Origin of the sequence: Rhodococcus sp. NPDC060176 (genome assembly GCF_042728675.1) — a bacterium.
Taxonomy (GTDB): domain Bacteria; phylum Actinomycetota; class Actinomycetes; order Mycobacteriales; family Mycobacteriaceae; genus Rhodococcus_F.
The window spans coordinates 1-57,671 of the sequence record NZ_JBHWYS010000007.1 but is presented as its reverse complement, the minus strand read 5'-3'; the positions used below and the strand labels follow the sequence as shown (position 1 = coordinate 57,671).

Sequence of the window (57,671 nt, the reverse complement as noted above, 5' to 3'; positions counted from 1 at the left end):
CACCACGGAACGCTGTAGCTGGACACGTAGTAATAGCTGTTGCTGCCGGTGAACGCGACCGCCAGCAGGAACAGGACAGCCGCCGCGAAGAGGGCCCGATTGCGCGGCGAGCGTAGGAGTTTCGTTCCCACGGCGACGGCCGTCATCATCGCCAGAACTGCGGTGAGTCCGGCAAAGATTCCGAAGTGGTGGGTCCACTTGGTCGGCGAGAACATCAGCAGTGGCAGTGCGCCGATCGTCAGCCCCACGACGCGGCGTGACGGACCGGCAGCCAAACCGGGAATCCGGCCGCCCTTGCGCAGCATCATCGCGGTGCAGACGCCCAAGCACAGAACCATGACGAACACACCGAATCTGCGGGTCAGGGAACCGTCGACGGAGATGTTGAAGAGGTACTGATAGCGGAGGTACTCGTCGAACCAGGGCTGATTCGGCGAGATCGAGTGGACGCGTTGCATCTCGATGACGGCGGCCAGACTCTGATCGCCGAACGCGGGGATGAGGATCGAGAGTCCGGCAGCCAACAGTGGCCCGACAGCTGCGACATAACCGGTGGTGCGCGCACGTTCGATGATGATGCGCATGATCGGGCGTATGCCGGCGATGAGTGCGGCGAAGCAGATGAGACCGGAAGGCCCGGCAGTCAAGGTGAATCCGGCGATCAGAATCGCGACAGCGACCGGTAGAAGGCGTCTCGTCGCGACGGCGCGTTCGATCGAGCACCACGTCAGCAGGACGCCGAGAGCGACGATCGGTTCGGGGCGAAGTCCGTTGTTGAAGGGAAGCCAGAATGCGAGGAAGACGAGCGCACCGGTCCAGAGGGCGAGCCGGTTTCCGCGGATTGCGGCGCCGAGTCGAGGCGCGACCTCCCGACTGATGACGAGCCAGGTGATGATGCCCGCCAGCAGAGCAGGCAGGCGGACCCAGGGGCTTGCAGTGCTGACGTGCGCCAGGAGTCCGAGGATGTTGTAGTACGGAGTCCCGAACGGGGTTTCGGGGACTGCGAACCACCGGAAGTAGTTGGACATGTAGCCGGATTGCTCGGACGCCCTGGCCATCGTGAACTGGTAGCCGTCGTCGGTCGTGGTAGCGCCGATGAAATGCCACAGCACCAGAGTTCCGACCACGACGCCGTCGAGGACGGTGAACTTCCACCACCGGGCGGGCAGGAATTTGCGTGTGCCCCGGCCGTCGCGGTTGTCGAGACGGTGCAGAGCGAAGAGGGAAACGACAGCCGTGAGCGCCCCGAGAATCATGGCGAGGGTTTTGATCATCGACGGGCTCGACGTGAAGCGAGAGTCTGTCTCGATCGAGACGTTCAAACCGGCTGCTGCCGAATCGAGGTCACTGAAGACGCCGACCACCTGTGGCCGGCTGTCGCCCTCGATGACGCGCGGTTCGGAACCGGTGGCGCTGAAGGTGGTTCGGGTCGGCTCGGCTGACAGTGTGAGCGCGCATCCACTCGGCAGATCAGCGACCGGCGTCGAGAGCAACACTTGATCGCGCAGGACCACGTCCACCCGGGCGGGGGCGTCAGCGGATTCGGGGGAGACCGTGGCGACAAATCCGTAGCGCCGCGCGTCGGCGGCACCCGGGGGAGCAGTCGAGACGAGTGTTCCGCCGGCGGCGGTCAACTCGTTGATCGACGCGCACGGAATCGATGCCTCCATACGCAGCGGTGTGTACGAGACCAATGGCGCCTCGACGCTCGCCGTCGATCCGGACTGCGGCCAGTTGACAGCGGCGGTGTCCTGTTCGATCGGCAGGAACGGAACCGATCCGCATAAAACTATGCCGAGGATCGATGCGACAATCGCAACGATCCGCGCTCGGTTCGGTCCGCTGGATCGCTCGGGGGTCGGCAAGGCCGGAGGTGCGGTCGTGGCCACGTCACTGTCTGTCACGACTTTGGACCCTATCTGTGCGTGACGTATTTGTTATAAAAGCGGGAGTAATGGGATGGTCGTGTTCCCGGTCTCGTTCCTCGGGGGTGGGGTTGTCGGCGATCGAGGCGGGGGTGCTGTGCACGAAGTTCACGAGTCCATTCCGCTGAGCCCACTACTGCGGCGGTCGACGGTCGCATTGTGCGTCGTCCTCGGAATTATCTTGGTGATTGTCTGCGGGTTCGCGGTGATCGTGCAACGCGACCCGGCGGGCTACGTCGGGGCTGTGTTGTCCGCAACCCTTTGCTTCGGGTTGGCCACGTACATGTGGAAGGTGCGCGTGATCATCACCACAGACGCCGAACGGCTGACGATCGCGCTGTCTCCAGGGCTGCGTCAGGTTTTTCGGTGGGACGAAGTTGTGTCGGCAACTCCGGTCCATATCGGGATGGGCTCCGGGATCGGTTATCGGATGACCGGCCCTGGGATGCGGGTAATTCTCGCGTCTCCCGGCGACGGGGTCCGTTTTCGTCTGCATGACGGCCGTGAAATCTCGGTGGCGACACCTCGAAGGGACGAGCTGATCGAACTTGCCAGGCGGCGGGCGCCGGACCTGCAGTGAGCGTCGCAGGTGGACCGGTGAAAAATGGGGTGCGCCTATCCTGGATAATTGACGTCAGTTCTGTGTTTCGGGCCCGTTGTTCACGCCTGTGATGCCGGACCGGTTTGCTGCCGCTTGCACAGGCACCCCGTTTGCGTACGAGAGGAACTCTCATGCTTGCCCGCACCGACCTGCGTGGTCGTACCCCATCCACGGCCGAACTTCGCGCCGCGCTTCCCCGAGGTGGAGTGGATGTGGACGCGGTACTGCATCAGGTTCGCCCGATGGTCGAAGCCGTTCGTGATCGCGGTGCAGAAGCCGCGCTCGAATTCGGCGAGAAGTTCGACGGTGTTCGTCCGTCTTCGGTTCGGGTTCCGGCTGCAGAGCTCGAGCGCGCACTTCGTGAACTCGACCCCGCCGTCAAGGAAGCCCTCGAGGTTGCGATCGAGCGCACCCGCAAGGTGCACGCCGATCAGCGTCGTAAGGACACCGTCACGGAGGTGGTCCCCGGCGGCACGGTCACCGAGCGGTGGGTTCCGGTCGAGCGCGTCGGGCTGTACGTCCCCGGCGGCAATGCCGTGTACCCGTCGAGCGTTGTCATGAACGTCGTACCGGCTCAGACTGCCGGCGTCGGATCGCTCGTAGTCGCCTCGCCCCCTCAAGCTGATTTCGGTGGGTTGCCGCACCCCACGATCCTTGCCGCGGCAGCCATGCTCGGTGTCGACGAGGTGTGGGCTGTCGGCGGCGGCCAGGGCGTCGCCCTGTTGACCTACGGCGGAATCGATACCGATGGCTCCGAGTTGGTGCCGGTAGACCTGATCACCGGTCCCGGCAACATCTACGTCACCGCCGCCAAGCGTCTGTGCCGTGGCCTGGTCGGCATCGACGCCGAGGCCGGACCCACCGAGATCGCGATCCTCGCCGACCACACGGCTGATCCGGTTCACGTTGCCGCCGATCTCATCAGCCAAGCCGAGCACGACGTCATGGCTGCCAGCGTCCTCGTCACCACCAGCGTCGAATTGGCCGACGCCGTCGACAAGGCTCTGGCCGCGCAGCTCGAGATCACCAAGCACCGCGAGCGCGTCACTACCGCACTGACCGGCAGTCAGTCGGGCACCGTGCTGGTCTCCGATGTTTCCGCCGGTCTGCGCGTCGTCAACGCCTATGCGGCCGAGCACCTCGAGATCCAGACCGAGGACGCAACCGGTGTCGCAGCTCAGGTCACCAGTGCTGGTGCCGTGTTCGTCGGCCCATGGGCGCCGGTCAGCCTCGGCGACTACTGCGCCGGCTCCAACCACGTTCTGCCGACTGCTGGGTGTGCGCGTCACTCTTCCGGTCTGAGTGTGCAGACGTTCCTTCGTGGGATCCACGTGATCGACTACTCCGAGTCGGCTCTGAAAGATGTTGCCGGACACGTCATCACGCTTGCCAATGCCGAAGACCTGCCCGCGCACGGTGAAGCTGTGCGCCTGCGATTCGAGGCATTGCGATGAGTAGCTCTGCGATGAATAGTGCTCCTGGAGGATCGATTTCGGTCGACGCACTTCCGATTCGTGAGAACCTGCGTGGCAAGTCGGCGTACGGCGCACCGCAGTTGACGGTTCCGGTTCAGCTGAACACCAACGAGAACCCGCATCCGCCGACGCAGGCGCTCATCGACGACGTCGCCGAGTCCGTGCGCGAGGCCGCGAAAGAACTGCACCGCTACCCCGACCGCGATGCCGTGGCTCTGCGGACGGATCTCGCTGCGTACCTGTCGAAGCAGACGGGAGTGCCGGTCACCGTCGACAACCTCTGGGCGGCAAACGGATCGAACGAGATTCTGCAGCAGTTGTTGCAGGCGTTCGCAGGTCCGGGACGTAGCGCGATGGGATTTGTGCCCTCGTACTCCATGCACCCGATCATCGCCGACGGGACCGATACCGAGTGGGTCGAGGTTTTCCGTCGGGACGATTTCGCACTCGACGTGGATGCTGCCGTCACCGTAATCGGTGAACGTCGGCCCGATGTCGTGTTCGTGACCAGCCCCAACAACCCGACCGGACACAGCGTCGGCATCGCGGAACTGCGACGCATCCTCGACGTGGCGCCGGGCATCGTGATCGTCGACGAGGCGTACGCGGAGTTCTCTGCTGCGCCGAGTGCGATGACGCTGATCGACGAGTTCCCGGCCAAGCTGGTTGTCACCCGCACCATGAGCAAGGCTTTCGCGTTTGCCGGTGGCCGACTCGGCTACCTCGCCGCCGCGCCCGCGTTCATCGACGCACTGTTGTTGGTGCGCTTGCCGTATCACCTGTCGGTGGTCACGCAGGCGGCGGCGCGCGCGGCCCTGCGTCACGCCGACGAGACCCTCGGCAGCGTCCATGCCCTGTCGGCCGAGCGTGATCGGGTGTCGAAGGCACTGGCGGACACCGGTTTCAGAGTGATTCCCAGCGACGCGAACTTCATCTTGTTCGGTCAGTTCACCGACAGCGCGCAGGCGTGGAAGGAATACCTCGACCGCGGAGTTCTCATCCGCGACATCGGCATCCCCGGGTATCTGCGGGCCACCGTGGGGCTCGAGGCCGAGAACGACGCGTTCATCAAGGCCAGCGACGAGATCGCAGGCACCCAGCTGGTCGACACGAATTCAGGAGAGACGGCATGAGCGATCGCATCGCGCGGATCGAACGGACAACTCGGGAATCAAGCATCGTCGTCGAACTGAATCTGGACGGGACTGGCATCGTCGACGTCTCCACCGGCGTTCCGTTCTTCGACCACATGCTCAACGCGTTGGGTACGCACGCCAGCTTCGATCTCGACGTCAAGGCGAAGGGTGATGTCGAGATCGACGCTCACCACACCGTCGAAGACACCGCGATCGTGTTCGGCCAGGCGCTCGGCCAGGCTCTCGGCGACAAGAAGGGCATCCGTCGTTTCGGTGACGCCTTCATCCCGATGGACGAAACGCTGGCGCACGCGTCGGTCGACGTCTCCGGTCGCCCGTACTGCGTGCACACCGGCGAGCCCGACTACATGGTGCATTCCGTCATCGGCGGGTACCCGGGCGTGCCGTATCACGCGGTGATCAATCGCCACGTGTTCGAGTCGATCGCCTTGAATGCGCGTATCGCACTGCACGTTCGGGTTCTGTACGGTCGCGATCAGCACCACATCACCGAGGCCGAGTACAAGGCCGTTGCGCGCGCTCTGCGCGAGGCGGTCGAGCCGGATCCGCGCGTGAGCGGCGTGCCGTCGACGAAGGGCACACTGTGAGCGTCCTCTTCACCTATCTGCTGTTCATCGGTGCGGGAATTGCTGTGGGCGGCGCCTACTCGATGTTCAAGGTCAACAAGCTGGCGTCGGGAATCCTCCTCGCGATGGCGGTTCTGGCGGCGGTAGCGGGCGCACTGCGTCTGTGACGCGAAGAGTTACTGCGTCTGTGACGCGAAAACCTGCTCCATCGCCGGGGTTACTTCGTACTCCGGGCATGGTCGGTGTCCTGATCATGGCGGCAGCAGCTTTCGGTGGCTGGTCGTTGCTGTTGCCGGTGGTGCCGTTGCTGGTTGCGCAATCCGGTGGATCGGATGCGCTTGCCGGATCGGTGACCGGTGTCTTCATGGCGGCCACGGTCTTGACGCAACTGCTCGTGCCTCGGTTGTTGCGGACGCAGGGCTACCGGCGCGTACTTGCGGTCGGGTGTCTGCTCCTCGGTCCGCCGTCGTTGGTGCTCTTGATCTCGGCCGACGCCGGTCCTGTCCTGGCCGTTTCGGCTGTGCGTGGCATCGGTTTCGGCATGCTGACGGTGGCCGGCAGTGCACTGGTGGCGGAGTTCGCGCCCAAGCGAATTCTCGGCCGTGCCACGGGCGCTCAGGGGATCGCGATCGCAGCCTCGCAGATGGCTGGGTTGCCGCTGGGGCTTGCACTCATGGAGCGGTGGTCGGCGACACCGGTATTCGTTCTCGGTGCGCTGATCCCGGCACTCGCACTGGTGGCCATCGCCCGGTTACCGAAGATCTTCGCCCAGCCCACCGGGGAATCCGCTCGGTTGAGCGTGTTCGCAGTCTTGGTTCCGGTGCTTGCTTTGGCGTGCGTGTCCGCGTCGTTCGGCGGATTGTCGTCTCTACTGCCGATCGCCATTTCGGAGCGCGCGGCCGTTGCAGGTGTGGTGTTGGCGACGGCCAGTGGGTCCATGTTGGTCGGCCGGTACTCGGCGGGACTGATCGCCGATCGTCTCGGCAGTGGGCGGACACTCGCGCCGGCATTGGCGTCGTCGACCATCGGATTGGTGCTGTTCGCGATCAACGTGGACGGCGGTTCGACGCCGGTCTTGTTCTGTGCGGCGGTCCTTTTCGGGCTCGGGTTCGGTGCGGTGCAGAACGAATCGTTGGTCATGGCGTTTCAGGCTGCCGGCCCGAGGCAATTCGGATCCGCGAGCGCGATCTGGAACATCGGCTACGACGCCGGCACCGGAATCGGAGCGCTGGCGTTGGGATTCGTGGCTACTGCAGCCGGCTATGCGTGGGTGTTCGCGGTGTCCGCGGTAGTTGTTGCCCTCCTCCCGGCACTGGCCGCGGGCGGCAAAGTGATCGGCGCCAGGGTTGCCCGATAGAGTTGGGGCATGAGCGCTTCCACGATTGCTGTACTCGATTACGGCTCCGGCAACCTGCATTCGGCCACTCGCGCCTTGGCGCGCACCGGGGCGCAGGTGGAGGTGACCAACGACATGAAGGTGGCACTGGCGGCGGACGGTCTGGTGGTGCCCGGCGTCGGCGCGTTCGCGGCCTGCATGGAAGGTCTGCGTGCAGTCCAGGGTGACCGAATCATCGGCAGACGCCTGGCCGGTGGCCGACCGGTGCTGGGCATCTGCGTCGGCATGCAGATTTTGTTCGACCGGGGAGTCGAATTCGGTGTCGAGGCGGAGGGCTGCGGCGAATGGCCCGGCACCGTCGAGAGGCTGCAAGCAGAGGTCCTGCCGCACATGGGCTGGAACACCGTGGAGGCTCCGGAGTCCAGCACCCTGTTCAAGGGTATCGACGCCGATACCCGCTTCTACTTCGTCCACTCGTACGGCGTGCAGAGTTGGGAACTCGCGCCGTCCGAGCACATTGCGCCCCCGAAGCTGACGTGGGCCGATCACGGCGGAAAGTTCCTCGCTGCCGTCGAGAACGGTGCGTTGTCCGCGACGCAGTTCCACCCCGAGAAGTCCGGCGATGCAGGCGCCGAGTTGCTGAGCAATTGGGTGCAGAGTTTGTGACCGGGGGATCCGGACCGAACCGCGGCGACGATTTCTCCCTCGCTCGTCTGGCGTTGTTCTCGCTCGGCGCCGCGGTGGCTGCGCTGGCGGTCGCCACGGTCGTCATCGTTGTGCTCAAACCATCGCCGGGCGTCGGCCTCGTGATCGGTCTCGTGGGGGTCGTCGCCGCGATTGCGGCAATGGGCGTCGTATCCAAGCGGATGACCCGAAAAGCGTTCGGTGACCCGGAGGACGGTTCGAGGTCCTGACCTACTAGGGTTACCGCACGTGAGCCTGGTCCTTTTGCCTGCTGTAGATGTCGTCAACGGTGAAGCTGTTCGCCTCGTGCAAGGAGAGGCGGGAAGTGAGACCGGTTACGGGTCGCCCCGCGACGCCGCTCTTGCCTGGCAGAACGACGGTGCCGAATGGGTGCACCTCGTCGACCTCGACGCCGCTTTCGGGCGTGGATCGAACAGCGAACTGCTGGCCGGCGTCATCGGGGACCTGACGGTCAAGGTGGAACTCTCCGGAGGAATCCGCGACGACGCCTCCCTGGAAGCTGCGCTGGCCACCGGCTGTGCTCGCGTGAATCTCGGTACCGCCGCAATCGAAGATCCCGAGTGGTGTGCACGTGCCTTGGCCAAGTACGGCGACAAGATCGCCGTCGGCCTCGATGTTCGTCTCGTCGACGGCCAGTACCGCACCCGTGGTCGCGGCTGGGTCACCGACGGCGGGGATCTGTGGGAGACCCTCGCGCGTTTGGACCGTGACGGCTGCACCCGTTACGTCGTCACCGACGTCTCCAAGGACGGCACGCTCACCGGGCCCAATCTCGAACTTCTCAGCCAGGTCTGCGCGGTCACCGACGCGCACGTCGTCGCCTCCGGCGGTGTGTCGACCATCGAGGATCTCCTCGCTATTTCCAGCCTGGTAGATCAGGGTGTCGAAGGCGCGATCGTCGGCAAGGCGCTCTACGCGGGTCGCTTCACTCTCCCCGAAGCACTGGCAGCAGTTTCCGGATAGATTTTCCAGATGACTCCGACGCGTGACCTCGACGAACTTCTCGCGATTGCGGGTCGGCTTCTCGACGGCGTCCACGATCAGTTCGTCTCCGGTGTCGGTGCCCCGAGCGCGGTCCGCAAGGGTTGGGGCGATTTTGCCACCGAGGTCGATCTCGCGCTGGAGAAGCGGTTGAGCGCGGAGTTGTTCGAGCAGACCGGCATCGAGGTGCACGGCGAGGAATTCGGTGGCCCCGACGTCGGTTCGGGACTTGTCTGGGTTCTCGACCCCGTCGACGGCACTTTCAATTACTCGGCCGGATTGCCTACTGCCGGAACGCTGTTGGCGCTGCTCGACGACGGTGTCCCGGTGCTCGGATTGACCTGGCTTCCGTTGATCGGTCACACGTACGCCACTCGCGCGGGCGGTCCGTTGTTGGTCAACGGAATCGCCGTGCCGCCACTGGAGCCGACCGATCTGGCGTCGTCGATCGTCGGCTTGGGCGCACTCAACGTCAACAGTCGTGGCCGGATCCCCGGTAGCTTCCGACTCGACCTGCTCGCCGAGATCAGCAAGGTGTCTTCGCGGATCCGGATACACGGCTCCACCGGAGTCGATCTGGCCTTCACCGCGGCCGGAATCCTGGGCGGTGCGATCGTCTACGGCCGCAACGCGTGGGACAACGCGGCCGGGGTCGCACTCGTTCGCGGTGCGGGCGGGGTGGTCACCGATCTGGCCGGCAATCCGTGGACCGTAGAATCGGAGTCGGTGCTCGCCGCCGCTCCGGGCATCCACGGTGAGATTCTCGATATCCTCAACGCGCTCGGTGATCCGCGCGCTTCGTCCTCAGGAGGACCACAGTCATGACCCTCGCAGTTCGTGTGATTCCGTGCCTCGACGTCGACGCCGGACGAGTGGTCAAGGGTGTCAATTTCGAGAATCTTCGCGACGCCGGAGATCCCGTGGAACTCGCGGCAGCGTACGACGCTCAGGGTGCCGACGAACTGACGTTCCTGGACGTGACCGCATCCACGTCGGATCGCGGCACGATGCTCGACGTCGTAAGTCGTACTGCCGAGCAGGTTTTCATTCCCCTCACCGTCGGAGGCGGGGTGCGCACGGTCGCGGACGTCGATCGTCTGCTGCGTGCCGGTGCCGACAAGGTCAGCGTCAATACCGCGGCGATCGCGCGCCCGGAACTGCTCAAGGAACTGAGTGAGCGTTTCGGCTCGCAGTGCATCGTCCTCTCGGTCGATGCCCGCACCGTTCCCCAGGGGCAGCCGGATACTCCGTCGGGCTGGGAGGTCACCACGCACGGAGGCAAACGCGGCACCGGGATCGACGCGGTGGAGTGGGCCGAGCGTGGCGCGGAGTTGGGAGTGGGGGAGATCCTGCTGAACTCGATGGATGCCGACGGCACCAAGGCCGGCTTCGACCTGCTGATGATCCGCGCTGTCCGTGCAGCGGTCCACGTACCGGTGATCGCCAGCGGCGGCGCCGGCCTGGTCGAGCACTTCGCCCCGGCTGTCGAAGCCGGCGCGGACGCAGTTCTCGCAGCAAGCGTCTTCCACTTCGGCGATCTGAGCATCCCGCAGGTCAAGGATGCGATGCGTGCCGAGGGAATCGTCGTTCGCTAGGCGTTCTCGGCGCGGATCCCGTCGAACATGAGGCGGCTGATGGCCTGGTTCAATGCCGTGCAGTCGACGGACGAATCGGCTCGCAATCCTTGAATCGCACTTGCCAGCATCATGCCGTTGACGGCCTGTGCAGTGTTGTCGACGTCGAGGTCGGCGCGTAGATAGCCGCATTCGACTCCGTGATGCAGGTACGCCGCTGTCAACGATGCCGACTGATCGAGTAGATCGAGCATCCGGCCGGTGAGATCGGCGTCGACTCCCGTCGTCTCGAAAAGCAGCACCCGCGGGATGCGTGGGTCGTCGAAGAAGATGCGGGGGAGCGCTTCGGCGATCCGTCCCACTTGAGCGCGGTACTCGTCCAGAGTGCTTGCTGCGTCAGGTGAATTCTCGGTGGCCAGTGCGCTGATGATCTTGGCGATCAGGTCGTCGATGACGTGGTCGATGATGTCGCGCTTGTTCTCGAAGTACCGGTAGAAGGTCCCGTGGCCGATTCCGAGAGTTGTTGCGATGTCGGCAATTCCGGTTGCGTGATAGCCGCGCTCGGCGAAGCACTCGAACGATGCGTCGATGATCTCGCGGCGTAATTCCGCCTTCTTTCGTTCCGCTCTGGTCATGGCCTTCGTCACGTCAGGAATGATACCGTTCTCCATAACGGAATGGCATGTCATTTTCTGATGTGCAGTTCATGAGTGCGTAGTTCATGAGAGGGATTCTCCGATGGCAGTGCAGTACGACGCAGTAGTGGTGGGGGCGGGCTTCGGCGGAATGGGTGCGGCCATTCAACTCAAGCGGCTGGGCCTGAACAAGCTGGCGATCCTCGAGCGCGAGGACGATTTGGGTGGAACGTGGCACGTCAACCGCTATCCCGGGTTGGCTGTCGACATCGCGTCGGTCACGTATTCGTATTCGTTCGAGCCCAATCCGAACTGGTCCAGGCTCTTTGCGCCGGGCGCCGAACTCAAGAAGTACGCCGATCACGTCGCAGACAAATACGACCTGCGCAAGCACATGACGTTCGGTGCCGTGGTCGACGGAGCCCGCTGGGACGAGGATTCCTCGCACTGGGTCGTATCCGTCGAGGGGGCGCCGGACATCACTACCAAGTACCTCCTGACTGCGACGGGTTTCCTGTCGCAACCGCATCGGCCGGACATCTCCGGTATCGACGACTTCGCCGGCAAGATCATTCACACCACTGCCTGGGACGATTCCTACGATCTGTCCGGCACCAAGACCGCAATCATCGGAACCGGTGCTACTGCTGTGCAGTTGATCCCCGAGGTGGCGCGTCAGGCCGCAGAGTTGACCGTCTACCAGCGCACGCCGATCTGGGTGGTTCCCAAGATCGACGTCCCCATCCCGAATGCAGTGCAGAAGCTGTTCTCGCGCATTCCGCTCACACAGCGAATCGCCCGCGCCGTCAGTTCGTCGATTCTCGAAATGATCATGGTCAGCGCAGTCCTGCATTACAAGCAGGTCAAACTGTTGAACAAGGGAGCGTCGGCCGCATCACGCGCGTTCCTGCGGTCCCAGGTCCGAGATGCGACCCTGCGCAAGCAACTCACACCGGACTACGACTTCGGGTGCAAGCGGCCCACGTTCTCCAACAGCTACTTCCGTACGTTCACCAAAGACAACGTGCATCTCGAAACGACGTCGATCGACCACATTGCTGCCGACGGAATCGTCACGGCCGACGGCCGCAAGACCGAGATCGACACCTTGCTGCTGGCAACAGGCTTCAACCTCTGGGACGTGAACTTTCCGGCCATCGAGGTTATCGGGCGCGAGGGCAGAAACCTCGGTAAGTGGTGGCGTGACAACCGTTTCCAGGCTTACGAAGGCGTCGCGGTTCCTTACTTCCCCAATTTCCTCACGCTCGCCAGTCCCTACTCGTACAGCGGTTTGTCCTACTTCACGACGATCGAATCCCAGATGCAGCACATGGATCGACTGTTCGGCGAGGTGAAACGGCGCGGCGCGGAAACATTCGAGGTCACCGAAACTGCCAACGCCGAGTTCCTCGACCGGATGACAGAGAACTTGGCGGACTCCGTCTTCTACGGCGGCAGTTGCCAGACCGCGCGAAGCTATTACTTCAATCAGCACGGTGAGGCTGCGATCCTGCGGCCCACATCGACACGCAACGCTTTCAGCGAAGCGAAACGCTTTCCGCTCGACGACTATTCGATCGTCTAGGCGGCCATGTGCCGGTGTTCGGCTATCTGGCTGATCTGACGCCGGCGGGAACCGATATCACGGGATAGCGGTTCTGCCGGTTCAGCCGGGAAGAGACCGAACTGTGAATCAGTTGGCTCACCGCGGAGGCAGCGCCTTTTCGCGGTGAGCCGATCACGATGGTGAAGGCGTCGTACTTGTCCGCGGTCGCGAGGATGACACCGGCAGGATCTCCGTAGGTGCAGTCGTACGTCCAGGCGTCTGTGTGTGAGGCGAGTGTCGAGGTTGTCTGCTCGCGTTGCGCCACCATCTCGTCGTGCAGGCGTGTTTCGAATTGTGGTGAGTCGGTTTCGACAGGCAGGTCCTCGGACGTGATGCAGTGAACGACGTGGAGGGCTGAATCCTCCTTGGCGGCAAGCGTCAGTGCGTAGCTGAGTACATTCTTGCTGGTAGTACCTGGGCCGATGCCGAGAACGATGTGGCGGGTTCGGACGCGATCGGTATTCGGGTTCGCGAGATGGCAGGTGTACTCCGGGTGCGGACCGTCATGATGCTGATGGTTCATGTCGGATCTTCTTCCACGGTGACGGCGAAGGAACTTCCATTCTAGGGCGGCCGTGCAGGGGAATTCCACGGAAGTCACAGGTGGAAGGTATAAACGTCATATGAGCCTTGATCCCGCAATCGCGGCGAAGCTGAAGCGAAACGACGCCGGACTGTTCAGCGCGGTTGCGCAGGAGAAGTCGACCGGTGATGTGCTGATGGTCGCGTGGATGGACGACGAAGCGCTCGCGCGAACACTGGAAACCCGTAAGGGGACGTACTATTCGCGCTCGCGGCAGCAGTACTGGGTCAAGGGAGAGACCTCCGGGCACACCCAGTACGTACACGAGGTGCGCCTTGATTGTGACGGCGATTCCGTCTTGCTGATCGTCGATCAGGAGGGCGCCGCATGCCACACCGGCACTCACACGTGTTTTGACACCGACGTCCTGCTCGCCGGTCAGTAGTGACGCGACATGGCCACTGACAAGACTCCACAACCGCTCGACTACTCGTTCACCTCACCCATCGAGAAAGACGGGGCGTTCGCGACGTTCTTGACCGTGCCCGGCTCGGCGGAACTTCTGGGAACCAGACGCGCTGTCAAAGTGGTGGGGACCCTCGATGGTGAGCATCCCTTCGAGGCGACGCTGATGCCCTCCGGCGACGGACCTCACTGGCTTCCGCTGCGCGTGGCACTCTGCAAGGCGATCGGCAAGAGCGCCGCTGGAGAAGAAGTATCAGTACATCTACAGCAGCGACTGAGCTGAAGTTTCGCTCGAACCGAGGAGCCTCATGGTCGACAAAGCAGTTGATTCGTTGCAGTTGGTGGCGCGAGAACTGAGCCCGTTCGGCGGTGACGAAGGGAAAACACGCACGCTCCGCATGTCGCGGACGCTCGCGGCACCCATCGGCACCGTCTGGGCGGCGGTCACCGAGTTCGACCGCATCCCGCTGTGGTTCATGCCGGTGTCGGGGGAGGCTCGGATCGGCGGGCGCTACCAACTCGACGGCAACGCCGGCGGCGAAATTCTGGTGTGTGATGCTCCACGAACCCTCCGTATCACCTGGGAATACGGCGGTGACGTGAGCTATGTGACGGTGAACCTCACCGAAAAAGACGGCAGTGCAACACAAGACGGCAGTGCAACACTGTTCGACTTCGAACACACCGCGGACGTCGAGGCGGATCGGTGGGCCGAGTACGGTCCTGGCGCCGTCGGCGTCGGCTGGGACATGGGATTGCTCGGGTTGGCTCGACACGTGGAACTCGGGATTGCGACGCCGCTCGAGACACCCGAATGGTCGGCGAGTGACGAGGCCAAGGCATTCATCGCGGGAAGCAGCGAATCATGGGCCGCTGCCGCAATCGCATCGGGCGACGACCCGGATGCCGCCCGCGCCGCCGCTGCCCGCACGACGGCTGCATACACGGGGTAGATCGCCGCTACGGGGACTAACATCGGAATAGTCTGGTTGTTGCGGGACTTCCGCGCCACGAGCGGAGACGACGATGGTGTATCGGCTCATCGAAGTAGTGACGGTGTTCGTTCACTTCGGGTTTGTTCTCTATGTGGTGCTGGGTGGATTCGTGGCGTGGAAGTGGCGTCGTACCATTGCATTCCATCTTGTTGCGGTTGTCTGGGGAGCCGGTTCGATAGCGGTCGGATATGACTGCCCGCTGACCAATCTCGAGAATTGGGCCCGCCGGATGGCCGGAATCGCGGAATTGCCGTCCACCGGATTCATCTCGCACTACATCACCGGGGTGTTCTATCCAGTGAGTATCGAAGGCCTTGTGCAAGCGTTCGCGGCGACGGTGGTTGTCGGATCCTGGGTGGGATACGTGCTGCTCGGACGGCATGCGAAGGCTGAGGTAAAAGCGTCGTCAGTGTCGTGATTCCGTTTCGAACGACCCCTGCCGTTTCGTGATGGAAACGGCAGGGCGGCGCATCGTAGGATTTACACGCGAGTCAGTGCCACAACCGGGATGGTGCGGATTCCGGCTGTCTTCTCCGCGTATTCGGCAAATCCGGGATATCGGCTGGCCTGTTCGTCGTAGATTCGGTCGCGCTTCTCGCCGGTTACTTCGCTGACGGAGACCCGATACGTTTCGGTACCGACCTCGACCTCGGCCTGGTCAGCGGCAACAAGGTTGTAGTACCAGTCGGGGTTGGTCGGGGCGCCGGCCTTCGACGCGAAGACATAAACGGTGTTCGGATCCTGCTCGTCTGCCAGATACATCATCGGGCTCACGAACTCGCGTCCCGACTTGCGTCCGGTGTGATGGACCAACACCATTGGCGCACCTTCGAAAGGTCCGCCAACTTTGCCTTCGTTCGCGCGGAATTCCGCAATGATGCCGGCGTTCCAATCGTCAGGACTCATCTCTGTTGTCTTCCTGTCTGCGAGTGGAGAAGTGCTTTGCCGCCAAGCTTTGCACAACTGGTGAATCGAGGAGAGGTCATCTTCGAGCCTCTGATGATCTACTATCTACGTATGAACGCAGATAGTGGTGTTTGTCGCCGAAAACTTCCCGATGATCAAGTCGACCTCGTGGTGGAGGTTTTCCGCATGCTGGCCGACGCGACCCGTGTGCAGGTGTTGTGGGCATTGGTCGACCGAGAGTGCTCGGTGAACGAACTGGCAGAGCGCGTCGGCAAGCCGGCGCCTTCGGTGTCGCAGCACCTGGCAAAGCTGCGCATGGCGAGGTTGGTCCGAACGCGCCGCGACGGTACGACAGTGTTCTATCGTCTCGAGAACGACCATGTGCGCCAACTGGTTACGGATGCGGTGTTCAATGCCGAGCATGCCGGACCTGGGTTGCCGGGCCATCACCGTAGTGAGGGTGAGCTTCGGGAGATTCACCCGGAGCGCTCCGCGAAGGCCGAGCGGACCGATCGAGAAGAAGGTGCGTCATGACGCACGAGCCCAGAACATCCCATGGTCATGGTCACGGTCACGGTCACGGTCACGGTCATGGACACGGTCACAGTCATGGGCACGGTTACGGGCCGAAGGGATTTCGATCGGCAGTCAGGGAAGTGTTCTCTCCGCACAGTCATGACGCCGCGGACAGCGTCGACGATGCACTGGAATCGAGTGAGATCGGCATCCGGGCGGTCAAGATCAGTCTTGTCGCTCTCGGTGTCACCGCGGTGGCTCAGGTTGCAATCGTGGCAATTTCGGGTTCGGTGGCCCTGCTGGCGGACACGATTCACAACTTCTCCGATGCGCTCACGGCAGTTCCACTCTGGATTGCGTTTGCACTCGGTCGGCGAGCTGCGACCAGGCGCTATACCTACGGTTTCGGGCGTGCAGAGGACCTGGCCGGATTGTTCGTGCTTGCGATGATCGCGCTGTCGGCGGTGATTGCCGGTGTGGAGGCGGTACGAAGATTGATCAATCCGGTAGAGATCGAGCATCTCGGTTGGGTAGCGGCGGCAGGGTTGATCGGTTTCATCGGCAATGAACTCGTGGCGTTGTATCGGATCCGAGTCGGAAGGCAGATCGGCTCAGCTGCATTGGTCGCTGATGGACTGCACGCCCGGACAGATGGATTCACCTCGCTCGCAGTCCTTCTGGGAGCTGGGGGAGTCGCTCTGGGGTTCCCGTTGGCAGATCCGATCATCGGTCTTGTCATCACAGTGGCGATCGTGGCCGTGCTGCGGACCGCGGCACGAGACGTCTTCCGGCGACTGATGGACGGTGTCGAACCGGAGTTGTTGGACGATGCCGAACTTGCGCTACAGCGCGAGCCCGGGGTTCTCGGCGTACGTGATTTGAAGATGCGGTGGATCGGACACCGATTGCATGCCGATGCAGAACTCGACATCGATCCCCGGGCAACCCTTGCCGAAGCCCACGCGATCGCGCATAGCGCCGAGCATTCGCTCACCCACGCGGTGCCCAAGCTCGCGACTGCCCTTGTTCACGCCTATCCGGGGCATGATTCGCCGAATCTCGAGGCGGCGCGCGGATCGCAGGCCTGAACAGCAAAAACAAACCTCGCGGAATCCTTTGCGGAATTTCTCGGGAACCTCGCGCTGCCATTTGACGGACTGAGTAGGTTATGCAACCCTATCTTTGATCAATCGGCGGACTGTGTCGAGTGGCAGCCGGTTCGGTCATTTCGCGCCGCAAGACCACAGCAATCGACGCAGGCCGTCGGTACTTTTTTCGGCAGATGAGAGAACGACGCTGTGCATGCTGATCGACGTTTCGAGCCCTTTCCGCTGACCAGCGCGCAACGCGGAATCTGGTTTGCCCAGCTACTGAGCAGTGATGTGCCGATCACGATCGCGCAGTACGTCGTCGTCGACGGGTCCCTCGACGCGACGGTGCTCGAAAAGGCCTGCGTCACAGCAGCGCACGAGTCCGGCTCCGGAATGCTGAAACTGCTCGAGGTGGACGGCGAACCTTTTCAGCAGATCGATCCCGAGCTCAGCCAGAGTGTCGAGGTCGTCGATCTGCGCGGTGAGCTCGAGCCGGAAACTGCTGCACACGAGTGGATGCGGAACGAGTACACCCGCCCCTTTGATCTTCTGACCGACCGATTGGTGAAGTCTGCCGTCCTGCGCGTGGGCGTAAACCGCCACTTCTGGTACTGCCGAATCCACCACCTGGTCCTCGACGGCTACGGTGCCATGAACTTCATGACGCGCATCGCCGAGTTGTACTCAGCCGATGTCGCCGGCCTCGAGGTCCGAGAATCCTCGGCGCATGATCTGGGTGCCGTGTACGCGACCGAGGCCGAGTATCAGCGCTCGCCGCGATTCGTCAGGGATCGAGATTACTGGGCAGCCAAGACGGCAGAGCTTCCCGAAGTGGGGAGCCTGGCCGGCAGGCGAATGGACGCCACGGCGGGTGCGGTCGTGGTCGGCCGACGACTTGACGGCGCGAGTGCGGTGGTGAGCGCGGACGGATTCTCTTCCGCGGCAGCGGTGGCTGCCTTCGCGCTCTACTTCGCCCGGGTGACCGGCACCGAAGACGTCGTCCTGAGTTTGCCGGTGACCGCGCGAACGAACAAGGTTCTTCGTGGTTCGGGTGGAATGATCTCCAATGTCGTTCCGCTGCGAGTCTCGGTGACTGCGACGACCACGGTTGCCGAACTGAGCGCGGCAGTCCAGCTGGAACTGACCGGTGCGCTCAGGCATCAGCGATATCGCACCGAAGACATGAGACGTGATCGAGGCGTCGGCGCCGAGCGTGGATTCTTCGGTCCCGCGATCAACATCATGAACTTTCACCCCGAAGTGGTTCTTGGGTCGCTGACCGGTCGATTCCACGTGCTGTCGACGGGTCCGGTGGAAGACCTGTCGGTCAACATCTATCCGAGTGCTTCGGGCGAGGCACCGCGAATCGATTTCGAAGCCAATCCCCATCTGTACGACGCGGATGACCTGGGCGTGCATGTTCGCCGATACGTCGACCTGCTGACTCGGTACAACCAAACGCTGCCAGGCACTCGCGTTCTCGATCTCGAGATCCTGAGCGAAGCAGAGCGGATGTCGCTCGTCCCGGCACGCGGATCGGCAGCGTTGAAGCCGATGACACTGCCCTCGATTCTCGCGCGCGGTGTCACGGCGTCGCCGGAGGGGATCGCACTGCGCTGCGGTACTGAGCAACTCACCTACCGCGAACTCGATCGACGTTCCAATGTCCTTGCTCGAATACTCGTCCGACGCGGAGTCGGCCCCAGTGACGGTGTGGCGATCGCGCTACCCCGATCGATCGATGCCGTCATAGCGTGGTGGTCCATTGCCAAGACCGGCGCCGCGTGTGTTCCGGTTGATCCGACGTACCCGATCGAACGAATCGCTCACATGGTGAGCGACAGTAATGCCGTTGTGGGACTCACTGATTCGACTGTCCGTCAGGCGCTGCCCGGTGATCTGGACTGGATCTCGATCGACGGTTTCAGCTATGTCGGGGACGAGTCCGTTGTCGACGATGCCGCCCGCACGGCGCCTCTGCGAAGTGATCACACCGCGTATCTGATCTACACGTCCGGTTCCACCGGTACGCCGAAAGGTGTTGCCGTCACGCACAATGCGTTGGTCGATTTCACTGCCTGGGGTCGTCCCGAACTCGGGGTCGGCGTGCATTCGCGCGTTCTGCGATTCTCCTCGGCGAGTTTCGACGCGTCCGTCTTCGAGATGATCCAGGCGTTCAGTGCCGGGGCGACGATGGTCATCGCTCCGGCCGATGTCTACGGCGGCGACGAACTGACCGAACTGCTGCGCAGCGAGCGCGTCACCCACATCATCAGTGCACCGGCAATTTTGAGCACCGTGGACGCCACAGGTCTGCCGGATCTCGAAGCGGTGGTTGTCGGTGGCGACGTGTGCCCGCCGGATCTGGTTCGGCGCTTCGGCCCGATCTGCCGGTTCTACAACAGCTACGGCCCTACCGAGTCGACCATCGTCATCACCACGACGCCTCCGCTGTCGTCGGATGAAGCAATCACGATCGGTTCACCCATTCAGGGCGCACATCTGATGGTTCTGGACCGCTGGTTGCGACCCGTGCCCGTCGGGGTGGCCGGTGAACTGTATCTCGGTGGCCCCGGATTGGCTCAGGGATACCACGCACGTTCGGCGCTGACCGCTGCGAGTTTTGTCGCCGATCCCCTCGGTGGTGGAACCCGGTTGTACCGTACCGGTGACGTAGTGCGCTGGAGCAGGGAGCTCACCCTCGAGTATGTCGGCCGCTCTGATTTTCAGGTGCAGGTCAACGGACTTCGGATCGAACTCGGTGAGATCGACGCAGTACTTGCACAACATGAATCCGTCGATTTCGTCGTGACGCTGGCCCGCGGCACCGTGTACTCGTACGTGAAGATCAAGCCGGGTTACAGCCTCGACGAAGAGGCTCTGACCGCGCACGCCTCTCGATTCCTGCCCGCTCACATGGTTCCCTCCCAGCTGGTACCGCTTGCCGAAGTACCACTGACCCCGGCTGGAAAGGTCGATCGCCGAGCACTACCGGAGCCTGACCTTCGTTCGGAGGCTCAGCACTACCGGGCGCCGAGCGGCCCGGTTGAGCGCATCATCGCCGATGCCGCTGCGTCTGTCCTCGGCGTCGAGCGAGTCGGTGTCGACGATTCGTTCTTCGCGCTGGGCGGAGACAGCATCGTTGCGATCTCACTCGTCTCACGCGCAAAAGCTGCCGGAGTCGTCTTCACGCCGCGCGATGTGTTCGAACGCAAGACGGTGGCTCGATTGGCCGAAATTGCGCTCCCGGCAGATGAATCCGTTGTACTCGAGGAACTGCCAGGTGGGGGAGTGGGGTTTGTTCCCCTTACCCCGATCGCAACCAAGATATTGAGCATGGCGGGCAGCATCGATGCCTTCTATCAGGCAGTGTCGGTCAGTATTCCTGCCGGACTTGATCTCTCGCGCCTCGCCGCGACTCTTCAAGTGGTTGTCGATCGACATGACGCTCTTCGCGCGCGCTTGCTGCCCGACAACTCCGGATTCGACATCGCCCCCAGTTGTGTCGTCGACACGTGGGTTCGGCGAACGGTCACCGAAGCGCAACCCGGTACCTCGGAGTTCGAGGAAGCTCTCACCGCGGCGGCCACGGACGCTGCCTCGCGGCTCGATCCGTACCGCGGCGTTACTGCGCAGATCGTCTGGCTCGATTCGGCGCACGATTCGGGCCGATTGGTCATCGTCATCCACCACCTTGTCGTCGACGGTGTCTCCTGGCGGATTCTGCTTCCCGACTTCGCCGCTGTGTGGCTACAGATCATTCACGGTGCCACTCCGGAATTGATGCCGGTCGGGACTTCGCTGCGCCGCTGGTCGCACGGACTCACCGACGTGGCACCGTCGGCGGAGCTCGAATATTGGCGCGAGATCGTCGCCGCCGATGTGTCACCCATCGGTTCACGAACTCTCGATTCGGACCGAGACCGGGGATCGTCCCTCCGTCGCGTGCGGGTCGACATCGACCATGACACGACGGATCACCTGTTGCGCTCGGTACCGTCGCACTATCGGGCCGGTGTCAACGACGGATTACTCAGCGCACTGGCCCTGGCATTTCGCACCTGGAGCGGATCGCAGCGAGTGCTCGTTTCGCTCGAAAGCCACGGACGAGACGAAGACGTGCTGCCCGGCTCGGACCTGTCCCGGACCGTCGGCTGGTTCACGGCGGCGTACCCGGTCCGCATGGATCTCACGGGACTCGGAGCGGACGCAGTTGCGGTCGTGAAATCCGTCAAGGAACAGCTGCGAGCCACACCGGGATCCGGGATCGGTTACGGGCTGCTCCGACGCGCAGGGTTGCTGACCGGTCCGGAGTCGCAGATCGGCTTCAACTATCTGGGCAAGATGTCCACCGCCGAGTTCAGCGACGAACTGAGGGCTGCCGGCTGGATTCCCGATGCCGGAATCGATCTCAACAACGGCAGTGGAAGCGATCTCGCGGTCAGCCACGCCATCGATATCAATGCCGTCGTCATGGACGGACCTCAAGGCGAGTTCCTTTCGGCGACATTTGCTTTCCCTGAAGGCATCTTCGAACTCGGTGCAGTCGAGGAGCTTGCGCGGGCGTGGCGCGTCGAACTGGAGAAGATTGTCGCCTCCGTCGGAGATCATGCCGGTCTCACTCCGTCCGACGTTCCCCTGGTCTCAGCGTCACAGGACGAAATAGAACTGTGGGAGAAGCAGTTCGGCTACCTGGAGGACATCTGGTCGCTGTCGCCGCTGCAAGCGGGATTCCAGTTTCACGCCAGCCTCACCGCCGATACCGTCGATGTTTACACCGGGCAGATCGTTCTTTCCCTGGGCGGGATCGTCGACAGCGAACGACTTCACCGGTCGCTCGCGAGATTGTTCGAGCGCCACGCCGCACTTCGGACCGCCTTCGTGTACGACTCGAACGGCGTTGCAGCACAGCTCGTTCTCGATTCCGTGACGACTCCATGGCGGGAGGTGCTCGGCGGTGATCCGCACGCCGTCGCGGAACTCGAGCGCACAACGCCGTTCGATCTGAGCGCGCCCCCGCTGCTTCGTGCAGTTCTGGTTCGCGAGAGTGTGGACTCCGCGCACCTGATCGTCACCAATCACCACATTCTCTTCGACGGTTGGTCCATGCCGTTGTTGGTGCGCGACCTGCTTTCGCTCTACGCCGCCGACACATCGCTGTCGGTTCCCGCTCGCTCGTACCGCACCTATCTGGACTGGCTTGCCGAACAGGACAACGGCGAGGCAGTGGAAAGGTGGATCGGCGCGCTGTCGGGGGCAGACGAACCGACGGTGATTGCACCACAGCGCGCAGAGTCCTCCGTGCACGCAGTTCCCGTGGACGTCGACGTTCCGCTGGAAGCCTCGTCGACCGAGGCGATCGTCGCGTTGGCAAGGCGCACCGGGGTCACGGTCAACACCGTCGTCCAGACTGCATGGGGCCTGCTGCTGGGCGGAATGCTCGGGCGCGACGACGTCGTGTTCGGCGCCACCGTGTCCGGTCGACCCGCGTCGCTGACCGGGGTCGAGGACATTCTCGGGTTGTTCATCAACACTGTTCCGGTTCGAGTTCGAGTGAACCTGGATGATTCGGTATCCGAACTGCTCGAACAAGTTCAGTCCGAGCAGGTTCGGTTGCTCGACAGCCATCACGTCGGCCTTGCCGAGGTGCAGTCGGCGGTGGGTGCCGGCGCCATGTTCGACACGTTGACGGTGTTCGAGTCGTATCCCGTGGACCGTTCGGCGCTCGAATCCGCGACGGATATCGCAGGGATGCGTGTCACGGGCATCGAGGTCGCAGATGCGACTCACTACCCGCTCGCGCTGGTCACCGTCCTCGAACCGAGCCTTCGTCTCACCATCGAGTACGCACCCGATGTGATGGACCACGACTCCACCCAGCGTCTGGGCCGACGCCTCGCGTTGATTCTCGCTGCGATGACCGACGAGAGTATCCGCATCCGGGACATCGACTATCTCGACGATGCCGAGCGTCGGCTCGTACTCGACGAGTGGAACGACACGTCCCACACCCTGGTTGACGCTACGCTGCTCGATCTACTCTTCACTGACGCTGGCGTCGTCGAGATGTCTGATGGTGCACTGACGTTCGGAGACACGACAGTCAGCCACCGCGAATTCCGTTCGCAGGTCAACGCCCTCGCTCGTCACCTCGTCGACTGTGGGGTCGGACCCGAGTCTCTGGTCGCGATCGCCCTGCAACGGAGTGCGCACTACGTGGTCGCGGTCCACGCCGTCATCGCAGCCGGCGGAGCCTATCTTCCGATCGATCCGAAGCATCCCGGCGAGCGGATCCGGCACGTGCTCGACATCGGAGCACCGTCGGTAGTCCTTTCGACGAGAGAGGATGCGGCTTCTCTGCCTGCGGGGATCGAGCCGGTGCTCCTCGACGAGATCGATCTCTCGCGGTACTCCACCGGGCAGATCCAAGACGTCGAGCGCCTCGGCAGCGTATCTCCGGATCACATCGCCTACGTGATCTTCACGTCCGGGTCCACCGGGAAGCCCAAGGGCGTTGCAGTATCGCACCGTGCGATAGTCAATCGTCTGCTGTGGATGCAACATCAATACCCGCTCGCGCCGCGCGATGTCGTGCTGCACAAGACACCGGCCACCTTCGACGTCTCGGTGTGGGAGTTGTTCTGGCCGTTCGTCACCGGTTCGAGACTGGTCGTGGCCGAACCCGACGGACACCGCGATGCTCGGTATCTGTCCGAGCTGATCGCTCGCGAAGGTGTCACCACCTTGCACTTCGTCCCGTCGATGCTCGACGTCTTCCTCGTCGACGGAGACCTCGAGCAGCTTCACTCCGTTCGTCAGGTGTTCGCCAGCGGCGAGGCACTTTCGCGTGCGACGGTCGTTCGTTTCCACGAGCGAATCGGTGCACGTCTGCACAATCTTTACGGTCCCACCGAAGCTGCCGTGGACGTGACGTTCCACGAGACGGACTCCGCCGCGGCAGGCCCGGTGCCGATCGGCGCTCCGGTCTGGAACACGCGGACCTACGTGCTGGATCGCCGCCTGGCGCCCAGCCCGATCGGCGTTCCGGGAGAGCTGTATCTCGCGGGAGTGCAGCTCGCTCGTGGCTATGTCGACCGTCCTGATCTGACAGCAGATCGCTTTGTGGCCAACCCTTTCGGTTCCGGGCGCTTGTACCGGACCGGCGACCTGGTCAAGTGGAATCCCATCGGCGAGATCGAGTATCTGGGCCGTACCGACTTTCAGGTGAAGCTTCGCGGACAGCGCTTGGAGCTCGCCGAAATCGACGCTGTCCTGTTGGAACTCTCGGGAGTTCTCTCCGCCGTCACCGTCGTACGTGAGGAACGCCTCGTCGCCTACATCACGGCTGATTCGGCGACCGACATAGCGCTTCTCGCCGGTCATTCGCAGGCGAAGCTGCCCGCCTACATGGTTCCTTCCGTCTTCGTGTTCCTGGATTCGATGCCACTCGGCCCCAACGGAAAACTCGACAGGCGAGCACTGCCGGAACCGGATGTGGCGCTGGGCGACTATGTTGCTCCGTCCACCGAATCCGAAAAGACGATCGCCGCAATCTTTTCCGAGCTGCTCGGAGTGGACAACATCGGCGTGACCGCCGATTACTTTGCGCTCGGTGGCAACTCGCTCACAGCTACGCGGGTCGTGGCGAGAATCAATGCGACGCTGGGATCCTCGCTGGGGGTTCGAGAACTGTTCGATGCTCCGACGGTCGGTGCGCTGGCTGAATTGGTCGCAGGCGGCGACCGACCCGGATTGCCCGGTCTCGGCCCGCGCCCGCGACCGGAACGGATTCCGCTCTCGCCGGCTCAGCAGAGAATGTGGTTCCTCAACCGATTCGATCCGGATTCCGGTGCATACAACATCGCGGCAGCGCTCTCGTTGGCCGGCGACGTGAACATCGATGTTCTGCGCCAGGCGATCAGTGACGTCGTCGACCGGCACGAGGTGCTGCGCACTCTCTACCCGGATTCTTCGAGCGGGCCGTACCAGCACATTCTCGCGCATGTGCCGGTGGTGCTCGAACCGGTTGATGTCAGCGACCCTGTTGCGGCGATCGGGGAATTGGTCGGCGCCGGGTTCGACGTCACCGCTGAAGTCCCCCTACGGGTCGCGCTCCTGCGGACTGCTGCGTCGGAGCACATTCTTGTTCTTGTCGTCCACCACATCGGTGGCGACGGATGGTCGATGCAGCCACTGGCCGCGGACGTGATGGCGGCGTACTCATCAAGGCTCGCGGGCATTGCACCACAATGGTCGCCGTTGAGCGTCCACTACGCGGACTACACGCTCTGGAAGATCGATTCTCTCGGCGCCGAGGACGATCCGGATTCGGAGGCATCGCGCCAGATCGACTACTGGCGCGGTGCATTGGCGAACATGTCGACCCGCCTCGATTTCCCGACGGATCGGCCGCATCCCGCGGTCGCGTCCTATCGAGGTGCGACGGTGTCATCGGTCATTTCCGCGCAGACGTACAGCTCTGTCGAATCTCTGGCTCGTCGCACGCGGTCAACACCGTTCATGGTGTTGCACACTGCCCTGTCGGTGTTGCTGTCGCGAATGGCGGGGGAGACCGACATCGCGATCGGCACCCCGGTCAGCGGACGTGGGGATCAGGCCATCGACAACCTCGTCGGCATGTTCGTCGGGACCGTGGTTCTTCGGACACAGGTGGATCCGGCTGCATCCTTCCGTGTTTTGCTCGAGACGACCCGCAACGCAGACCTCTCGGCATTTGCCCACGCCGACATTCCCTTCGAGCGTCTGGTGGAGGTACTCGACCCACCTCGCTCGACGGCGCATCACCCATTCTTCCAGGTGGTACTCGCGACCGGCGATCTTCCGACTCCATCCGTGCAGCTTCCGGGCCTTGTCGTCTCGCAGGTTGAGCTGGACACGCCGATCTCGAAATTCGATCTTCAACTGGATGTTTCGTCGCCAGGCCCGGACGGATCGGCGACCGCGACGTGGACCTATGCCGTCGACATCTTCGAAGAGCGGACTGTGCGCGAGCTCGCGGCTCGGTTTGCCGCCATTCTCGACACGGTTGTCGTCGAACCTGAATCAGTGGTCGGCGACCTCGATCTGCGGACGATGCCAGAGATCGAACGTCAGGGAGCTGCCTCTACGGTCGCGCTGACGGAACTGACGCTGCCCGAGATTCTTGCCGCCGGGGTTACCAAGTCGAACGGCGGTTCGGCCATGCTGTACGGCGACTTCGAACTCTCGTACGACGACGTCGACCGGCGAACCAATCGGTGGGCGCGGGCACTCCTCGCGCAAGGAATCGGCCCCGAATCTGTAGTGGCGATCGCCATTCCGCGATCAGCGACGTCCGTCCTCGCGACCTGGGCCGTCGCCAAGACCGGAGCCGCTTTTGTACCCGTCGACCCGAGCTATCCGGCCGAGCGGATCGACCACATGCTCACCGATTCGGGCGCGGCCCTGACGCTGACGGAAGAAGCGGCTGAGTCGTTGGATCGCGCCGACGTCAGCGACGCTGGAATTCTCGATTCCGATCGCACGTCACCGATTCGGATGGATCACACTGCGTACGTCATCTACACGTCGGGATCGACCGGCACCCCCAAGGGCGTCGCCGTCTCGCATGCGGGGCTGGCGGCGTTGGTCGACGAACAGATTCAGCGATACGAACTCGACAACCACAGTCGCACGATGCATTTCGCTTCGCCCAGCTTCGACGCTTCGGTTCTCGAATTGGCCATGGCTGTCGGTGCTGGTGCCGCAATGCTTGTTGTCCCCACCGGCATCTACGGTGGCAGTGAGCTTGCAGATCTCATGCAGGCGTCGAAGATCACCCACGCGTTTGTGACCCCGGCAGCTCTGGCCACGGTCGAACCGTCGGATGTTCCCGATCTCGGTGTCGTGATCGTCGGCGGTGAAGCCTGCGACGCCGCGTTGGTCGCGGTGTGGGCGCCGACGCGAAAGATGTTCAACGCGTACGGTCCCACCGAGTCCACCGTCATGGCAACCCTCGCTGGGCCCCTGTCGGCGACTGATCGGATCACCATCGGTACTCCCGTTCCCGGTACCGTCGCACATGTTCTCGACTCTCGCCTTCGTCCCGTTCCGGACGGTGTGACAGGAGAGCTGTATCTGAGCGGGCGTGGACTTGCCCGCGGTTACCACCACCGCGGCGACCTGACGGCTGCTCGGTTCGTTGCCGATCCCTCGCGTTCGGGGCTGCGGATGTATCGCACGGGCGACCTCGTGCGACGACGTGGAACGGAACTCGAGTATCTCGGCCGCAGCGATTCACAGGTCAAGATTCGTGGATTCCGCATCGAACTCGGAGAGATCGACGCGGTGCTCGCCGCCCACGCGGGAGTGCGAACTGCGGTGACGACTGCAGACGACACCGTCGGGCTGACCTCGTACGTGGTCGGTGAGCATCTGGATCCGGAGGAGGTACGCACCTTCGTCTCCGGCCGACTTCCTGCACACATGGTTCCCGCCTCGGTGATCGTTCTCGAGGAAATCCCGCTGACGCCGGCAGGCAAAGTCGACTACCGCGCACTGCCGGCGCCGACGGTGCGCCGGAATGCGTTCGTCGCACCGATCACGAAGACGGAGACGGTGATCAGCCGGATCTTCGGTGACGTTCTGGCCGTCGACAGGGTGAGCGTGGTGGACGACTTCTTCGACATCGGTGGAAACTCTCTCAGTGCTACCCGAGTGATGGGACGGATCGGCACCGAACTTTCAGTTTCCCTCCCGGTTCGGGTCCTCTTCGACGCCAGGACGGTCGCGGCCCTCGCCGCGGCAGTCGACGGTGCTCAGAGTGGTACCCGGCCCGCTCTGACGGCCGGGCCTCGGCCAGAGCGTATCCCGCTCTCGCCGGCGCAATCGAGTATGTGGATTCTCAATCGATACGATCCAGGGTCACCTGCGTACAACATCCCGCTCGTCCTTCGTCTGCGAGGGCAGCTCGATTCCTCGGCTCTGAGAGAAGCATTGTCGGACATCGTTCTTCGTCACGAGTCCCTGCGAACCATCTTTCCCGAAGATACCGCTGGGCCGTACCAGTCCATTCTCGGAGCCGTAGACGTACCCTTCCAGCACACGGTAGTTTCTCCCGAACAGGTTGACGAGCGGATTGTCGACGTTGTGCGTGAGGGCTTCGACGTCACCCGAGCAATTCCGTTGCGGGTAAACCTGTTCGAACTCTCGGCGGACGAGCACATCCTGGTCGCCGTGGTTCACCACATCGCCGCGGACGGTGCCTCAGTGGCGCCGCTCGCCCGGGATCTTGTTCTCGCCTACTCGGCACGGCGTTCGGGCACCGAGCCGTCACTGGCCCCGTTGGTTGTTCAGTATCCCGACTACAGCCTCTGGCAGCACCAGGTCCTCGGTTCGGAAAGTGACCGGACCAGTGTTGCTTCCGCGCAGGCCGAGTACTGGCGTGACCAGTTGGCCGGAGCGCCGGAACTTCTCGAACTGCCCACCGACTTCCCGCGCCCAGCGCTTGCGTCGCTGCGCGGAGCGAGCACCGAATTGGCGTTGACGCCCGAGATGGTCAGTGCGCTCCAGCAGGTGGGCCGCACACACGGCGCCACAACCTTCATGGTGCTCCATGCCGCCCTCGCGGTACTTCTGTCCAACCTCGGCGCGACCGATGACGTGGTGATCGGGACACCGATTTCCGGACGCGGCGAACCGGCGCTCGACGACGTGGTCGGAATGTTCGTCGGCACGGTGGCCCTGCGTAGCCGTCTCACGCCGGCGTCGTCGTTCCTGGATCTGTTGGCGCAGGTGCGAGCCACCGACCTCGCCGCATTCGAAAACGCGGACCTACCTTTCGAGCGGCTGATCGACATACTGCAGCCCGCTCGATCCCAGGCCCACGCGCCGATCTTTCAGGTGGCGCTTTCTCAGGAGCAGGAGGGAACCGCTGCGTTCGCACTGCCCGGTCTCGAGATCGAAGCTGTGGACACCGCAGTCGTTCCGGCAAAGTTCGACATCCAGATCACGATGGTCGAGCACGCTGATTCGATGAATCTCACCTGGACGTATGCCACAGATCTCTTCACCGGCGCGTCCGTGGACGGATTTGCACACCGGTTCCGACGGATTCTCGCGCAGATTGTCGCGGCCCCCGAAACGACAATCGCGGATATCGACCTACTGGACGAGGACGAATACACCAGACTGACTTCCGTATTCGGTCCGGCAGCCACGCCGATCCTCACTCTCGCGGATCTGTTGACCACACACTCGGAATCCGCAGATGTGGCAATCGTCTCCGAGTCGTGCGGTGAGATGACCTACAGCGAACTGGATTCGCGGTCCTCCCAGCTGGCGCGGATCCTCATCGAGCGCGGCGCCGGCCCCGAAACAGCCGTTGCTGTCTCTCTTGCGCGGTCGGCCGAATCCCTTCTCGCGCTGTGGGCCGTTGCCAAGAGCGGCGCAACCTACGTTCCAGTGGATCCGACGTACCCCGACGAGCGCATCGCTCACATGCTTCGAGACTCCGCCGCGCTGGTCGTCGTCACCGACTCGGAGACAGCACCAACACTTCCGAGCGGTATCGACACGATCGAGATCGACGACCTCGACCTTGATCGCTACTCCGCGGCGCAGGTCACCGATGCCGATCGGATCCGCACGCTACACACGGATCATGTTGCCTACCTGATCTACACGTCAGGCTCGACCGGTCTGCCCAAGGGCGTCGCTGTCACCCACCGAGGACTGTCTGTGTTCTCCGCTCGGACCCGCACCGATCTGGCGGCATCTCGACACTCACGGGTTCTGCGACTCTCGTCGTCGAGCTTCGACGCCTCCATGTTCGAGATGATCCTCGCGTTCACCGCCGGTGCGACGATGGTGATCACACCGCCATCGGTCATCGCCGGCGACGAACTCACCGACGTCATCCGCCGTCACCGCGTCACCCACGTGGTGACAGCGCCGGCGGCTATGACCACCGTCGAGGCTGGAACGCTCTCCGACCTCGAAACCGTCGTGCTCGGTGGCGACGTCTTCCCAGCACAGCTGCTCGGTCGCTTTCACAGCAAGACACGACTCTTCAACAGCTACGGGCCGACCGAGAGCACCATCGTCATCACCAAGACCGGGGCGCTTCTCGGTACCACGGCTCCGGTGGGTGACGGTGTGCAACACCATGACCGTTCACTCTCGACCGTCACGATTGGTACTCCGCTCGAAGGTGCCCACGTTCTGGTCCTCGATTCCGCCCTCGGACCCGTACCCGTCGGGGTCAGGGGCGAGCTGTATCTGTCGGGCCCCGGCTTGGCACGCGGGTACCACCGACGCGAGGGGCTGACCGCAGAACGCTTCGTTGCGAACCCCTTCGGTGCACCAGGCGCGCGGATGTACCGGACCGGCGACATGGTCACCTGGACCGACCAGGGCGAACTGGCGTACATCGGACGATCCGACGCCCAGGTTCAGCTTCGCGGACTCCGCATCGAACTGGGGGAGATCGAATCAGCGCTCGCCTCCGTCCGTGGAGTGAGTGCCGCCGCTGCCGCCGTTCATCGTCACGACACTCTCGGCGATCAACTCGTCGGATACGTGATCGTCGCGGACGCGGTGTCGGCAGAGTCCATCCTCGACGCCGTCGCAGCGATCCTGCCCGGTGCCACGGTGCCCACCGCTGTCATCGTGCTGGAATCGCTACCCCTGACTCCGGCCGGGAAGCTCGATCGCGCAGCACTTCCCGCTCCGGAGTTCATCGCCTCGGCGACGTTCCGGACGCCGACCACACATGCAGAGATTCGTGTCGCCAGCGCTTTTGCCGACGTTCTCGGAACCGACGCCGTCGGAGCAGAAGACAGTTTCTTCGAGCTGGGTGGAAATTCGCTCAGTGCCACTCGGGCGATTGCCCGCGTCAACACCTCGTTCGGGATCAAACTCGGCGTTCGAGCGCTGTTCGAGGCTCCCACTGTCGCAGAACTCGCTCTGCTGGCGGACTCGGCAGAACGCGATGATCAGCCTCGATTGGAAGCGCGACCGCGACCCGAACGTATTCCGCTCTCGCCGGCGCAGACTCGGATGTGGTTCCTCAATCGATTCGACACCGCGGCAGCCACGGACAACCTACCGCTCGCGCTTCGTCTGAGCGGAACCCTGGACGCGCCGGCATTGGCGCTCGCGCTTCTCGACGTCGTCGAACGCCACGAGTCCCTGCGCACCTACTATCCCGATACCGCGGACGGACCCCGTCAGGAGATCCTGACAACGCCTTCGGTGGATCTCGATCTGATACCGGAGGACGTCACCGAAGCCGAAGCGTTGGAACGGCTTTTCGCTCTTGCCGGCACCGGATTCGACGTGACGACTGCCGTACCACTGCGGACGGCTCTGTATCGAATCTCGGAGACCGAGCATGTTCTCGCCGTCGTGATGCATCACATCGCATCCGACGGATCGTCACTCGGACCCCTGGCCACCGACGTCATGGGTGCCTACGCCTCGCGTTCTCGGGGTGACGCGCCGCAGTGGGCGCCGCTGCCCGTGCAGTACGCGGATTACGCTCTCTGGCAACACGATCTGCTCGGGACCGAATCCGAACCCTCGGGTGATGCTCAGGCGCAAATTCAGTTCTGGACGTCCACGCTCGCCGGAATTCCGGACCTGCTGAATCTGCCGACGGACCGGCAGCGTCCGCCCCGTCAGAGCTATCGCGGCAAGGAGATTCACTTCACGATCGGCTCGGACACCGCCGATCGACTGCGTGATCTTGCCGTCGGATCAGGCTCGAGCCTGTTCATGGTCGTCCACGCCGCATTCGCCGTACTTCTCGCAAGGCTGGGAGACAGCGCCGACATCACCATCGGTTCGCCCATCGCGGGACGAGGACACGAGTCGTTCGACGCACTAGTGGGGATGTTCGTGAACACCTTGGCGCTTCGAACCCAGGTGAACACGGCTGCGCCGTTCACGGAACTTCTGAACCACACCCGCGATCAGGATCTCGCCGCCTTCGCACACGCGGACCTGCCGTTCGAGCGGCTCGTCGAGATCATCGATCCGGTCAGATCGACAGCCCGCCATCCGTTGTTCCAGGTGGCACTGTCCTTCCAGAACCTCACGCCGACAATGTTTGCACTACCCGGACTGCAGATCGCGGCAGTTGGCGCCCCAGTCGAGACGGCGAAGTTCGACCTCCACCTGACCGTCACCCCTGGGGACTCGGGTTCGATGTCGGCGTCGTTCACCTATGCAACAGATCTGTTCGACCAATCCACGGTGGCGACATTCGCCAACCGGCTGCTGCGCGTTCTCGATTCGATCGGGCGTGACCCGGGCGTTCCGGTGGGCGACATCGCTCTGCTCGGCGACGAAGAGGTCGCGGCCACCGTCGACACGTGGAACAACACCGACGCCGTCGTTCCGGAGACGACCCTCGCGGATCTGTTCGACGCCCAGGTACGCAGAACACCGAGCGCCGAAGCACTGGTTCTCGGTGACCGTCGTCTGACCTATGCCGAGTTCGATGCCGAATGCAACCGCCTGGCGCGGTATTTGATCGGAATCGGTGTCGGTCCGGAAGTGACTGTCGCGCTCAATCTTCGGCGCTCCGTCGAACTGGTCGTTGCCATGTACGCGGTGGTGAAGGCAGGCGGGGCCTACGTTCCGCTCGACCCGGATCAGCCGGCAGAACGCACGGCTCACATCCTCGAATCCGCAGCGCCCGCAGTTGTTCTGAACACTTCTCACGATTCGCTGGGCGGGCAGTACCACGTCGTGAACATCGATACTCTCGGGCTGGACGGTATCGACGGATCGCCGATTCGGGACTCGGAACGCCTCGCGGGCCTGAGCCCGGACAACATCGCGTATGCGATTTACACCTCCGGATCCACCGGAAAGCCCAAGGGCGTAGCGATCTCCCATCGAGCGATCACCAATCAACTCTTGTGGAAGCAGGATCAGTTCCCTCTCGATGCCGATGACCGTGTGCTCGTCAAAACCGCAGCCACCTTCGATCTGTCCGTCTGGGAGTACTGGTGGGCGTTGCAAACCGGTGCCTGCCTGATTCTCGCCGAGCCAGGAGCACAGCAGGACGGTGACTACCTCACGTTGCTGATGGAGCGCGAGCAGGTGACGACGCTGCATGCCGTTCCCTCGATGTTGTCACTGCTCAGTGCATCCGAGCGTCGGCTGCCGAGTTCTCTCACTCGGATTCTGTGCATCGGTGAGACCCTGCCGGTACAGACCGCCAAGCATGTGCGAGATCAGAGTTCGGCGCAGGTCTACAACCTGTACGGCCCCACGGAGGCTGCGGTCAGTGTCACGGCACACCGAACGAGCGATGTCGACGTGGCAACCGTTCCGATCGGAACTCCCGCGTGGAACACGAGACTGCATGTACTCGACGACCGCCTTCACCCGGTTCCGGTCGGTGTTGCAGGTGAGCTCTATCTCGCGGGAGTTCAGCTGGCCCGCGGGTACATCGGGGATCCGGGGCAGAACGCGACCCGTTTCGTCGCCGATCCGAACGGATCGGGTGAGCGCCTCTATCGAACCGGCGATCTGGTTCGGTGGAATGCCTCGGGCAGTCTCGAATACCTCGAGCGTGCAGACTTCCAGGTCAAGGTCCGAGGCTTCCGCATCGAACTCGGTGAGATCGAAACAGCGCTTCGTGCCGACCCCTCGATTCAGGATGCGGTAGTCACAGTCACGACATCTGACACCGGCGAACAACACCTGATCGGTTACGTCACTGCGGCCGCGGGCTCGGCCGTCGAGAAGTCGACCATCCTGACCAGACTGCGCGCCGCCCTGCCCGGCTACATGGTGCCGACAGTCCTGATGACACTCGACGCCCTGCCGCTGGGGAGTACGGGCAAGGTAGATCGACATGCGCTCCCGGAGCCTGTTTTCGAGGCACGTCGTTTCCGCGCACCGACCACACCGGCCGAACTGTCGGTAGCTGCCGCTTTTGCCGAGGTCCTCGGTGACGGAAAGACCGACGAAGTGGGTGTCGACGACGACTTCTTCGAACGCGGCGGCAATTCGCTCAGTGCAACTCGGTTGCTCGGGCGGATCAACGCCGTCGCAGGCACCGACTTGCCGGTGCGTGTGGTCTTCGAGTCGCCCACCGTCGCAGAGTTGGCAGCCGTGGTGGAAACCGCCGAGCTTTCGCGCCGACCCGCGCTGCGCTCACAGCCGAGGCCGACAAGGATTCCGCTCTCTCCAGCGCAGACTCGTATGTGGTTCCTCAACCGCTTCGATCCCGATTCGTCGGCGTACAACATCCCGGTGGTTCTTCGATTCGCCGGTCCGTTGGATGTCGAGGCGTTGCGCGCAAGTATCGCCGACGTGGTCGCTCGTCACGAGGTCTTGAGAACCGTGTACCCGGAGCATGACGGGACGGGATACCAGGAGGTTGTCGAAGCACCTGACGCTCTCGACGTTCTCGACATCATTGCGGTGGAGAAGGATTCGCTCCACGACGTGCTGGCCGGTGTACTGGGTGTGTCGTTCGACCTCACATCCGAGATTCCGGTTCGAGCGTCGCTGGTGCAGTTGGCGGAGTTCGAGTTCGTTCTGGCGATGACGGTGCATCACATTGCGGGTGACGGTTTCTCGATGGGGCCGTTGACGCGTGATGTGATGGTGGCGTACGAGGCGCGGTCCAGGGGTGCGGTGCCGTCGTGGGCGCCGCTGGAGGTGCAGTATGCGGATTACGCGTTGTGGCAGCTCGAGACGTTGGGTTCGGAAGAATCGTCGACCTCGCTGATCTCGCGACAACTCGCGTTCTGGTCGGACACACTCGACGGATTGCCGTCCGTCCTCGAACTCCCGTTGGATCGCCCCCGCCCCGCGGTGGCTTCCGGTCGTGGAGCGGTTCTGAACGCTCGTCTCGAACCTGCACTGCAACAAGCGATTTCCGAACTGGCCAGGCAGCACCGCGCTACGCCGTTCATGGTGTTGCATGCGGCTCTGGCTGTTGTACTGTCGCGGTTCACCGGCGATCTCGACTTTGCCGTCGGGACGCCGACGGCCGGCCGCGGAGAACGCGTGCTCGACGACCTGGTCGGCATGTTCGTGGGGACCGTCGTGTTGCGCACCACTGTCGACCCAGGTGAGCAGTTCACCGACTTGCTCTCCCGAGTCCGCGACGCCGATCTGCAGGCTTTTGCCCACAGTGACGTTCCGTTCGAGCGCTTGGTGGAGGCACTCGATCCGCTTCGTTCGCAGTCGTATTCACCGCTCTTCCAGGTCGGCCTCGCACTACAGAACCATCTCGATTCACAGTTGACTCTCAACGGGTTGCACATCGAGAGCATCGAACCTGCGGTGGTCAGCACTCAGTTCGACCTCGATTTTGTTGCGGCCGAACAGTTCGACAACGACGGTCGACCTTCCGGGCTCGTCGTTGCGCTGACGTACGCCACGGATCTGTTCGAGGAATCCACTGCCTCACGTCTCATGTTCGCGTTCGAGTCGGTTTTGACTACCGCTGTCGCAGAACCGGATCGGCGAGTGGAACTGTTTGCCGTGGAGTCTGTGGTTGAGCGTGGGTTGGTGTTGGGGGGTGTGAATGAGACGGATCGTTGTGTTGACGATGTGACGTTGGCGGGTTTGGTGGCGGCTGCGGTTGAGGTGTCGTCGGGTCGTGTTGCTGTGGTGTTCGGTGATGTGGTGTTGACGTATGCCGAGTTCGGTGTGCGGGTGAATCGGTTGGCGCGGTGGTTGATCGGGCGTGGTGTGGGTCCGGATGTTTTGGTGGGGCTTGCGGTGGAGCGTTCGGTGGAGATGATCGTGGCGATGCATGCGGTTGTTGCTGCGGGTGGTGCGTATGTGCCGATTGATCCGGAGTTGCCGGTGGAGCGGATCGGGTTTGTGGTTGAGTCGGCTGCGCCGCGGTTGGTGTTGACTGTTTCTGCGTTTGTGGGTGTGTTGCCGGCGGGTGTGGATGTTGTTGTTCTTGATGGTCTTGATGTGGGTGGGTTGTCGGGTGGTCCGGTTTCCGATGGTGATCGGGTGGCGCCGTTGCGGTCGGGTAATGCGGCGTATGTGATGTTCACGTCGGGGTCGACGGGTCGGCCGAAGGGTGTGTCGGTCAGTCATGGGGCGATTGTCAATCAGTTGGCGTGGTTGGCGGGGGAGTATGGGGTTGGTGCGGATGATCGGGTGATGGCGCGTGCTCCGTTCACGTTCGATGTGTCGGTGTGGGAGTCGTTTTTGCCGTTGACGGTGGGTGCGCGGTTGGTGGTGACGCGGCCGGGTGGGCATCGTGAGTTGGATTATCTTGCGGGTGTGATGGTCGAGCATGCGATTTCGGTGGCGGAGTTCGTTCCGTCGGTGCTTGCGGCGTTGGTGGCTGATGGTTTTGGTGGTGCGTTGGGGTCGTTGCGGCATTTGTTTGCCGGTGGTGAGGAGTTGTCGCCGGAGCTTGCGGTGGCGTTGGGTTCGTTGACGTCGGCTGCGGTGCATAACACGTATGGTCCGACGGAGGCGGCGATTACGACGACGGCGCATCGGATTGTGGGTTCGGTGTCTGGGGTGGTGCCGATCGGGACGCCGGTGTGGAATACGCGTGGGTATGTGTTGGATTCGCGGTTGCGTCCGGTGCCGGTGGGTGTTGCGGGTGAGTTGTATCTCGATGGTGCGCAGTTGGCGCGTGGTTATCATCGGCGTCCGGATTTGACGTCGGATCGGTTTGTGGCGAATCCGTTTGTGGTGGGTGCTCGGATGTATCGCACGGGTGATCGTGCGTTGTGGAGTGCTGCTGGGTCGTTGGTGTATTTGGGTCGGACGGATTTTCAGGTGAAGATTCGTGGGGTGCGGATCGAGCTCGGTGAGATCGAGTCGGCGTTGGCTGGGTTGCCGGGTGTTTCGGGTGCTGTGGTGGTGGTGCATGGGGGGAGTCGTCTGGTCGGGTATGTGACGGCTGGGTCCTCGGCCGATGCGGGTAGTTCTGTGGATTCGGTGGGGGCGCGGGCTGCGGTGGGGTTGGTGCTTCCGTCGTACATGGTTCCGGATGTGGTGGTTGTCGTTGATGAGTTCCCGTTGTCGAGTGCGGGGAAGTTGGATCGGAAGGCGTTGCCGGAGCCTGTTTTTGGTTCGCGGGTGTTTCGGGCGCCGGTTTCTGGTTCGGAGCGTGTGGTGGCTGCTGCGTTTGCGGTGGTGTTGGGGTGTGGGTCGAGGGTTGGGTTGGATGATGATTTCTTCGTGTTGGGTGGTAATTCGCTGAATGCGACCAGACTCATCAGCCGCATCAATCAACACGCCGGTAGCGCGTTACCGCTTCGCGCGTTGTTCGATCATCCATCCGTGGTGGAACTTGCTGCGGCACTCGATAATGCAGAGCGTGCCGATCGGCTCGCCCTCCTTGCGCACGCACGCCCGGAACAGATTCCACTCTCGCTCGCGCAGAATCGGATGTGGTTCCTCAATCAATACGACGTCGCGTCTGCGGCCTACAACATTCCGTTGGCTATCCGACTCTCAGGTGCCGTCGATGTCCCTGCACTTCGTGGTGCGGTGGGCGACGTCCTGGCACGCCACGAGTCGCTGCGTACGATGTTCCCCGACAACGGCGACGGCCCCGTCCAGGTCATCCTGCCTCCCGAAAACGTCGAGTTCGATCTGAGCCCGATCGATGTCGACCGAGGCAATCTCGATACGCGCATACTCGGCGTCCTTTCCGAAGGCTTCGACGTCACAGCCTCGGTCCCGATTCGGATGAAGCTGTTCCGAGTCGAAGAATTCGAGCATGTGCTCGTGATGTCGGTCCATCACATCAGTGCGGACGGTGTGTCCATGGCGCCGTTGGCTCGGGACGTGATGGTTGCCTACTCGGCGCGGCTCACCGGCCAGCCGCCCTTCTGGGCGCCGCTGGAGATCCAGTATGCCGACTTTGCGCTGTGGCAGCGGGCGCTCCTCGGTGACGAGGCGGACCCGAACAGCATCGCATCGACTCAAATCGACTACTGGAAAACAACGTTGGACGGGATCCCGGACGTACTGGAATTGCCGACCGATCGACCACGCCCGGCGGTGGCCACCCAGAACGGTGCGATGGTTCGCTTCGACATCGCGCCCGAAGTCATGGATCGCGTACGTGAGATCGCCGATCTCCATCACGCAAGTGTGTTCATGGTGATCCACGCGGTGTATGCGGCGCTGCTGGCGAGATTGTCGGCGAGCACCGACATCGTCGTCGGCACACCGGTGTCCGGACGAGGTGAGGCCGCTGTCGAGGATTTGATCGGAATGTTTGTCGGCACAGTCGTTCTGCGAACAGATGTCGACTCCGCACTGACGTTCTCGGCGTTGCTGGATCAGGTGCGTGACCGAGATCTGAGCGCATTCGGCCACGTCGATGTGCCCTTCGAGAGGCTTGTCGATGTTCTCAAACCTGTTCGCTCACAGGCTCACACACCGCTGTTCCAAGTTGCGCTGGCCTACGAGTACATCGAGGACGCTGTCTTCGAGCTTCCTGACCTTCGTGTGTCGGCTCTCGAATTCGACGTCACTCCAGCTCAATTCGATCTTGCCTTGACGCTGTTCGAGACCGCGGAATCCGAAGGCTCAGACACCGCGCCGGTGACGGTGAGTGGATCGCTGACCTACGCAACCGATCTGTTCGACCGGTCCACGGTTGCATTGTTTGCCGAGCGATTCGTCATGCTGCTCGAGCAACTAACCGAAGACCCTGCCAGAGTTCTCGGTCATGTCGACATTCTGAATCGTGACGAGCAGAACCTGCTGGTGCCGGTACGAGGCCTGGCGGCGGCGCATCCGGCGACGCTTTCCGAGCTGATTTTTGCTGCGGTCTCGTCGAATCCGACGGGGATCGCCTTCCTGTGGAATGACCGCGCCGTCACCTACGCAGAAGCCGACGAACTCTCGACCCGTATGGCTCACGTTCTCTTGGAACGAGAAGTCTCGCCGGAAACATTTGTGGCTCTCGCTCTTCCGCGATCACTCGAGTCTGTGCTCGCAGTCTGGGCAGTGGCCAAGACCGGTGCCGCGTATCTGCCGGTCGACCCGAGCTATCCGGCCGAGCGCATCGAGCACGTCCTCGGAGACTCTCGGGCAAAGCTCGGTGTGACGATTGCCGAGCATCGTCGGTTCCTGCCCGACGACGTCGAATGGCTGATTCTCGAGGACATCGCCGAAGAACTGGCGGCAGCCCCGGTGAGCCCTCTCGACACACCCGCACGACTCGACAATCCGGCATACATGATCTACACCTCGGGTTCGACGGGGAAGCCGAAGGGAGTCGTAGTCACCCACGGTGGTCTCGCGAACCTTGCAGCCGAACGCCGTGAGCACTATCGCGTCGACTCGCACTCACGATTCCTGCACAACACCTCGCCGAGCTTCGACATGTCGGTGGGTGAAATGATGTCGGCGCTCTCCGCGGCCGCGACTCTGGTCGTCACACCACCCTCCATTATCGGCGGCGACGAGTTGTCGCGGTTCATGATCGACCGCGAGGTCACCCACGCACTGATCACTCCGGCGATGTTGACGTCGATGGAACCGGAAGGGCTCGAGGAGCTTCGAGTTCTCGGTGTCGGCGGTGAAGCGGTTTCCGCCGAACTGGTCAATCGTTGGCAGCCTGGTCGAACCATGCTCAACGGGTACGGACCAACCGAGGCCACCGACATCTCCACCGTCGGTGATCTTGTCGCGGGGAAGCCGGTCACGATCGGATCGCCCGTACGCGGTTTCGGCACGGTGATCCTCGACGCTCGACTGCTACCGGTGCCGATCGGGACACCGGGTGAGCTGTACGTGTCGGGGCCGGCTCTCGCCCGGGGATACCACGATCAGCCCGTGCTCACGGCGACCCGATTTGTTCCCAACCCGCATGGGCAGCCGGGGGATCGTATGTATCGAACGGGTGACATCGCAGCGTGGACACCCGAACTCACCATCGAGTATCGGGGCAGGACCGACAGTCAGGTCAAGATTCGTGGTCACCGCATCGAACTCGGTGAGATAGATGCGGCACTGCACGCCCACCCGGACGTCGATGTGGCCATGGCCCTCGGCAGGCGGACACCGTCCGGGGACACTGCGCTGGTGGCGTACGTCGTGCCGGCGCCGGGAACTGCGCCGGAGGCGGGCCACGTCATCGCATTCGTATCCGAGTTCTTGCCGCGTCACATGATCCCGAGTGCCGTCGTCTTCATCGACAAGGTGCCGACAACACCGACAGGGAAGGTCGACGAGAAGGCATTGCCGACTCCTGATTTTGCGTCGAAGATCGTGTATCGGGAACCGAGCACACTTTCGGAAATCGCTGTGGCCAGGGCCTTCTCTGAGGTTCTCGAAATCGCTGACATCGGCGCCGACGACAACTTTTTCGAACTCGGTGGCAACTCACTGTCGGCGATTCGGGTGGTGACAAAGCTGCGGGCATCCCTCGCCCGCGAGATACCGCTGCAGTGGTTGATGACCGAGCCGACTCCGGCGTCGATTGCGATGCGTATCGATTCCCGACAAGACACTGCCGGTGCGCTGGACGTAGTCTTCCCGATTCGAACCACCGGTGAACGGCCGCCCATGTTCTTCGTCCATCCGATCATCGGCCTGGCCTGGAGTTACGCCGGCTTGGCGCCGTATATCGATTCGGCAACTCCGATGTACGGAATCCAAACTCCGGCAGTTTCGTCCGCGGACCCGTTGCCGGAGTCCATCGAACTCACCGCTGCCAGGTATCTCGAGGAGGTGCGGCGAATCCAGCGTGAAGGCCCCTACCACCTCGCCGGTTGGTCGCTGGGTGGAGTGATCGCACATTCGATGGCGGTGCAATTGCAGGCAGCGGGCGAGTCGGTCGATTCGTTGGTGATGCTGGACAGCTTCGCCCCTGCCGCTGAAGACAGTGAAGACACTGAAGGCACTGAAGGCACTGAAGATTCGGACGCAGAAGACGTCTCGGATTTGGGACTCGAGTTCGCGCAAGCCATGGGTGAACTGACTGCGGAAAACGTCGGCAGGCTTGTCTTTGCGGCCCAGCACAACGACACGTTGATGAAGACCAGTCAGCCAGGGATCTTCGATGGTGACGTGCTGTACTTCACTGCAGCGCTGGATGATCCGTGGCTGAACCGTGGAGCCGATTCATGGCGTGCGTACGTGAGCGGGGATATCGTGAATCATCCCGTCGAGTGCACTCACTGGGACATCACCTCACCCGCTGCGCTCGAGACCGTTGGTCCGTTGATCGCGCACAGCTTGGAGAGGATTCGCGGGATGTCCTGAGTCGCTCGGGCTTGCCAGCAGGGCACCGTCCGGCTCAGGAATGGGCGCTCTCCCAGGCGAAACCATCGGGATCCGCGAAGGGTTCGGAAGCACCGGTGATGGTGATCCGGTGCGATCCGATGCCTTCCGGAGCGAGCCCGGCATCCTTCGCCAAGGCGCGCCGCCCATACAGTGCCAGTGTGACATTGCCTGCTGCACTGGTGAATTCGACGTACTTGCGGCCGAAGCTCTTGGACACCTCGAGTCCGTGGTTGAGGTAGAACTGCTTGCTGGCCTTGACGTCTTCGGCGCCGAGCAGCAGCACGAGGTTGTCGATCGTGCGGGTGGCCGGCCCGTTGTTCTTCTTCGACGACGTGGCGATCTTCCAGATCGAACCGTCGGGAGCCTGAACAACTCCGCCGTATCCCCAGAGGGATTTCTTGACCGGCTTCAACTCGGTGGCACCGGCTGCGAGCGCTGCGTCGACGAATGCATCGACGATGTTCGGTTGGGAGACGACGAGCGAAAGGGTATATCCACGAAACCCGGTTGTCGGTTCGTTGGATGCGCGTAGCAGGATTCGATCTCGGACGCCGAGAGCTTCGAAAAAGGCCTCGGCTGCCGCTAGGTCCGGAACGTCGAGTATCACGGACCGCGCGGTGGTCAACTGGGCGCTCCCTGCCGATGTGTGGTTTGACGACGTGTGGCTGGAAGTGGACTTCTGTGGTGTGTTCATGTGTTTCAAGGTAATTGCGGGTCCTTGGCCGTGCTTCTCGATTCCTGATCGGTTTGGTGAGCCACCTTGCGGCATGCATCTCGGAAGCGGGCACTGTGCGGGCAATTTGTCGTGAATATCCTGTTCAGCGGATGTTTTCTCGATAGGCTGATGAGCGCTGATCGGACGTATCTCACGCCACCATGGAACGGGGAAACCAGTGATCGCACTGCGAGGAAAGTCGTTGGCCGCGGTAGTTGTGGTGTCCATGACGGTGGCGTTGGGTGCGTGTACCGCCGGTGAATCGGCGCCTGAGGTGGGCGCCAACTACGGCTCGGACGGTGCCCCCGTCGACTACCGGGAGCCGGTGAAACTGAGCAGTCGAGATGGTGTCCTCGAAGTGCGGTTGTCCGCTCATCAGGGAGTGATTCCGCTCGACACCGCGTCGGCGCCGGTGTCGAATTTCCTGCTCTTCGGGTACGAAGTCATTCGCGGTACGGCCTCGGACGGGTCGACCTCGGCGAGTGACGTCTATCCGGCGCCGACTCTCCGGGTCAACCCCGGGGAGCGGTTGATCATTCATTACGACAACGATCTGCAGGATCTCACTGTCGAGGACTTCTACGATCCGGCGTTCACTCCGGCGGGCGGGGATGTGCCGATCTATCCGCCGGCGCTGTCGTCGGCTCCGCTGAATCTGCACACGCACGGAGTTCACGTGAGTCCGGACGGTAATGCCGACAACGTGTTGCTCAACATCCCCGCCGGCCAGGGAAATGTTTACGACTACGCGATTCCGGGGACGATGCCGAACGGTCTCTACTGGTACCACAGTCACCGACACACCCTCACCGCCCAGCAGACGTACATGGGTCTGGCCGGACTACTGGAAATCGGCCGACCGGACGGCAATCTGCCTGTCGTGACGGCGAACGACGTTCCGATCCGCGATATGGCACTGCAGTACAACTTCGTATTCGACCGCAAGGGGAAGGGCCGGCAGCTCAACGACGCGAACTGGCCCCAATTCGTCAGTACCTTGACGCCGCCCACCGGCACGGAATTAGCCGACGGTACCTACCGTCCGAGCTTGGCGCCCGTGAATTTCTCGGAAACCACGGAGGGAGCACAGTATTTCACCAACTGGTACAGCGGACCGCTGTCGCCGGCCAATCATCGTGGACAGAATCAATTCGTACCAGGCAACCTCCAGAGCTTCGCCGGTGAATCGACGAGAGTCCCGGCTGATCCCTCCCTGCCCGACAACCAACGCGACGTGCAGTACACCGTGAACGGTCAATTTCAGCCGTCCCTGAGATTGAAGCCGGGTCAGACCGAGATCTGGGTCCTCGCCAACATCAGCGACTTCGCCTACATGCCGGTCACGTTGACGGAAACCGCAACCGGCGCTCATCCGAAGTTTGCGATCGTGGGCCAGGACGGAAATCCGTTCGACGAGGTCAGGCCACCCGTGGACGGGGACGGAACCAGGCTGGTGATTCCGCCGGCCTCGCGATACGCGATTGCCGTGACGATGCCGGAGGCCGGCGATCTGGTGCTGGAGATGCCACCGCTCGAAGGTGCAAAGCCGGTGAGCAATCCAGGCATTCTGTACACAAACAACGGCACCGACAATCCGCCGGCCGAACTCGGAACCGTCACTGTCGACCCGTCGGTGATCAGCTACGCGGACGGATTCTTCACGTTCCCGACTCAGCAGTTGATCCGTGCGACACCAGATGAGGGGGAAGGAAAGACGACTCCATTCGACTTCGGACAAAAACTGGACACCTACACCTCCTTCGTGGATACAGCAGCGATGACGCCCGACGTGACCCGCAACCTCACAGTCTCGGGCGGATTCGGAAACGAGAAGGCCAGCAACAGTGATCCGAAGGCCTTCACCTACGAGTTCGCCGACAACACGTTCCCCAACATTCCGCTGATTCAACCGCGTTTGAATTCCGTTGAGGAATGGAAGATCACGAACCTCAACAACGACGAACATCCGATGCATATTCACGTCAACGACTTCCAGGTGACGGAAGTCGTGGATCCCGTCGCAGGTACCACGACGGGCGTTCAGCCCTGGGGAATCGACAACGTGAACGTGCCGGCGCCGGTGACGGACGAGAACGAGAACGCGCTGGAACCAGCATCGGTGACGTTGCGGACGAAGTTCACCGAGTACACCGGAACCTTTGTTATCCATTGCCACCGACTCAATCACGAGGACAACGGATTGATGGCGACTGTCAACGTGATTCCAGAGGTGTCGACATACGCAGTGGCCGTGCCCGGTTCGGCCGGAGTTCCCGCCAAAGTTCAGATATTCGATGCCAACGGCGACAAGCTGATCTCCACCGTCACTCCCTTCCCGTCGTTCGAAGGCACGCCGAGCGTTGCGATGGCCGACGTGAACGGAGACATGGTGCTTGATCTTGTGGCTGGAACAGGTGCAGGCTCGGTTCCGGAAGTGGTGGCGTACAACGCAGTCGGAGGCGTGCCGTTCACCGACGAGTTGGCAAGATTTGCACCTTTCGATTCGGGGTTCCGTGGTGGAGTGAACGTAGGCGGCGTCGACATCGACGGAAATGCTCTGGCGGACAACATCATCGTTGCGTCAGGCCCAGGAATGGAGTCGCAGGTCAAGATCTACTCCACCGACCTTCCGGCGGACAAGAAGTCCGCGCCGGCAGAATTCACCTCCTTCTCTCCGTATCCGGGTTCGAGTAGCGGCGTCACTTTTGCAACCGGGATGGTCGACAGTCACTCCGGTCGGGCGAGCATCGTGACCGCGCCGGGTGCCGGCGACGAGCCTTTGGTCAAGACGTTCCGCTACGACCTGTACGAGCCGACGGCAGCTGCGCAGGGCGACTCCGATGAACACGCAGGTCATGCGGATGGTCCGGTGACGACATCACAGTTCTTGGCCTTCGATCAGGGCTATCGCGACGGGGTGTCGCTTTCGACGGGATGGGTGGCCGGCGCTGAGGGCGGAGCCAAATCGATCGTGGCGGGCATGCTCGGAGGGGAGGGTTCAGTCCGTGTCTTCTCGAGTGGATCCAGGCTCGACGGTGCGCCCGAGATGTACCTCGAGAGCCCTGACCATCATTCGGCGGACGTAGCGTTTCGGGAAGTCGCAGCCTTCGATCCGTTCGCCGGTCCAGGGTTGGGCGTCGAAGTAGCGACGACGAGCACGACGACCGGCGCGGATCTCCTTGTGAGTGGTAGCAACGGAACGGGTGCCGAAGTTCGGAAACTCACGCTGGGTCGCGCCGATCCGTCCGCGACTACATTGACACCGACGCTTGTGGGAACGCTCCCGCCCTATCCTGTCGGTGGGGGAGCCTTGCCGCTCGGTGGTCGATGATCGCGTTTGCTTCAGTTTCGAAAGTAGTTCGATTTCAACAGGTCTCGAGTTGTGAGCGGTCTTGAAGTCGTCCGTTATGTCCCTGGTAATCGAAAGTCTGTTCGATTAAACTTTCGGTATGGACAATCGGGAAGCGTGGCAGCTGGACGGTGAGGGCCTCAAGAGTGAGGTTCTGGATCTGGTGCGCGTCCGGCACGAGTTGCAGTCGCGGATGGTGCTGCTGATCGCGGACATGTTTTCCCGGGAAACTGTGGTCGGGAAGGGTTTTCGGGCGATCGCGCAGTGGTTGCACGGTTCGACGAATTTGGAGATCGGTGAGTGCAGTCTGTTGGTCAGTTTGGCGCGGTTACTGTTGCTCGAACCTGTTGTCGCGGATGCGTTCCACCGCGGTGACGTTGATGCGTTGAAGGCCCGTCAGGTGGCGTCGTTTTGTCAGCATCCGCCGAAGAACATGACGCCGGCGGATGTGGACAAGGCCCGCGGGATTCTGCTTGATCTGGCGTCGAAGAAAATTGCGGATTGTGATGCGGTGCGGGCGGCGATCCGGCGGATCGAGAAGCAGTACGGCAAACGCGAGGATGGCGTCCCGGTGGGTGAGGATTCGGAGCGTAACGAGTTCTGTGCCTCGAAAGGCTTGTACGGGCGTGTGTCGGTGAAAGGTGATCTGGATGCCGTGAACGGGGCCCGGTTGATCACGTTGTTGTCGAGCCTGTCGGCGCCGACGCCGGAGAAAGACGGCGTCAAAGACACCCGCACTCCGGCGCTACGGCGCGCGGATGGGTTTTGCGAGTTGTTGCGGCGGTACGAGCGGGCGGGGTTGGGTCCGATCGAGGGTGGGGTGAAACCGCACATCACGGTGACTGTGTCGGCGAAAGACATGGCCGACCTCAAAGCCTTGAAGGATCTACTGCCGTCGACTCAGGAACTCGGGTTCGCGTGGACGGATTGGGTAGGTCCGATCAGCATCGACACTGCCCGGATGTTGGCCTGCGACTGCACCATCACCCGAATCCTCCTGGATGAGAACGGTGTTCCGCTCGACTGCGGCAAAGAAGCAAGGACCGCGACGGTGCCGCAGCGGCGGGCGTTGGCCGTCCGTGATGGTGGGTGCGCGTTTCCGGGATGCGGGACACCATCAGGGTGGTGCGATGCTCACCATATTGTTCACTGGAATGATGGTGGCCCAACGGATCTCGACAATCTGATTCTGTTGTGTGGTCATCATCACCGGACACTGCATCACACCGAATGGCGGGTCGAGATAGACCCCGATCGGAAGGCGGTGTTCTATCCGCCGATGTCCATTGATCCGTATCAGCGGCCGATCGGCGGGAACAGTCCACCGACAGCGGCATGAACCGACATAACTGAAAAGGCCAGCGCGCGTACCAGGGAAGAATCATTCCCTGGTGCACACGCTGGCCTTTTCGTGTTCCGTCGAGTTCAAGGCAGCGACCAGAACTGAGTAGTCACGAGGTAGAAGACGACAACCCAGAACAAGGTCACAGCGGCAACGATTGCCACTCCTTGCGCGTTCGTCTTCGCCACAGGAATCCCCGGAGGTGGACGCAGCCAACGGCGCAGGAGTCGATTCACGTAGTACGGCATCGTGAAGAAACTCATGATGAAACTCGACAACAGATTGCCGATCAACAATCCCAGCCAGAGCGGCAACTTCAGCGGCGACAGGGCCAGGGTAAGGAGCACGACCGTCGGGTAGAGGCCGACCCAGACGGCGATCGAGGTTTTTGTCTCCGAAGGTGGCGGGGCCTCGTTTCCGTTCTCGTCGAAAGCAAACCAACTGCCGAACGAATTGTCGACGGTCCGGAGTTCGAAGTCGTGGAACTTGCGGCCCTCGGCGAGGAGTTGTTGTCGTTCAGGGGAAGTCAGCCACGTGTCGAGATGGGCGGCGTTGTCGAAGCGATAGAGCAGCGTCCATTCATCCTGTACACCGTCGACGGGGCGAAACAGCTCGGTGCCGCGAAATCCGTCGAAAGCACTCTCCACTTCGCGAAGACGGTCCTGCCAGGCGAGGAACTCGTCGATGCTGTCATCACCGACTCGGTGCGTCACCACGACGGTCAGCAACGGGTCCGGAGGTTTGATCCCGCCGCTCACGACCTGCTGCGTGGCCGGGCCGTCGAAGTACTGACGACCGTTCTCCAGGTGGTCCTGCCTCGTCGCGCTGTTGATCCACGCTTGAACATGTGCGATGGAGTCGAAGCGGTACACGATCACCCAATCAGGTTGGGTAGGCGTCGGAGCCGCAATTTCTGCTCCGAGGAAGCCCGCGTAATCTGCGGCTGCTCGGTTGAGATCTTTCTGCCAGACCTCGAACTCTTTCTCCAGTCCGGCGCGCACTCGCTGGCCGATGATTACTGTTGCCGCGCTGTCTGCCGAGGTGTTCGCGGTCATCGGTTCAGGCCCGTGAAGATGCGCTCGGGGGTGAGCGGTAGCGACCGGAATCGCGACCCGGTGGCATCCTGCAGTGCGTTCGCCAGCGCAGGGGCGACCGGATTGATGCAGCACTCTGCCATTCCCTTGGAGCGGAGCGGACCAACGGAGTCGGACGAATCGACGAGGATCACCTCGGTGCGAGGGACGTCTGCATAGGTCGGTATCCGGTAGTTACGCAGGTTCGGGTTCATCATCGCGCCATGCGCGTCTACGTGGAAGTTCTCGGTCAAGGCGAAGCCGATGCCTTGGGCGACGCCACCTTCGATCTGTCCCCGCACCTGCGCCGGATTGATGATCACCCCAGCGTCGGTGGCTTGGACGCTGTAGAGAATGCGAATCTCACCGGTGATGCGGTGGACGGCAATCCTGAAGCCATGGGTATTGGACACCACGCTGCGCGGAGACCCGTAGGCCTTCCGAGCCTCGGTGAATCGGATCCCGCGCGGGCGTGCTGCCTCGAGTAACTCTTGCAGTGTCACCCGAGTGCTACCGCAGACGATCTTGTCGTCGTCCATCGAGCATTGGTCTAACGCGACGCCGGTGTGGTGCGCCGCGAAGGCCAGTAGCCGGTCACGTAGTGCGTTCGACGCGCGAAGGACGGCGTTGCCGGCAACAAACAGCCCGGCGCTGGCGAAAGCGCCTGTGTCGAAACCGGTTCGGTCGGTGTCCGACTGAATGATTCGCACACGCGACGGTGTGGTGCCCAGCTGATGTGCGGCGATCTGCACATGGGCGGTAGAGGTTCCCTCGCCGAATTCGACTGTGCCGATGGCAAGTTCGTACACACAGTCCTCGCCGAGAGTGAGCCAGGCCTCGGAAATGTGCTCGGTGGGAGGTGCTGTCTCATGTAGAGAACTTGCGGTACCGGTCCCGATAAGCCAATCGTCTCCGAGGGATGGGACCGGATGGCGGTTCAATGCGGCGTCGATCAGATCGATGCATTGCCCCAGTCCGTCTTCGGTGAAGATCACGTCGTCGGGGCCGTCCTCGAGTGCGACCAGCGAATCGCCCGGTCGCACGATATTGCGTCGACGCAGCTCTAGCGGGTCCATGTCCAGTGCGACGGCCAGCTCTGTCATCGCCGATTCGACGGCGAAAGCGGGCTGAGTCATCCCGTATCCGCGCAACGCACCACTCGGAACATTGTTCGTGTACACGGAATACGCATCGAATTTCTTGTTCGCACAGCGGTAGAGCGAGACTGCCGCGCCGCCGGCAAAGAGTGTCTCTCCGCCGTGGTTTCCGTACGCACCGGTGTTCGAGATGTTTCGGTACTGAAAGGCCGTGAGGGTTCCGTCCGCCTTGGCACCAAGTTTGATTGTCAGTTTCATCGGATGACGTGGTGACGCGGTGGTGAACTCTTCTTCGCGGGTGAATTCCAGGCAGACGGGACGGCCGGTGTCCAGGGTGGCGAGCGCCACCAGATCTTCGCTGATCACTTCTTGTTTTCCGCCGAACCCGCCGCCCACGCGCTTGCAGAACACTCGTAGTTGATCCGGGCGGAGGTCGAAGAGGTGGGCAAGTTTGACCTTGGCGATCGAGGGAGACTGCGAACTTGTGCGAACGTGGAGGCGGCCATTTTCCATCCACGAGATCGATCCGTGCGTCTCGAGGTGCGCGTGCTGAACCCGCGGCGAGAAGTAGGTGCCTTCGTGGATGACGTCGGCCTCCGCGAAACCGGCGTCGACGTCGCCGACGTGGCCGTGAATTTCGAGCAGGATGTTGCGTTCGGGATCGCGGACAAAGGGATCGTCGGACCCGTGCAGGGCCGGAGCGCCGTCGGCCATGGCCTCTTCCGGATCGAACACAGCCGGCAGGATCTCGTACTCGACTTTCACCTTCCGGCGGCCTTCTTCCGCGGCGACGACGGAGTCGGCGAGTACGGCGACGACACGCTGGCCCACGAAACGTACGACGTTGTCGAGGATGTACGTGTCGTCCGGGTCTACAAGGTGGTCGGTATGAATTGCCGTGGTGAAGAGCTTGCGCGGCACGTCTTTCCAGGTGTAGACGCGATGCACGCCAGGGACAGCGAGAGCGTCGGTGGTGTCGATGGAGGTGATGCGTGCATGGGCGTGAGGCGAGTGCAGCACTTTCAGGTGCAGCATGCCGTCGATTTCGGTGTCCATCGTGTACTCGGCGCGTCCGGTTACCACCTCGGTCGCCGCCGGCGCGCCTACGCTTGCACCGACTGCTTGACCGGGAAGAGCAACCTCGATTGCGCTGACACCGTTGACAGCGTCTTCGATGGATCGGTAACCGGTGCAGCGGCACAGGTTTCCCTTGAGCGCTCGCGGCAAGTCTTCTTTCTGCTCGTCGGTGAGTGCCGCCGAGGTCATGATCATCCCAGCGGTGCAGAACCCACACTGAAAACCGGGTGCGTCTCGGAACTGCTGCTGAATCGGATGGAGATCTTCGGGCGTGCCGAGTCCCTCGATCGTGGTCACGTCGTGACCGTCGGCGCGAAACGCGGGCGTGATGCAACTGTGGATCGGTGCGCCGTCGAGCCACACCGTGCAGGCCCCACAATCACCTCCGTCGCACCCCTTCTTCACTCCGTGGTGTCCCAGTTGCCGAAGGAATGTGCGCAGACACTGACCGGGGAACGGTTCCTCGTCGAACTTTCGTTCGTTCACCGTGTAGCTCATGACAGGCTCCCCGTCAGTTCGATTCGCAGCTCGTCGGCGTAGTGACGAGCGAGGTGAAGGCGGTGGTCGGGGGCTCCGTTGGGATCGTCGAACCAGCTCTCGGCGGGGATGGAGTCGACAGTTCGTCGCAGAGATTCTTCGTCTGGCATCGCGTCGAACGTCAGCCGGATCGGATGCGTTGTGCCCGCAGTGATGGTCAGGTGAAAGTCGTCCGTGCCAGGAGTCTGCACCGCGATCATGAAGATCGTCGATCGCCCGAGATGAGTGAGACTGAATCGGCGGTGGGCGTGCCGTTTGGTGAGTGCGTGCACCGGGAACTCGATGCTCCGAAGAACTTCGCCCGGCTCCAGGACGTTCTGGTGGTCGCCGGTCACGAAGTCGCAAGCGTCGACGGTTCTGACACCCCCGTCGGTAGCCCACAGTGTGAACGTGGCCTCGAGTGCTACCGCCAGCGTGATCATCGGTCCGGCGGGAAGTGACATACAGATGTTGCCGCCGACGGTGGCCGCATTCCACACCTTGAACGAGGAGAGGAAGTATTCGCAACTGACGCGAATAAGTGGACTTGCGCGCCAATTGTCCGGTGGTACAAACGCATACAGTTCGGCAACTGTGCACGTAGCTCCGACACTGAAGTGAGTCGCGCCGACGTCCAGTGGTGTCCAACCGAGTGCGGTGAGGTCGACGAGTCGACGTGTGTCGGGTTGTTCGGCGGAGAACAGCCAGGTTCCACCGGCAAGCCAGGCGTCGCCTGGACGCCACACTTCCCCTGGGCGATCCGGTGGTCGGCGTATCACGTCGGTAATGGTGGTGATGTCCATGCGCCTGCTCCCCTCGGGGGACGTGTCGTCCAGAAGTGGGACATTACCGAGGTGACGGGACACATTCACACTTTTAGTGCATATCGGGTACGTGAAACATGAGTGAAACGTATGCGACATCGGCCGGTGGATCGCTGCTTGTGCTGGCCGATTCTGGGTACGACTGCTTGAGAGGCGCGATCAGCCTCTTGCTCTCGCGCTGTTGATTCGGACGCGGCTACGCACTCGGCGGCCGCGGCGACCGTGCGGGGCGGGACACTGTGAAACCCTTCGAGGTCAAACGGACTGACACTTCTGATGAGACGCGCTTTCCGCTCTCGGCCGCGCAACGGGCAACCTGGTTCGCACAACAGCTCGATCCTGAGGTCCCGATTTTGATTGCGCATTACGTCGAGTTGCGCGGCGAATTGGACGTCGAGTTGTTGGATCGGGAAACGCGAGCGGTTGCACACGAGTTCCAATCTCCCTTGCTGAAAGTGATCGAGGTCGACGGTCAACCGATGCAGTACGTGGATGCGACTGCCGAAATCTCGGTCGGTTTTGTCGACTTCCGCGGGACCGAGGATCCGTTCGAGACTGCGCTCGAATGGATGCGCCGAGATTGCCGGACGCAAATCGACCTGGCAGTCGACGAAATCGTCGAGACGGCTGTGCTGTGTGTGGGTGACCTGCACTACCTGTGGTACAGCCGCATTCATCACGTAGCGCTCGACGGTTTCGGTGCCATGACCACGATGAACCGTATCGCGCACCGGTACTCGGCCGCGGTGGCGAAGAAGGACCCGAAACCTGCTCGTGCCGCGCCGCTGAGCACGCTGTACGACATCGACGTGCGATACAGAACGTCGGATCGATTCCTTGCCGACCGTGAGTACTGGGCCGGGCGGAACGCGGCCGTCGCCGGATCAACCACCCTGGCGGACGACTCTGGGCCCGCACAGCCCGAGAGCGCAATCGAGAGTGCTCTCCTCTCACGCCTCGGCGGTACCCGACTCGACGAATCCGAGAACCAAGCTGCAACAGTCATCGCTGCACTCGCGCTGTACCTCTCGCGGTTGACGGCGAAAGAGACTGTCCATATCCATGTTCCGATGTCCGGGCGGACAACGGCGCTGTTACGCAACTCGGGCGGAATGATGGTCAGCGTCGCACCGTTGGTGATCGCTACGGCCGGGGTCGATACCGTCGGGGAACTCGTCGCGCAGGTCCAGCGTGAGCTCATGGGTGCTTTGCGACATCAGCGCTGCAGCCTCGACGACATCCGTCGGGACGCGGGCGTGAAGAGCGTTGTGGAGGAAGAAGACTCGTTTGCCGGCCCCATGGTCAACGTCATGCTGTTCCGCCAGGAGGTTCGACTGGGCGAGATGGTGGGCGAGTACCACATAGTCACGTCCGGTCCGGTGGAGGATCTGCTGGTCAACGTCTACCCGAGTGGCGACAGGCTGCGTGTCGATTTTCGGGCGAACCCGAACCGGTACGAGGTTGCGGGTTTGCGCGATCACCACCGGAATTTCCTCGAGTTACTGGAAGAGCTGATCGCGGCCGATCCAGGTGCCGAACTCTCGGCAGTTCACGACCTGACTGCGCGCGAGGGTGTGCGACGACGCCGCGAAGCTCGGCAACTCGCGTATTGGAGACATCAGCTCGCCGGGGCACCTGAACTGCTGCAACTTCCGTCCGATAGACCCCGGCCGGCAGCGCAATCGCTGCAAAGCGGACAGGTCGACGTTCGGGTCGGCGCCGACACTCACACTCGGATCACCGCCATGGCGAGTGATCTCGTGACGGACACACGTGCGGTCTTACACGCAGGCTTTGCGCTCCTGGTGAGCCGGTTGTCCGGAGCTTCGGACGTGGTGATCGGTGCGCCGACGGGATTCGGCGCGAACCTGGTGGCCGTCCGCAATCGCATCGATCTGGCGATGCCGTTCACGACGCTCCTGCACAGCGTCTCCGAGGCTCGCAGTAATGCGCTGCTGCACAGTGAGATACGGATAGAGCAGGTGGCGCAGGCGCTCGGCGTGGAAGATGTGCCCGCGTATGCACCGGTCGTTCAGGTGACGTTCGAGTGCGTCGGCAGCACCGACGAGCGACCTCGTGACGTTGGCCGTTTCGACCTCGGCGTATGTGCGGTGGAAACTTTCGACGCGGAGGGTGAACCGTCCGGAATAACGGTGGTGCTCGAGTTCGCTACCGATCTGTTCGATCCCGAAACGGTACGTGGTCTTGGTTTACGGTTCGCGCACATCCTGGAATCCCTCACCACGGGTCCGCCGGTCGTGATCGGCGACATCGACATCCTGTCGGAGGACGAACGATCCGCGACACGGCCTGACCGCAGTGGCCCTCGCACTTCGCATCGCACCCTCGCCGACTTGTTCGACGGCGCGGCGCGGCGACATCCCGACCGCGTAGCTCTCTCGTATCTCGGTGACGAGTTGTCGTATCGAGAAGTCGACGAGGATTCCAGTCGGATGGCCCGAATGTTGATTGCCCGCGGAATCGGTCCGGAAAACCTTGTGGCGCTGGGGTTGACGCGCTCGATCGAATCAGTTGTCGCCATGTTGGCGGTGGCGAAGACGGGTGCGGCATTCGTGCCCGTGGATCCGACTTATCCGTCTGAACGTGTTCGTTACATGCTGACCGATTCCGGCGCCACGCTGGGACTGACGGTCGTCTCGGAACTCCACCGGTTACCGGATTCGGTTCCGTGGATGGCGATGGATGACCCTGAGTTCCGTACCCACTGCGCACAGTTGCCGGGGCGCTCCGTCTCCGACATCGATCGGATGTACCCACTCCGGCCCGACAATCCGGCGTACGTGATCTACACCTCGGGTTCGACCGGACTCCCCAAGGGAGTGATTGTCTCCCATCGTGGTCTGGAAGATCTTGCCGGCGAGCAGCGTTCGAGGTTCGGTGCGACCCAGAATTCCCGAACGCTGCACTTCTCGACGCCGAGTTTCGACGCCTCCATCTTCGAATATCTGCTGGCCTTCGGTGCCGGAGCGACCATGGTGATCGCCCCGAGCACCATCCTCGGTGGGGACGAGCTGTCCCGATTCCTCGGCTCCGAGCAGATCACGCACGGCTTTGTCACGACCGCGGCGCTCGGAACAGTGTCACCCGATGGTCTTTCGGACTTTGGCAATGTCGTGTTCGGTGGAGAGGCGTGCCCACCGGAACTCGTACAGCGGTGGGCTCCGGGACGGAGACTGTGCAACGCCTACGGCCCGACCGAGGCCACTGTGATGTCGAACATCAGCGAACCGTTGGCGTCGTCGGAGACAATCACCGTAGGTGGACCGCTCCGTGGATTCCACGAGATCGTGCTCGATCCGCGATTGCGCCCCGTTCCCGACGGTGTTGTGGGGGAGCTGTACATCTCGGGTGAAGCGCTCGCGCGTGGCTATCACCGAAAGCGCGCCTTGACGGCAGAACGATTCGTGGCCAACCCTTTCGGACCCACCGGGCAGCGAATGTACCGAACGGGGGACTTGGTTCGCGTCCGGCGCGGCCGTGCGCTCGAGTATGTCGGTCGTAGCGACTTCCAGGTGAAGGTTCGTGGATTCCGGATCGAGCTCGGGGAAATCGACACCGTCGTACAGTCGTGCCCGCAGGTCGAGAATGCAGTTGCGGTGGCGAGTGCCGCTCCCTCCGGCGCTACGATGATCGTCGCGTACGTCGTGCCGATCGGCGGGAGTGCGCTGTCGACGGCCGAGTTGACGCAGTACGTCGCGGACCGCATGCCGTCGTACATGGTGCCCGCAGCGTTTGTTCTTCTCGACGAGTTGCCGATCAGTCCGTCGGGAAAGATTGATCGTGGGGCATTGCCTGCGCCGCAGTTGATCGGTCGATCGGACGAGTTCAGGCCACCTGTGAGCGCCGACGAGAACCTGCTGGCCGAGCTCTTTGCTGACGTCCTGGGTGTTGCGAAGGTCGGTATCGGTGACAACTTCTTCGATCTTGGTGGGAACTCGTTGGTTGCGACGAGGCTGATCGCGCGTGTCAACTCCGGTGCAGCAGTCGATTTCGGGGTGCGAGCATTGTTCGAGGCACCGACAGTCGAATCGCTGGCGGTGAAAGTGCGTGATGCGAAGGCATCCGGCCTCGATCATTCTCGATCGAGGCGTCCTCTCTTGCAGAGACATTCGCGTCCGGACCCAGTGCCGGTGTCCCTGGCCCAACAACGCCTGTGGTTTGTCAACCAGTTCGACACGTCATCCCCGGCCTACAACATTCCCATGGCGGTTCGACTCTCAGGAGCATTGGATGCCGCTGCGCTGTGGGCCGCAGTGGGAGATGTCGTCGATCGTCATGAATCGCTTCGAACCGTCTACCCCGCCTCGGTGGACGGCCCACTGCAGGTCGTAGTTCCCCCGGAGCGCGTGATGTCGCAGATGGCGTGGGACGAGGAAGCAGCGGACGAGGAAGAACCGGACGAGCGGATTGCCGAACTCGCTCGACAAGGATTCGACGTGAGTGTGGATGTGCCCCTTCGCGGCACTCTCTTTCGGATCGCTCCGGACGAACGTGTGCTCGTACTGGTTGTTCACCATATTTCGGCGGACGGAGCGTCCCTCGAGCCGCTCGCCCGTGACCTGGCCCGCGCCTACGAAGCGAGAGCAGCGAATCAGATACCGGGCTGGCCCCCGCTGCCCGTCCAGTACGCCGACTACAGTCAATGGCAGGTCGCGTTACTCGGAAGTGACGCCGATCCGGACACTCTCGCGTCGAAGCAGTTGGACTATTGGACGTCGACCCTGTCCGGTCTGACTGACGTGATCGACCTTCCGCTGGATCGACCTAGACCGGCCGAACGGTCCATGCGCGGTGATTCGGTCCGATTCTCGGTGCCCGCGGACGTGCACAGTGACCTTCTCGATCTCGCTCGACACGTCAACGCAACTCCCTTCATGGTGATGCACGCGGTGTTGGCGGTGCTGTTGGCGCGACTGAGCGACTCGGCCGACATAGCAATCGGCACTCCGGTGGGAGGGCGCGCTGAGCAAGCGCTCGACAATCTGGTCGGGATGTTCGTCAACACGCTGGTCCTGCGAACCGCCATTGATACTGCCGCGACTTTCGAGGACATTCTGGCCCGGACTCGCGAAGTGGATCTGGCAGCGTTCGGGCATACCGAGGTGCCGTTCGAGAGCGTTGTCGACGCGATTGCGCCGCAGCGTTCGACGTCGCATTCACCCCTCTTCCAAGTTCTGTTGGAGTTTCAGAGCGTCGCCCACCCCCATCTCGAACTGCCAGGACTCGTTGTCGATGCGATCCCGGTGGATATCGGTGTCGCAAAATTCGACTTGCAGTTGGCGCTCTCCGAACGGCACGGCCAGGACGGCATTCCCGCCGGCTTCGATGCAGCCTTCACCTATGCCTCGGACATCTTCGAGGCCGGCACGGTCACGGAGTTCGGGGAGCGGTTCGTCCGTCTACTGAGGTCGGTCGTGGCGAATCCTACTGCGCCGGTTGGTGATGCGGAGATCCTTGTTGCGGGTGAGCGTGGGTTGGTGGTGGGTGGTTGGGATGGTGTGGGGGTGGTGGTGGGGGGTTTGACGTTGGTGGATGTGTTGGATGGTCGGTTTGCTGGTGTGGGTGGTGGGGGGTTGGTGTGTGGTGGGGTGGTGTTGTCGTGGGGTGAGTTTGATGTTCGGGTGAATCGTTTTGCGCGGTTGTTGATTTCGTTGGGGGTGGGTCCGGAGTCGCGGGTGTGTGTGGCGTTGTCGCGGTCGGTGGAGTTGTTGGTGGCGGTGTTTGCGGTGGTGCGGGCTGGTGGGGTGTTTGTTCCGGTGGATGTGGGTGCGCCGGTGGAGCGGGTGGGGTTTGTGGTGGGGGTGGTGGATCCGGTGGTGGTGTTGTCGCGGGTTGGTGATGGTGGGTGTTTGCCGGTAGGGGTGGGGTTTGTTGATGTGGGTTGTGTTGATGTTTCGGGGTTTTCGGGTGCTCCGGTGGGGGTGGGGGATCGGTTGGGGGTGTTGTTGCCTGAGCATGCGGCGTATGTGATGTTCACGTCGGGGTCGACGGGTCGTCCGAAGGGGGTGGTGGTCTCGCATGCGGGGGTGGTGAATCGGTTGTTGTGGATGCAGGGGGAGTTTCCGTTGGGTGTGGCGGATGTGGTGTTGCAGAAGACGCCGGTGTCGTTCGATGTGTCGGTGTGGGAGTTGTTTTGGCCGTTGATGGTGGGTGCTCGGTTGGTGGTGGCGGATCCGGGTGGGCATCGTGATCCGGTGTATTTGGTGGGTGTGATCGAGCGGTGGGGGGTGTCGGTGGTGCATTTTGTGCCGTCGATGTTGGAGGTGTTCGTGGGGGAGTTGGGGGTGGGGTGTTCGAGTTTGCGTCGGGTGTTTGTCTCGGGTGAGGGGTTGTCGTCGGTGTTGGCGGGGCGGTTTGCGGGGG

At 62.5% G+C, this 57,671-nt stretch carries 30 protein-coding genes (1 of these 30 running past the window's edge); 22 read left to right on the top strand and 8 right to left on the bottom strand.

The annotated features are described in order from the left end of the window. Positions 1 to 1,889, bottom strand: partial view of an arabinosyltransferase domain-containing protein gene (locus tag ACFWEM_RS26310; protein ID WP_378538900.1) — the 5' portion only. The gene continues 1,366 nt to the left of window position 1, outside the view; 1,889 of the gene's 3,255 nt are visible here — the first part of the coding sequence; its start codon is at positions 1,887 to 1,889; its stop codon lies beyond the left edge, outside the window. A 70-nt stretch (positions 1,890 to 1,959) separates the two neighbouring features. Between ACFWEM_RS26310 and ACFWEM_RS26305 the strand changes: the two genes are divergently transcribed. The 11 genes from ACFWEM_RS26305 to hisF all read left to right on the top strand — a co-directional run bounded on the left by ACFWEM_RS26305 (position 1,960) and on the right by hisF (position 10,341). Next, positions 1,960 to 2,505, top strand: coding sequence for a hypothetical protein (locus ACFWEM_RS26305; RefSeq protein ID WP_378538693.1), 546 nt, complete (start codon positions 1,960 to 1,962; stop codon positions 2,503 to 2,505). A gap of 152 nt (positions 2,506 to 2,657) precedes the next feature. Further along, positions 2,658 to 3,980 carry a histidinol dehydrogenase gene (gene hisD / locus ACFWEM_RS26300; RefSeq protein ID WP_378538691.1) on the top strand — a complete coding sequence of 441 codons (1,323 nt, stop codon included), beginning with the start codon at positions 2,658 to 2,660 and terminating at the stop codon, positions 3,978 to 3,980. 11 nt (positions 3,981 to 3,991) lie between these two features. Next, a complete protein-coding gene (locus ACFWEM_RS26295; RefSeq protein ID WP_378538689.1) occupies positions 3,992 to 5,134 on the top strand; it encodes a histidinol-phosphate transaminase in 1,143 nt (380 codons plus the stop codon). Then, positions 5,131 to 5,745: an imidazoleglycerol-phosphate dehydratase HisB gene (gene hisB / locus ACFWEM_RS26290; protein ID WP_003942383.1), complete on the top strand. Its 615-nt coding sequence runs from the start codon at positions 5,131 to 5,133 to the stop codon at positions 5,743 to 5,745. The genes ACFWEM_RS26295 and hisB overlap by 4 nt, the downstream gene beginning before the upstream one ends. Beyond that, positions 5,742 to 5,891 carry a hypothetical protein gene (locus ACFWEM_RS26285; protein WP_230813421.1) on the top strand — a complete coding sequence of 50 codons (150 nt, stop codon included), beginning with the start codon at positions 5,742 to 5,744 and terminating at the stop codon, positions 5,889 to 5,891. The genes hisB and ACFWEM_RS26285 overlap by 4 nt, the downstream gene beginning before the upstream one ends. 68 nt (positions 5,892 to 5,959) lie before the next feature. After that, the gene (locus tag ACFWEM_RS26280) at positions 5,960 to 7,081 is read left to right on the top strand and encodes an MFS transporter (protein WP_378538686.1); all 1,122 of its coding nucleotides are present in this window, start codon (positions 5,960 to 5,962) and stop codon (positions 7,079 to 7,081) included. A 9-nt stretch (positions 7,082 to 7,090) separates the two neighbouring features. Beyond that, a complete protein-coding gene (hisH, locus tag ACFWEM_RS26275; protein ID WP_003942389.1) occupies positions 7,091 to 7,726 on the top strand; it encodes an imidazole glycerol phosphate synthase subunit HisH in 636 nt (211 codons plus the stop codon). Next, the gene (locus ACFWEM_RS26270; RefSeq protein WP_042449550.1) at positions 7,723 to 7,974 is read left to right on the top strand and encodes a hypothetical protein; all 252 of its coding nucleotides are present in this window, start codon (positions 7,723 to 7,725) and stop codon (positions 7,972 to 7,974) included. The genes hisH and ACFWEM_RS26270 overlap by 4 nt, the downstream gene beginning before the upstream one ends. 19 nt (positions 7,975 to 7,993) lie before the next feature. Next, a complete protein-coding gene (gene priA, locus ACFWEM_RS26265) occupies positions 7,994 to 8,728 on the top strand; it encodes a bifunctional 1-(5-phosphoribosyl)-5-((5-phosphoribosylamino)methylideneamino)imidazole-4-carboxamide isomerase/phosphoribosylanthranilate isomerase PriA (RefSeq protein ID WP_003942371.1) in 735 nt (244 codons plus the stop codon). Positions 8,729 to 8,737: 9 nt separating this feature from the next. Then, positions 8,738 to 9,571 carry an inositol monophosphatase family protein gene (locus tag ACFWEM_RS26260; protein ID WP_378449586.1) on the top strand — a complete coding sequence of 278 codons (834 nt, stop codon included), beginning with the start codon at positions 8,738 to 8,740 and terminating at the stop codon, positions 9,569 to 9,571. Continuing rightward, the gene (hisF, locus tag ACFWEM_RS26255; RefSeq protein WP_095969965.1) at positions 9,568 to 10,341 is read left to right on the top strand and encodes an imidazole glycerol phosphate synthase subunit HisF; all 774 of its coding nucleotides are present in this window, start codon (positions 9,568 to 9,570) and stop codon (positions 10,339 to 10,341) included. Before ACFWEM_RS26260 ends, hisF begins: the two co-directional genes overlap by 4 nt. On the opposite strand, the gene ACFWEM_RS26250 is transcribed toward hisF, so the two are convergent. Further along, positions 10,338 to 10,955: a TetR/AcrR family transcriptional regulator gene (locus ACFWEM_RS26250; RefSeq protein WP_378449660.1), complete on the bottom strand. Its 618-nt coding sequence runs from the start codon at positions 10,953 to 10,955 to the stop codon at positions 10,338 to 10,340. The genes hisF and ACFWEM_RS26250 overlap by 4 nt on opposite strands. 103 nt (positions 10,956 to 11,058) lie before the next feature. On the opposite strand from ACFWEM_RS26250, the gene ACFWEM_RS26245 reads away from it, so the two are divergent. Continuing rightward, on the top strand, positions 11,059 to 12,540 hold the full coding sequence (locus ACFWEM_RS26245; protein WP_378538683.1) for a flavin-containing monooxygenase: 1,482 nt from the start codon (positions 11,059 to 11,061) through the stop codon (positions 12,538 to 12,540). Between the two features lie 22 nt (positions 12,541 to 12,562). On the opposite strand, the gene ACFWEM_RS26240 is transcribed toward ACFWEM_RS26245, so the two are convergent. Beyond that, a complete protein-coding gene (locus tag ACFWEM_RS26240) occupies positions 12,563 to 13,084 on the bottom strand; it encodes a universal stress protein (protein ID WP_378538680.1) in 522 nt (173 codons plus the stop codon). 100 nt (positions 13,085 to 13,184) lie between these two features. On the opposite strand from ACFWEM_RS26240, the gene hisI reads away from it, so the two are divergent. The 4 genes from hisI to ACFWEM_RS26220 all read left to right on the top strand — a co-directional run bounded on the left by hisI (position 13,185) and on the right by ACFWEM_RS26220 (position 14,962). Next, positions 13,185 to 13,529 (top strand): phosphoribosyl-AMP cyclohydrolase, encoded by a 345-nt coding sequence (gene hisI / locus ACFWEM_RS26235; protein WP_378538677.1) that lies wholly within the window; start codon positions 13,185 to 13,187, stop codon positions 13,527 to 13,529. Positions 13,530 to 13,538: 9 nt separating this feature from the next. Beyond that, complete coding sequence (locus ACFWEM_RS26230) at positions 13,539 to 13,832, top strand: DUF1905 domain-containing protein (protein WP_378449582.1); 294 nt, start codon at positions 13,539 to 13,541, stop codon at positions 13,830 to 13,832. Between the two features lie 25 nt (positions 13,833 to 13,857). Further along, a complete protein-coding gene (locus ACFWEM_RS26225; protein ID WP_378538673.1) occupies positions 13,858 to 14,502 on the top strand; it encodes an SRPBCC family protein in 645 nt (214 codons plus the stop codon). Positions 14,503 to 14,575: 73 nt separating this feature from the next. After that, the gene (locus tag ACFWEM_RS26220; protein ID WP_378538669.1) at positions 14,576 to 14,962 is read left to right on the top strand and encodes a DUF2784 domain-containing protein; all 387 of its coding nucleotides are present in this window, start codon (positions 14,576 to 14,578) and stop codon (positions 14,960 to 14,962) included. A 62-nt stretch (positions 14,963 to 15,024) separates the two neighbouring features. Here ACFWEM_RS26220 and ACFWEM_RS26215 read toward each other — a convergent pair whose 3' ends face one another. After that, positions 15,025 to 15,450: a nitroreductase/quinone reductase family protein gene (locus tag ACFWEM_RS26215; protein ID WP_378538666.1), complete on the bottom strand. Its 426-nt coding sequence runs from the start codon at positions 15,448 to 15,450 to the stop codon at positions 15,025 to 15,027. Between the two features lie 111 nt (positions 15,451 to 15,561). On the opposite strand from ACFWEM_RS26215, the gene ACFWEM_RS26210 reads away from it, so the two are divergent. The 3 genes from ACFWEM_RS26210 to ACFWEM_RS26200 all read left to right on the top strand — a co-directional run bounded on the left by ACFWEM_RS26210 (position 15,562) and on the right by ACFWEM_RS26200 (position 41,273). Continuing rightward, entirely contained in the window at positions 15,562 to 15,984 is a 423-nt protein-coding gene (locus ACFWEM_RS26210; protein ID WP_378538663.1) for an ArsR/SmtB family transcription factor, read from the top strand. Beyond that, positions 15,981 to 17,054 carry a cation diffusion facilitator family transporter gene (locus tag ACFWEM_RS26205; protein WP_378538661.1) on the top strand — a complete coding sequence of 358 codons (1,074 nt, stop codon included), beginning with the start codon at positions 15,981 to 15,983 and terminating at the stop codon, positions 17,052 to 17,054. Before ACFWEM_RS26210 ends, ACFWEM_RS26205 begins: the two co-directional genes overlap by 4 nt. 210 nt (positions 17,055 to 17,264) lie before the next feature. Continuing rightward, a complete protein-coding gene (locus ACFWEM_RS26200) occupies positions 17,265 to 41,273 on the top strand; it encodes a non-ribosomal peptide synthase/polyketide synthase (RefSeq protein ID WP_378538657.1) in 24,009 nt (8,002 codons plus the stop codon). A 34-nt stretch (positions 41,274 to 41,307) separates the two neighbouring features. Here the strand turns inward: ACFWEM_RS26200 and ACFWEM_RS26195 are convergent, their stop codons facing one another. Beyond that, positions 41,308 to 41,919 (bottom strand): glyoxalase, encoded by a 612-nt coding sequence (locus ACFWEM_RS26195; protein WP_378538899.1) that lies wholly within the window; start codon positions 41,917 to 41,919, stop codon positions 41,308 to 41,310. A 316-nt stretch (positions 41,920 to 42,235) separates the two neighbouring features. Here ACFWEM_RS26195 and ACFWEM_RS26190 point away from each other — a divergent pair, with 316 nt between their 5' ends. Next, positions 42,236 to 45,340: a multicopper oxidase family protein gene (locus tag ACFWEM_RS26190; RefSeq protein ID WP_378538898.1), complete on the top strand. Its 3,105-nt coding sequence runs from the start codon at positions 42,236 to 42,238 to the stop codon at positions 45,338 to 45,340. A 118-nt stretch (positions 45,341 to 45,458) separates the two neighbouring features. Next, entirely contained in the window at positions 45,459 to 46,697 is a 1,239-nt protein-coding gene (locus ACFWEM_RS26185) for a DUF222 domain-containing protein (RefSeq protein WP_378538654.1), read from the top strand. A gap of 86 nt (positions 46,698 to 46,783) precedes the next feature. Here ACFWEM_RS26185 and ACFWEM_RS26180 read toward each other — a convergent pair whose 3' ends face one another. The 3 genes from ACFWEM_RS26180 to ACFWEM_RS26170 are packed head-to-tail and all read right to left on the bottom strand — an operon-like array spanning position 46,784 to position 51,266. Next, positions 46,784 to 47,755, bottom strand: coding sequence for an antibiotic biosynthesis monooxygenase (locus ACFWEM_RS26180; RefSeq protein ID WP_378538651.1), 972 nt, complete (start codon positions 47,753 to 47,755; stop codon positions 46,784 to 46,786). Next, positions 47,752 to 50,445 (bottom strand): molybdopterin-dependent oxidoreductase, encoded by a 2,694-nt coding sequence (locus tag ACFWEM_RS26175; RefSeq protein WP_378538648.1) that lies wholly within the window; start codon positions 50,443 to 50,445, stop codon positions 47,752 to 47,754. The genes ACFWEM_RS26180 and ACFWEM_RS26175 overlap by 4 nt, the downstream gene beginning before the upstream one ends. Next, complete coding sequence (locus tag ACFWEM_RS26170; protein ID WP_378538646.1) at positions 50,442 to 51,266, bottom strand: FAD binding domain-containing protein; 825 nt, start codon at positions 51,264 to 51,266, stop codon at positions 50,442 to 50,444. Before ACFWEM_RS26170 ends, ACFWEM_RS26175 begins: the two co-directional genes overlap by 4 nt. 260 nt (positions 51,267 to 51,526) lie before the next feature. Between ACFWEM_RS26170 and ACFWEM_RS26165 the strand changes: the two genes are divergently transcribed. Beyond that, a partial coding sequence (locus ACFWEM_RS26165; protein ID WP_378538643.1) for an amino acid adenylation domain-containing protein occupies positions 51,527 to 57,671 on the top strand: 6,145 nt, incomplete at its 3' end.

Bases quoted from the DNA above. Each gene is read 5' to 3' on its own strand.
- ACFWEM_RS26305 (WP_378538693.1), top strand. From the start codon at position 1,960: ATGGTCGTGTTCCCGGTCTCGTTCCTCGGGGGTGGGGTTGTCGGCGAT.
- hisD (WP_378538691.1), top strand. From the start codon at position 2,658: ATGCTTGCCCGCACCGACCTGCGTGGTCGTACCCCATCCACGGCCGAA.
- ACFWEM_RS26295 (WP_378538689.1), top strand. From the start codon at position 3,992: ATGAATAGTGCTCCTGGAGGATCGATTTCGGTCGACGCACTTCCGATT.
- hisB (WP_003942383.1), top strand. From the start codon at position 5,131: ATGAGCGATCGCATCGCGCGGATCGAACGGACAACTCGGGAATCAAGC.
- ACFWEM_RS26280 (WP_378538686.1), top strand. From the start codon at position 5,960: ATGGTCGGTGTCCTGATCATGGCGGCAGCAGCTTTCGGTGGCTGGTCG.
- hisH (WP_003942389.1), top strand. From the start codon at position 7,091: ATGAGCGCTTCCACGATTGCTGTACTCGATTACGGCTCCGGCAACCTG.
- ACFWEM_RS26260 (WP_378449586.1), top strand. From the start codon at position 8,738: ATGACTCCGACGCGTGACCTCGACGAACTTCTCGCGATTGCGGGTCGG.
- hisF (WP_095969965.1), top strand. From the start codon at position 9,568: ATGACCCTCGCAGTTCGTGTGATTCCGTGCCTCGACGTCGACGCCGGA.
- ACFWEM_RS26250 (WP_378449660.1), bottom strand. From the start codon at position 10,955: ATGACCAGAGCGGAACGAAAGAAGGCGGAATTACGCCGCGAGATCATC.
- ACFWEM_RS26245 (WP_378538683.1), top strand. From the start codon at position 11,059: ATGGCAGTGCAGTACGACGCAGTAGTGGTGGGGGCGGGCTTCGGCGGA.
- ACFWEM_RS26240 (WP_378538680.1), bottom strand. From the start codon at position 13,084: ATGAACCATCAGCATCATGACGGTCCGCACCCGGAGTACACCTGCCAT.
- hisI (WP_378538677.1), top strand. From the start codon at position 13,185: ATGAGCCTTGATCCCGCAATCGCGGCGAAGCTGAAGCGAAACGACGCC.
- ACFWEM_RS26230 (WP_378449582.1), top strand. From the start codon at position 13,539: ATGGCCACTGACAAGACTCCACAACCGCTCGACTACTCGTTCACCTCA.
- ACFWEM_RS26225 (WP_378538673.1), top strand. From the start codon at position 13,858: ATGGTCGACAAAGCAGTTGATTCGTTGCAGTTGGTGGCGCGAGAACTG.
- ACFWEM_RS26220 (WP_378538669.1), top strand. From the start codon at position 14,576: ATGGTGTATCGGCTCATCGAAGTAGTGACGGTGTTCGTTCACTTCGGG.
- ACFWEM_RS26215 (WP_378538666.1), bottom strand. From the start codon at position 15,450: ATGAGTCCTGACGATTGGAACGCCGGCATCATTGCGGAATTCCGCGCG.
- ACFWEM_RS26210 (WP_378538663.1), top strand. From the start codon at position 15,562: ATGAACGCAGATAGTGGTGTTTGTCGCCGAAAACTTCCCGATGATCAA.
- ACFWEM_RS26205 (WP_378538661.1), top strand. From the start codon at position 15,981: ATGACGCACGAGCCCAGAACATCCCATGGTCATGGTCACGGTCACGGT.
- ACFWEM_RS26190 (WP_378538898.1), top strand. From the start codon at position 42,236: ATGACGGTGGCGTTGGGTGCGTGTACCGCCGGTGAATCGGCGCCTGAG.
- ACFWEM_RS26185 (WP_378538654.1), top strand. From the start codon at position 45,459: ATGGACAATCGGGAAGCGTGGCAGCTGGACGGTGAGGGCCTCAAGAGT.
- ACFWEM_RS26180 (WP_378538651.1), bottom strand. From the start codon at position 47,755: ATGACCGCGAACACCTCGGCAGACAGCGCGGCAACAGTAATCATCGGC.
- ACFWEM_RS26175 (WP_378538648.1), bottom strand. From the start codon at position 50,445: ATGAGCTACACGGTGAACGAACGAAAGTTCGACGAGGAACCGTTCCCC.
- ACFWEM_RS26170 (WP_378538646.1), bottom strand. From the start codon at position 51,266: ATGGACATCACCACCATTACCGACGTGATACGCCGACCACCGGATCGC.